This window comes from Fibrobacter succinogenes, from assembly GCF_902779965.1.
GTDB classification, from domain to species: domain Bacteria; phylum Fibrobacterota; class Fibrobacteria; order Fibrobacterales; family Fibrobacteraceae; genus Fibrobacter; species Fibrobacter succinogenes_F.
The window spans coordinates 1-57671 of record NZ_CACZDK010000012.1 but is presented as its reverse complement, the minus strand read 5'-3'; the positions used below and the strand labels follow the sequence as shown (position 1 = coordinate 57671).

Annotated in this window: 41 protein-coding genes (1 of these 41 running past the window's edge); 20 read left to right on the top strand and 21 right to left on the bottom strand. The window is 48.0% G+C overall.

The features are described 5' to 3' along the window. Nucleotides 1-8 carry the 5' end (the start) of a TIGR02147 family protein gene (locus HUF13_RS07745; RefSeq protein ID WP_173474591.1) on the bottom strand. Its footprint begins 838 nt before the window's first position, so the window shows 8 of its 846 coding nt (coding positions 1-8); its start codon is at nucleotides 6-8; its stop codon lies beyond the left edge, outside the window. 165 nt (nucleotides 9-173) lie between these two features. On the opposite strand from HUF13_RS07745, the gene HUF13_RS07740 reads away from it, so the two are divergent. From HUF13_RS07740 to HUF13_RS17290, 3 genes are all read left to right on the top strand, one after another. Further along, nucleotides 174-1823, top strand: coding sequence for a glycosyl hydrolase (locus tag HUF13_RS07740; protein ID WP_304038954.1), 1650 nt, complete (start codon nucleotides 174-176; stop codon nucleotides 1821-1823). Nucleotides 1824-1924: 101 nt separating this feature from the next. Continuing rightward, nucleotides 1925-3310, top strand: coding sequence for a hypothetical protein (locus HUF13_RS07735; RefSeq protein ID WP_173474590.1), 1386 nt, complete (start codon nucleotides 1925-1927; stop codon nucleotides 3308-3310). Between the two features lie 309 nt (nucleotides 3311-3619). Then, a complete protein-coding gene (locus tag HUF13_RS17290; RefSeq protein WP_304038952.1) occupies nucleotides 3620-5359 on the top strand; it encodes a hypothetical protein in 1740 nt (579 codons plus the stop codon). A gap of 70 nt (nucleotides 5360-5429) precedes the next feature. On the opposite strand, the gene HUF13_RS07725 is transcribed toward HUF13_RS17290, so the two are convergent. Both HUF13_RS07725 and HUF13_RS07720 read right to left on the bottom strand, forming a co-directional pair. Continuing rightward, nucleotides 5430-8039: a hypothetical protein gene (locus HUF13_RS07725; RefSeq protein WP_173474589.1), complete on the bottom strand. Its 2610-nt coding sequence runs from the start codon at nucleotides 8037-8039 to the stop codon at nucleotides 5430-5432. Nucleotides 8040-8487: 448 nt separating this feature from the next. Continuing rightward, nucleotides 8488-9441, bottom strand: a complete 954-nt coding sequence (locus HUF13_RS07720; RefSeq protein ID WP_304038950.1) for a metalloregulator ArsR/SmtB family transcription factor — start codon at nucleotides 9439-9441, stop codon at nucleotides 8488-8490. Between the two features lie 62 nt (nucleotides 9442-9503). On the opposite strand from HUF13_RS07720, the gene HUF13_RS07715 reads away from it, so the two are divergent. Both HUF13_RS07715 and HUF13_RS07710 read left to right on the top strand, forming a co-directional pair. Further along, nucleotides 9504-10343: a phosphatase PAP2 family protein gene (locus tag HUF13_RS07715; RefSeq protein ID WP_173474588.1), complete on the top strand. Its 840-nt coding sequence runs from the start codon at nucleotides 9504-9506 to the stop codon at nucleotides 10341-10343. 87 nt (nucleotides 10344-10430) lie between these two features. Beyond that, the gene (locus HUF13_RS07710; RefSeq protein ID WP_173474587.1) at nucleotides 10431-11438 is read left to right on the top strand and encodes an FISUMP domain-containing protein; all 1008 of its coding nucleotides are present in this window, start codon (nucleotides 10431-10433) and stop codon (nucleotides 11436-11438) included. A gap of 13 nt (nucleotides 11439-11451) precedes the next feature. Here HUF13_RS07710 and HUF13_RS07705 read toward each other — a convergent pair whose 3' ends face one another. Next, nucleotides 11452-11694 carry a hypothetical protein gene (locus HUF13_RS07705; protein WP_173388988.1) on the bottom strand — a complete coding sequence of 81 codons (243 nt, stop codon included), beginning with the start codon at nucleotides 11692-11694 and terminating at the stop codon, nucleotides 11452-11454. 106 nt (nucleotides 11695-11800) lie between these two features. Here HUF13_RS07705 and HUF13_RS07700 point away from each other — a divergent pair, with 106 nt between their 5' ends. Further along, nucleotides 11801-13138 carry a tetratricopeptide repeat protein gene (locus HUF13_RS07700; protein WP_304038948.1) on the top strand — a complete coding sequence of 446 codons (1338 nt, stop codon included), beginning with the start codon at nucleotides 11801-11803 and terminating at the stop codon, nucleotides 13136-13138. A 185-nt stretch (nucleotides 13139-13323) separates the two neighbouring features. Here the strand turns inward: HUF13_RS07700 and HUF13_RS07695 are convergent, their stop codons facing one another. Beyond that, entirely contained in the window at nucleotides 13324-14853 is a 1530-nt protein-coding gene (locus tag HUF13_RS07695; RefSeq protein WP_173474585.1) for an FGGY-family carbohydrate kinase, read from the bottom strand. A 137-nt stretch (nucleotides 14854-14990) separates the two neighbouring features. Next, nucleotides 14991-16193, bottom strand: coding sequence for a class I SAM-dependent rRNA methyltransferase (locus tag HUF13_RS07690; protein ID WP_173474584.1), 1203 nt, complete (start codon nucleotides 16191-16193; stop codon nucleotides 14991-14993). A gap of 214 nt (nucleotides 16194-16407) precedes the next feature. Between HUF13_RS07690 and HUF13_RS07685 the strand changes: the two genes are divergently transcribed. Further along, entirely contained in the window at nucleotides 16408-17880 is a 1473-nt protein-coding gene (locus tag HUF13_RS07685; protein ID WP_304038946.1) for a FecR family protein, read from the top strand. Nucleotides 17881-17906: 26 nt separating this feature from the next. Further along, nucleotides 17907-18320, top strand: coding sequence for a VanZ family protein (locus tag HUF13_RS07680; RefSeq protein WP_173474582.1), 414 nt, complete (start codon nucleotides 17907-17909; stop codon nucleotides 18318-18320). A gap of 91 nt (nucleotides 18321-18411) precedes the next feature. Here HUF13_RS07680 and murB read toward each other — a convergent pair whose 3' ends face one another. Then, nucleotides 18412-19347, bottom strand: coding sequence for a UDP-N-acetylmuramate dehydrogenase (murB, locus tag HUF13_RS07675; protein ID WP_173474581.1), 936 nt, complete (start codon nucleotides 19345-19347; stop codon nucleotides 18412-18414). A 27-nt stretch (nucleotides 19348-19374) separates the two neighbouring features. On the opposite strand from murB, the gene HUF13_RS07670 reads away from it, so the two are divergent. Continuing rightward, nucleotides 19375-20526 carry a toprim domain-containing protein gene (locus HUF13_RS07670; RefSeq protein WP_173474580.1) on the top strand — a complete coding sequence of 384 codons (1152 nt, stop codon included), beginning with the start codon at nucleotides 19375-19377 and terminating at the stop codon, nucleotides 20524-20526. A 100-nt stretch (nucleotides 20527-20626) separates the two neighbouring features. Here the strand turns inward: HUF13_RS07670 and HUF13_RS07665 are convergent, their stop codons facing one another. From HUF13_RS07665 to dnaX, 6 genes are all read right to left on the bottom strand, one after another. Then, nucleotides 20627-21796: a GspE/PulE family protein gene (locus HUF13_RS07665; protein ID WP_304038943.1), complete on the bottom strand. Its 1170-nt coding sequence runs from the start codon at nucleotides 21794-21796 to the stop codon at nucleotides 20627-20629. A gap of 347 nt (nucleotides 21797-22143) precedes the next feature. Beyond that, entirely contained in the window at nucleotides 22144-25308 is a 3165-nt protein-coding gene (locus HUF13_RS07660) for an efflux RND transporter permease subunit (RefSeq protein WP_173474578.1), read from the bottom strand. 20 nt (nucleotides 25309-25328) lie between these two features. Further along, nucleotides 25329-26378: an efflux RND transporter periplasmic adaptor subunit gene (locus tag HUF13_RS07655; RefSeq protein WP_173474577.1), complete on the bottom strand. Its 1050-nt coding sequence runs from the start codon at nucleotides 26376-26378 to the stop codon at nucleotides 25329-25331. Nucleotides 26379-26398: 20 nt separating this feature from the next. Beyond that, nucleotides 26399-27814 carry a TolC family protein gene (locus tag HUF13_RS07650; RefSeq protein ID WP_173474576.1) on the bottom strand — a complete coding sequence of 472 codons (1416 nt, stop codon included), beginning with the start codon at nucleotides 27812-27814 and terminating at the stop codon, nucleotides 26399-26401. 144 nt (nucleotides 27815-27958) lie between these two features. After that, on the bottom strand, nucleotides 27959-28267 hold the full coding sequence (locus tag HUF13_RS07645) for a YbaB/EbfC family nucleoid-associated protein (RefSeq protein WP_072827240.1): 309 nt from the start codon (nucleotides 28265-28267) through the stop codon (nucleotides 27959-27961). 280 nt (nucleotides 28268-28547) lie between these two features. Beyond that, a complete protein-coding gene (dnaX, locus tag HUF13_RS07640) occupies nucleotides 28548-30275 on the bottom strand; it encodes a DNA polymerase III subunit gamma/tau (RefSeq protein WP_173474575.1) in 1728 nt (575 codons plus the stop codon). A gap of 446 nt (nucleotides 30276-30721) precedes the next feature. On the opposite strand from dnaX, the gene HUF13_RS07635 reads away from it, so the two are divergent. Further along, a complete protein-coding gene (locus HUF13_RS07635; protein ID WP_173474574.1) occupies nucleotides 30722-31105 on the top strand; it encodes a hypothetical protein in 384 nt (127 codons plus the stop codon). A gap of 185 nt (nucleotides 31106-31290) precedes the next feature. Beyond that, nucleotides 31291-31920, top strand: a complete 630-nt coding sequence (locus HUF13_RS07630) for a hypothetical protein (protein ID WP_173474573.1) — start codon at nucleotides 31291-31293, stop codon at nucleotides 31918-31920. 97 nt (nucleotides 31921-32017) lie between these two features. Here the strand turns inward: HUF13_RS07630 and pheT are convergent, their stop codons facing one another. The 3 genes from pheT to ispD all read right to left on the bottom strand — a co-directional run bounded on the left by pheT (nucleotide 32018) and on the right by ispD (nucleotide 38174). Further along, a complete protein-coding gene (pheT, locus tag HUF13_RS07625; RefSeq protein WP_173474572.1) occupies nucleotides 32018-34453 on the bottom strand; it encodes a phenylalanine--tRNA ligase subunit beta in 2436 nt (811 codons plus the stop codon). Between the two features lie 72 nt (nucleotides 34454-34525). After that, complete coding sequence (locus HUF13_RS07620) at nucleotides 34526-37306, bottom strand: TIGR02171 family protein (RefSeq protein WP_173474571.1); 2781 nt, start codon at nucleotides 37304-37306, stop codon at nucleotides 34526-34528. Nucleotides 37307-37442: 136 nt separating this feature from the next. Then, nucleotides 37443-38174 (bottom strand): 2-C-methyl-D-erythritol 4-phosphate cytidylyltransferase, encoded by a 732-nt coding sequence (ispD, locus tag HUF13_RS07615; protein ID WP_173474570.1) that lies wholly within the window; start codon nucleotides 38172-38174, stop codon nucleotides 37443-37445. A gap of 116 nt (nucleotides 38175-38290) precedes the next feature. On the opposite strand from ispD, the gene HUF13_RS07610 reads away from it, so the two are divergent. Further along, a complete protein-coding gene (locus HUF13_RS07610) occupies nucleotides 38291-38638 on the top strand; it encodes a hypothetical protein (protein ID WP_173474569.1) in 348 nt (115 codons plus the stop codon). Nucleotides 38639-38644: 6 nt separating this feature from the next. On the opposite strand, the gene HUF13_RS07605 is transcribed toward HUF13_RS07610, so the two are convergent. Then, entirely contained in the window at nucleotides 38645-38959 is a 315-nt protein-coding gene (locus tag HUF13_RS07605; RefSeq protein ID WP_173474568.1) for a YbjQ family protein, read from the bottom strand. A gap of 127 nt (nucleotides 38960-39086) precedes the next feature. Beyond that, a complete protein-coding gene (locus HUF13_RS07600) occupies nucleotides 39087-39650 on the bottom strand; it encodes a hypothetical protein (RefSeq protein ID WP_304038941.1) in 564 nt (187 codons plus the stop codon). Between the two features lie 380 nt (nucleotides 39651-40030). Here HUF13_RS07600 and HUF13_RS07595 point away from each other — a divergent pair, with 380 nt between their 5' ends. After that, on the top strand, nucleotides 40031-42454 hold the full coding sequence (locus HUF13_RS07595) for an ATP-dependent helicase (protein ID WP_173474566.1): 2424 nt from the start codon (nucleotides 40031-40033) through the stop codon (nucleotides 42452-42454). Nucleotides 42455-42669: 215 nt separating this feature from the next. Here HUF13_RS07595 and HUF13_RS07590 read toward each other — a convergent pair whose 3' ends face one another. Next, the gene (locus HUF13_RS07590; RefSeq protein WP_173474565.1) at nucleotides 42670-43926 is read right to left on the bottom strand and encodes an RluA family pseudouridine synthase; all 1257 of its coding nucleotides are present in this window, start codon (nucleotides 43924-43926) and stop codon (nucleotides 42670-42672) included. Between the two features lie 54 nt (nucleotides 43927-43980). After that, a complete protein-coding gene (locus HUF13_RS07585; protein ID WP_173474564.1) occupies nucleotides 43981-45693 on the bottom strand; it encodes an NAD(P)/FAD-dependent oxidoreductase in 1713 nt (570 codons plus the stop codon). Between the two features lie 107 nt (nucleotides 45694-45800). Here HUF13_RS07585 and HUF13_RS07580 point away from each other — a divergent pair, with 107 nt between their 5' ends. From HUF13_RS07580 to HUF13_RS07550, 7 genes are all read left to right on the top strand, one after another. Continuing rightward, nucleotides 45801-47285, top strand: coding sequence for a DUF1846 domain-containing protein (locus HUF13_RS07580; protein WP_173474563.1), 1485 nt, complete (start codon nucleotides 45801-45803; stop codon nucleotides 47283-47285). Nucleotides 47286-47606: 321 nt separating this feature from the next. Beyond that, entirely contained in the window at nucleotides 47607-47996 is a 390-nt protein-coding gene (locus HUF13_RS07575) for a YkvA family protein (protein WP_173474562.1), read from the top strand. A 167-nt stretch (nucleotides 47997-48163) separates the two neighbouring features. Beyond that, nucleotides 48164-49588 (top strand): FISUMP domain-containing protein, encoded by a 1425-nt coding sequence (locus HUF13_RS07570; protein ID WP_173474561.1) that lies wholly within the window; start codon nucleotides 48164-48166, stop codon nucleotides 49586-49588. A gap of 241 nt (nucleotides 49589-49829) precedes the next feature. After that, nucleotides 49830-50252, top strand: coding sequence for a T9SS type A sorting domain-containing protein (locus HUF13_RS07565; RefSeq protein WP_173474560.1), 423 nt, complete (start codon nucleotides 49830-49832; stop codon nucleotides 50250-50252). A 9-nt stretch (nucleotides 50253-50261) separates the two neighbouring features. Continuing rightward, nucleotides 50262-53393, top strand: a complete 3132-nt coding sequence (locus HUF13_RS07560) for a hypothetical protein (protein ID WP_173474559.1) — start codon at nucleotides 50262-50264, stop codon at nucleotides 53391-53393. A gap of 56 nt (nucleotides 53394-53449) precedes the next feature. Continuing rightward, nucleotides 53450-55363, top strand: coding sequence for a C1 family peptidase (locus HUF13_RS07555; RefSeq protein ID WP_173474558.1), 1914 nt, complete (start codon nucleotides 53450-53452; stop codon nucleotides 55361-55363). Between the two features lie 297 nt (nucleotides 55364-55660). Continuing rightward, entirely contained in the window at nucleotides 55661-56407 is a 747-nt protein-coding gene (locus tag HUF13_RS07550) for a fibrobacter succinogenes major paralogous domain-containing protein (protein WP_173474557.1), read from the top strand. Between the two features lie 105 nt (nucleotides 56408-56512). Here HUF13_RS07550 and htpG read toward each other — a convergent pair. Further along, a partial coding sequence (gene htpG / locus HUF13_RS07545) for a molecular chaperone HtpG (protein WP_173474556.1) occupies nucleotides 56513-57671 on the bottom strand: 1159 nt, incomplete at its 5' end.

The window sequence follows — 57671 nt, the reverse complement described above, 5'->3', positions numbered from 1 at the left end:
GCAAGCATGGCCAACCTGCTTTAAAAATACATTTTTTTATAAAGAGATATTGTTTTAATGCGTTGTGCGATGATTTTTTTACGGGAGTGTTGACATTTTTGTCCACACTTGATTTTTTTCTTTTGCCTTTGAAACACCCAAAAAGGATATATTCATAAAAAAGAGGAGTTCCTATGAATATAGCGAAGAAAGCTGTTTTTCTCAGTCTTGTGTTAGCCTCGGCAACGTTTGCTACCAAGTACGAAGCCGAATCGGCAACGCTTACTGGTGGCTCTGGAATTGTCAACAGTGCTGGTGTCTCGGGAACGGGCTATGTCGATATGAAAGAGGGTAATATCGCCTTCGAAAACGTCACTGCCGAATCTGCGGGCAAGTACCAGTTGACAATACACTACAAGGCGGGCGAATTCAAGTCGAACTACATCAAGGTTAATGGCTCAACTGCCGCCACGGTCGATTTCAACGCCACTACAGGTTGGGGTGACGTATCGATCGTGGTCACTCTTAAGGCGGGCGCGAACAATATCGCCATCGAAAAATTCTGGGGTTGGATTAGCGTGGATTACATCGATGTTTCGCCTTATCAGTCTGTTGCATTTAATTTGAGCGCCAAGCCAGTCACGCCGAATGCGACAGAAAGTGCCGTCAAGCTTTACAGTTTCCTTGTCGAAAATTTTGGCAAGAAGACCATTAGCGGCATCATGACTGGTGACATGAGCAATTACACGAAGGGAGCCGATTTCAAGACGCATGACGACGTGAAGGATATCTACACGCGCAGTGGCAAGTTCCCGGCGCTTGTGGGCTTGGATTTCTTGTTTGCGACGGGTCCGAAGGCTAGCGAATCCTGGTACACGGAATATACGGAAAAGGGAATTTCTCTGGCGAAGGATTTGTGGAACAAGGGCGGTATTCCAGCGTTCTCTTGGCATTGGAAAGACCCGCTGGATGAAAAGGATGCCTTCTACATTAAGTCGGCGGCAGGTTCCAACGAGTACACCGATTTTGATTTCAAGACGGCGTTCAAGAGTGGAACGACCGAATGGAATACAGAGAGCGCTGCGTACAAAGGAATTATCGCTGACATCGACCATATCGCAGAGTACTTCCTCGAATTGCAGAAAGCGGGTGTTGCGGCTATTTTCCGTCCCCTGCACGAAGCCGGTGGACTCTGGTTCTGGTGGAGTATCAACTCGGGTAAGGAATTTGCGGCGCTTTACCGCTTGGTGTTTGATCGCATGGTCAAGGAAAAGGGTGTCCGGAATCTCATTTGGGTCTATAATCCCGAAAGCAAGGTTGTGAGCGACTGGGATCCGGGCGAGGAATACTACGACGTGATTTCCATCGATATCTATAATAACGACAACGATTATTCCAGCAATTCGGGCGCGTTCGAAAAGTTCAAAACCGCAACGGGTGCCAAGAAAATTATCGCACTTACCGAAAACGGTCCAATCCCTGACGTGAAGAACATGCACGATGATGAAGCTGTGTGGAGTTGGTGGATGCCTTGGTACAGCACTTGGAGTGGCAAGTGGCCGGGTCAAACCGCCAATAGCGTCTGGAAAAGCAACATGGCCGATGCTCGCGTGATTACCATCGAAGACATGCCCGGTTGGGACAAGTACAAACCAAGCGGATCGGAACAAACCACGCGCATGGCTGAAAAACTTCACTTTAGCGAACGCGCGGTTACCACGGGAATCTTCGACATGAAAGGTCAGTACATGGGCCTCTCGGAACAGGGACTCCCGCAGGGTCGCTATATGATCCGTAAAAAAGTGGAAGGGCGTACGATGTTCATGCCGTATAAAAAGAAATAATTGCTTTTAAAAAGCCTTCAAGGAATCGATTGCGTAATGCAAAAAAGATTCCGGAGGCTCTTTTGGGGATATATAGCCATAGAATTGAAATGAGGAGTGTCATGGGAAAAGCTTTCTTTAAAAACGTGGTTGCTTCGACCGCAATTGTAGCCAGCAGTGCGGGCGTTGCTTTCGGTATTACCCCGAATAAGCTTGTTTCGGGTGGCCTGTTAGCGCATACAAGCTCGACGACCACAGATTACCTCACCGACGGTTATTTGACCAACTGGAAAAGTAGCAGTGCTAAAGAAATTGCATTGAATGTGGGCGAGGGGCCTAAAAAGCTTTTGATCAACTGGGAGTCTTTTGGCGATTGCGCCTGGGCGACCAATTTTACGAGCAACTGTTCGCATAGCGGTGTTGCTCTCTCCAATTTTAAAATTCTCACTTCTGCAAATTCCACGGATGGCTCGGATGGTGACTGGACTGAAGTTGCAAACGTCAAGGACAATCCCGTGATGGCTCGCGGTGTAGAAATTGACTTTGAAGGAAAATCTTGGTTCAAGTTTGTAAGCGAAGGCGATGTCGGCAAGATTTTAGAAATCGAAGCGTTCGACATGACGGATGGCGGAACGGATACGTGGTTCTTTATGGGCACGAGTATTAGCCAAATGGGAATCAAGCAACAGGAAACGGATTCGACGACGGCACAACAGATTCACGCTCGATTCCCGGATTACACGCCTGCCATGCTTCGTGGAGGCATCGGTTGCATCAACAGTACCGAAGTGGTTGAGCGCTTGGACGATTACCTGAAATACGCTGGCAATGTGAAATTCTGGGCAATCGAAATGGGAACGAACGATGCCTGGGGCGGTGGCGACTGGAATCTCGATACTTACGTCAAAAACATGCAGACAATTATTGATTCAGCAAAGGCTCACGGAATCACGCCGATCATTGCACGCATTATCGCAACGAATCCTGAAAAGTCGGGATGGCAAATTAACCCGGCGTTCCTTGAGGCTGTAGATAAACTTGTTGAAGATAACAAATTGCCCAAGGGTCCTGATTTTTACGGTTATTTTTTGAAACATCCCGAATTGCTTGGTAGCGACGGTGTCCATCCGAATTCCGAAGGCGGCGGGCAGGCGATGCACCACTTGTGGGCCGAGGCGCTTGCCCCTCTTTACGCGGTTGGTGACACGGCGAAAAAGGATACGCCCGAAGGGAATGAATCGACTCGTGTGGTGCGCCGCAATGTGTCCGCAAAACTTGTACTGCCTATAGTTTATACGCAAAAACGAAATGTTTTCATCGAAAAAATTTCTGGAAAAACGGATATTAGTTTGGTGACTGTCACGGGGCATATTGTTGCTTCGAAACGCAATCTGGATGCTGACGAATCGCGCTCTTCGGTTGTTTTTGAAAATGTCCCCGCCGGTCGATACATTGCTGTGATTCGAAGCGGTTCCGCACGAATCGCAAGGCATGTGCGAGTCTGGTAAGGCTCGGTTTGCCGTTGTCTATAGACAACTCTTTTTTTTAAAAACAATGCCTTCAATGCATAATTGGAGGTATTTTTATATACAGAAACGTGTGTGTGGATGTATATGGGATGTTTGGTTTCTTTTTTAGAAACCGGAGCGCGGGGCGCATTTGCCTTGGCGCTTTTTGCTTTTTTTGCAATGCTGTTAGTGGCTGAGGTTGCAAAAATTCAAGTGTAGTCTATAGACAATCTTTCTTGAATTGTCTATAAGTATTTTGCTGAAATAGAATGTATTTTTGTAAAGAACTTCCTAAAAATGGTGGATAATATGGGTTTGATGTTTGGTTCTCATAAAGGTCTCGCCGCTTCGGCGCTTTGCTTAACGGTGTATGGGGTTGTTGGGGCTAGTGCCGAGCCGCTGGCATTCCCTGAAGCGTTGGGCTTTGGGGCTCAAGTTACAGGTGGTCGTGGTGGTACGGTGTACCATGTGACGAATCTGAATGATGATGGTGTCGGCTCTTTCCGCGATGCGGTAAGCCAAGGGAATCGCATTGTTGTTTTTGACGTAGGCGGCATTATCAATATCAAGACGGCAGTTTCCATCAGAAGTAATATTACGATTGCGGGGCAAACAGCTCCAGGCGAGGGAATCGCTATTCACGGCGGCAAACTCAGTACGGGCAAACAAAGTAATATTATTATCCGCTACTTGCGCATTCGCCCTGGTGAAAAAACGGCTTCTACAAAAGATGACGCCCTGAATCTTTACGACGCAAAAAATGTCATTGTCGATCACTGCTCGGTAGAACTTGCTCCGTGGAACAACTTTGGTGGAAGTTCTGATAATAAAGATTATCGCGTTACCGGCGTGACTGTGCAAAATTCGCTCATCGCAAATCCGATTGGTCAACAGTTTGGCGCGCATATTGAATCCGTAGATGGAACTTGGTCTTGGTATTACAATGCATTCGTGAATACGCACAACAGAAATCCGCTTGATAAAATTAACGATGTTTTTGTGAACAACATCCTTTACAATTTCGAAGCGGGCTACACGACGCACACAAGCACACACTTCAATCATGATATCGTGAATAATTATTTTGTCTATGGTCCGGCGGGTAAAAATGAATGGTTCCAGGTCGATAAGAACCAAAGCATTTACGCAAGCGGAAACATGATTGACAAAAACCGTGATGGAGTGCTCAATGGTGGACCTACGAATGTTTCGTATTATCAAGGGGCGGGCGAAGAGCTTAAGCAACCTTGGAATGATCTTACCAAGAATGGTCCTGTGTTGACTGCTGCAAGTGCGTGGCGCTATGTGACATCGCAAAGCGGCGTGCTCCCGTACGATGATATTGATTCTCTTGTTTGGCATCAAGTTAATACGCTTGGGAAGGCGGGCGCATTAGTGAAAGCCGTGGGTGATATGGGCCTCAAGACGAACGGTGGTTGGGGCGAAGTGATTGCAGGGACTGCTGCAAAGGATTCCGACAAGGATGGCATGCCCGATTATTTCGAAGAAGCTATGGGTTATGACGTAGATGGAGATGATGCAATGACCAAGGAAAGTGATGGTTATGTGCGCATCGAAAAGTACATCAACTGGCTTGGCGCCATGCATATGCAAATTACGGACGATGAATCGTCTCGCGACTTTGATTTGCGTTCGATTACGCGTGGGTTCTTGTCGGTTTCACCGACCTATAGCATTGTGAGTACCGAAAAAGGAAGCGCTAACTTGCTGGCTGACGGCTATACGGTGCGCTTTACGCCCGACAAAAATTTTAAAGGCCTTGCATCGTTCAAGTACACCGTGAAAGGCGACGACAAAACAGAATACACTGGCCGCGTCGAGGTGCTCGTTGAAAAAGGCGAAACCGTGCCAGAAGAAACTCCGTCAGATTCTGGCACGACGCGATTGCTTGTTCCGTATCGTGAACAGATTGCAACCCCCATTGATATCTATCGCGTAGATGGGAAAAAAGTTGGCGGCATGTTCGGTGTTCCTGACGCGACTACGCGTAAATTAAAAAATGGTAAACGCGCAAAAGTTGTGAAATAAAATATTTGGATTGCAAAAAAGAAGCCCCAAAGATTGACTTTGGGGCTTTGCGCTTTTAGAAATTTATCTGTTACTTTACTTGTGCTTTCTTCGTTCTTACGAAGACGAATACGCCAAAGGCTGCCAACAGCACAAATGCAAAGATGCTGACTTTGATGCAGGCGTGGAACGGCTTACTGCGATATTCCATGCGGACTTCAGACTTACCCTTTGGAATTTCAACAGCGCGGAGATCGCCGAATGCCTTATAGACTTTGGCTTCTTTGCCGTTGACTGTTGCTTTCCAGTAGGGGTGGTAGTTGCCTGCGACAACCATAAAGCCTGCGCGGTCGCTTTCGACTTGGAATACCTGCGTGTCCATTTTGGGGCTTGCGATAAGTTTAGCCTTGCCTTGCGCCACTCCGCCTTCGCCCTTGTTTTGCGGTTCTTCGGAGAGGATGACTTTTTCGCGGTATGCAAAGCCGTTTTTCAAAGCATCGATTGCCTTGGAATCTTCCATCGTGGTAGATTCACCGTAGATGTATGCTTCGCCCATGGCGGTTGGAATTGGCATGTAGGTGGTGCCGCGCTGAGTATCGAAGATGATAGCGCCGATGTTCATGAGGTCGAGGAACGGGTGCGGTGCGTTTTGATCGTTGATGTTCAGCAAGTAGTTGGCGTTGCTTTGTCCGCCGCGGAATTCGCGGTAGCTTGCAAGTTCGTTGTCGTGGAAACCATCTGCGTTACGCATGTTGTATTGCGGGAAGATGTTTCCGCTGACGGCCTTATTGCGAGAAAGCGAGAGCACGCGCGGCGTGTTGATGGAGTCCGCCTTGTAAGTAGCCTTGAGTGCTGCGACAACGCCATTTTTTGGCTGTATGTATTCGTTGGCGGCAACGTTTTGGATAAATGCGCCGTTGATGGTCATGAGTTCGATGCCGGCGACGAGGGCGAGGATGCCGACTTTCGCCGGAGTGCTCCCTTTCCATTTGAACACAGCAATGCTTACTCCGATGACGACGAGAATCAAGATGAAACTCGGGATGATTTTAGATGCGGTGGCGTTCATCAAGATTTCGTTAAGCGGCTTGAAATACGGGGCAGTCACTGGGTCGTTCAGGAGCTTTTGTCCGCTCATGAGGAACAGCCCGATAACGGCAAATCCAATAATGACTGCTGCTTGAACGCCTCTCGAAGTTCCCGGGAGCTTCGCTTGGAATGCTTCCACAAAATTCTTGGCGTTGATGGCTTTGCCTTGGTCATCGAGGCTCATCACGCCGAGGCATGCGGCTGCGTAGGCGAGGCAAACGACAAAACCGAACGGGCTGATAAACGTGGTCCAGTTGAAACGTGCAATCACGACGAGCAAAAGTAAAATCACGAACATTGCGGTACCGTGCAAGAGTGCGCGGCGGTTCTTGACGGCGTTTTCGCCTTCGTCGGTAATGGCCTTGAGCACAGGGCCCGCCATCATCACGAGCAAGAGCGGAAGCCAGAACAGTGCCATGCCCGGAGCGCGGAAGTTTTTCACGCCTGGGAGGATGTTGTACCAGAGTTTGAAGAATGGGGAGTGATCGCCCATGCCATAGCTGAGGGCGACAACGGCGCCGAGTCCCCAGAAACTTGCCCAGCGACGCTTGCCCGGGAGGAACAGGCAGAGGAATCCGAGGAATGTCAGGAGTGCGCCCGCGTTGTTGTGGTCGAGCTTGAAGCTGTTGTGACCCCAGTAGAACGGGCTTCCTTGGCTGCCGGATGCGGCAATTTTGCGGTATTCGTCCATGGAAATGTTCACGAAAGAACTGCTTTTGAGGTCGCCACTCTTTTCGTCTTGCTCATAGACATCCACGCCGATAAATCCCGGAATGAGCATCTGGGCCATTTCTTCTTGATGGAACGACCAGCTCACGGCGTGACCGTAATTGGTGTGGTCGCCTTCACCGCGGACAGATTGCGTCGTGGTGTAGAGGTAAGGCGGAACAATTTGGAAGCAACTGATTGCAAGGCCAAAAGCAAGGCCTGCGGCGGCAAGGCCGATGCGCTTACCGCGGGTGGCAAGCGTGTTGCAATGGAATGCGGCTTCGTAAAGCGTGTAAAGCCCGGCACCCCAAAGGAACAAGTACGTGAGCTGCAAATGGCTCCCGAGAATCATCCACGTAACGCTTAATGCAAAGACAATCAGATAGGGAAGGCTTCCATCGCGGACAATCTTGCGTATGGCGAGGAGAGCCAATGGGGCGATGGCGAAAACCATCATCTTGCCATCGTGACCGCCGTAAATGTAAGTGAAATATTCCGGCGAGAAGGCGTAAAGGAATCCGAGAAGCGAACCCCACCATTTGTTACCGGTCAAGTTCCACGCGAGGAGCATTGCGCTCATAAAGGCTACCCAGACGGTCAAGATGAACTTGAATCCGACGGCGCGCGCCGGGTCCATGATGAATTGCGTCCACACGAGCGGGTGGTAGGCGTCGGCAAAGAGTGCATCCATTGTCGGAACACCACCGAGTCGGCTGTCGTCCCATTCCGTGAGAATCACGTTGAAGGTGCGCAAAATGCGGCTGCCGATACCGTTCAGCTGGTCGCTGTTGAGCATGAGTTGACTGGAATCGAGTGCGAAATCGCGGAAAACAATCAGCAAAATCGCAAAGAAAATTGCGGCCATTGTCGCAAAAAAAGCGGGTTTCTTGTTGAGGAAATTCATATAAGGAAATATAAAAATACCGCAGCAGTTGCCCACTACGGTTTGTTGAATTATTTGGCTTTGAACGAATCGTTCTCGAATAGAATTTATTCGAGAGTGTTTTCGTCGGTCTTAGCCGTCTTTACCAAATTGTAGATGCCGAATGCAGAGATAATGCAAACAGCGATGAAGACGGTGTACTTGATAAGCTTTCCCATAAAATTCTCCTTGAGATTTGTTTTAAAAGATATTTGTTTTTTGGTAAAAGGTCAAGAGGTGAATGTAAAATAAGTGGTTGGTGGTTAGTGATTGACGTCTTCGACGTCCGCGGCTGCATTTGGACATAAAAATAAGCAAGCTTATTTTTGCGTCACTCATTTGGCACGCTCTTAGTGGTTAGGATTGTAATAAGAGCGTTCCTTTTACATTCCTGTTTACTGATCACTGTATACTAGCCACTTCCTACTTCCTACTCTTTAGTAATAATCATGCAAATGACGGGGAGCTTTTTGTCGACCTCGTTTTCACTTGGGATGATTTCGCTTTCGAGCACCTTGCAGTTGAGTTCCTTCACAAAGAATTCAAGCTGGCTGCGTTCAAAACCAAGCCAAATGTGGCCGTGCGTCGTGCGGAACGATTCTTCCTTGTGTTGGGCAAGGTCCAAAAGCGCAAGCCTTCCGCCCGGTTTTAAAATGCGGGTCGCTTCCTTGAGGGCGAGTCGCGGGTCGGTCGCGTGGTGCAACACCTGGCTCATCAAGACGAGGTCGGCGTAGTTGTCGGGGAGGCCCGTCTGCGTCATATCCGCGACTTTCGGCGTTACGTTTTCGATGCCCTTTTGCTGCAAAACTTGCTGCAGCCCGCTGATGATTTTCGGATCGTAATCGAGGGCGGTCACGTTTTTGCAACGGCTTGCTAGCATGAGCGAGAGGTCGCCGCCTTCGCCGCATCCAAGGTCCACGGCGTTTTCGAACGGTACCATGAGCTTGCTGAACAGGCTGATTTGCGCCTTGAGGCTACCGCCGGCCTGGTCGAGCTTATGAATTTGACCTTTGGTCTTGTCGGTGCGTTCTTCGAGCGCTTGTGCGGCGCGGCACTTGAGAATATCCTTGTCTTGCAGTTCGTCGTAAGCTTCGCGGATAATTTGCAACAGGCGGCTGCTCATGTAGAGTTCTTCGCTCAAGCGGTAATAGGCCTTGATGCCATCGCGGCGGTCTTTCACGAGCCCGCATTGCGAAAGCTTAGCCAAGTGGCGGCTAGCGTTGCTTTGGTGGATGTCTAGAATATCCTTGATTTCGTTGACCGTAAATTCGGACTGGTCCAGTAAGAGTAAAATTTTGAGGCGCATTTCGTCAGAAATGGCTCCAAAAAGTTCCATGTTCGGGATGATTGGTTCTCGGTTCTGGTTAAAATTCGAATTTATCACGTGGTCCGCCAAAAGCTTTTTTATGTTTGTCTTTGTGAATATAAATTTTTAGATGGACTTTGATGGAAGAAAGACGTTTTAAAAGCTTGTTTCGTGTGTTTTTTGCTGTGCTTTGTGCTCAATCGCTGGCGCTTGCATCGTTGTCTCCAGAAAATGTAAAGCCTGAACACCATTACGATGTCTCTGTGCGGCTCGATGTTCCGCTCTCGCTTGGAATTACGTTGACTTCGGCTCTTGGCGTTTATCGATATTACAGTATGGAGCGCGTATCGGCCGATAATCTAAAACCGAGGTCGGATTTTTTGCCGTGGGATCGCCCGTTCGTGGGGCATTATAGCGGATGGGCGACGACCGTGAGCCATTACACGGGAGCGCTTGCTGTGGCTCCGCTTGCGTTGGCTGGCTATTCTTGGTATAAAGGCGATGCGGATGCGCATGACTTTGGCGCTTTTATGCTTATGTTTGCAGAAGCGTTTGCCTTGGAAAATGCGCTGAATCAAATTTTCCGTTCCATGCAACTTTGGCCGCGTCCATTCATTTATGCAAAACGCGGGGAAGGCGCTAAAAAAGCGGCGTCTGCGCGTGGCGAGGCTTACGGTTCGTTCTATTCGGGGCATGCATCGGCTGCGTTTACGGTCGCTATTTTTACGGGCGATTGGTTTTCTGAAGTTTATCCCAATTCAAAATACAAGCCGCTAGTTTGGGCTTCGTCGTTTGCGCTTGCGAGTGGCGTTGCCGCTTTGCGCGTGGTCGCTGGCAAGCATTATCCTTCGGATGTGCTCGTTGGGGCGCTTATGGGAACCGGAGTGAGCCTTGGAATCCTTAAATTGCATGAAATTTGTAAAAATAAAGTTTCCTTTTGGGTGATTCCGAACAATATTGGCGCTGTTTTTTACTTTTGAAAAATTTTTATCGCTTTTTTTGAAATTGCGTATATATATTCTTCTTTGCTTACTTGGTAAGTTGTTTTTGATTTGTGAGGTTTTTTGATGTTGGATGTGGTGTGGCGTCATTTGTGCGCCGTTGCGATTTTGACCGTGTCTGTGGTCAGCCATAATTACGCAGCAGAATTCAAAGATTATAGAGATGGGCGAGTGTATCGTGTCATTCCGTCCGGGAATTTGAACTGGTTCAAACACAGCCTGAGATATGGTAAAACAGCATTCTTTACAGATGAAAATGGAATCCCGTTTTATCGCGATGACAGCTGGGCGACTTCTTGCCCAGAAGGTTCGCAACTTCCCGACGAAATGGATTGGGAACAATTGATTGAAGATAGCTTCTCTGGCCCAGACAAAGTGCAGAATATGAAAAACTTTGTTGGTAATTCTTCACTGGGCTTTTATAAGTTTGAATTTGACGAAGTCGTGAACGCTAAAAAAGGCTATGCTTACTTTGCCGTGCGCAATCAGGGCAATCGCGCGATGAGGCTTGAAACCAAGCGTGGCGTAGCAAAGATTGTTGATCTTGAAAATTCTGATGCCGTTCAGATACGTTGTGTGTATCCTCGCGATTATCTTTCCGAAATGGGAATCTCAAAAACGGATATGATTTATACGGATAAACGAGATAATAAAAAATACAAAGTCGGTATGCGCGGTGGAAAAATCTGGATGATGAAAAACCTTGCATTTAGCGTGACATCCGAAAAGCAGTGCTACGTAGATGATAAATCGTTTTGCGAAAAGTTCGGGCGCTATTATACCTACGAAGATGCTCTCAAGGCGTGCCCTACGGGCTGGCATTTGCCGGATGATGCCGAATGGCGTGATTTCCAGAAAGACCGCAAAACTCTGGATTGGGACAATTTAGGGCAGGGCGGTTGCCAGGACTGGGATAATTTCTGTGATGGAGCAAATTCTGGACATTACTGGTCGAAAACGTCAGTAAAAGAGAAAACGGCTCGCTCGTGGGAATTCAATCGCGCTGATAAAGATATAGAGCGCACTGATGCCAGTGTTCATAAAGGACTTTATGTCCGCTGCGTTGCTGATTAATTTATTTTAAAAATTACAACTCGTCTTCGCTTTCGGATACGTCTTCGAAGTGGCTCCCGTATTCGTCAAAATTGACTTCTTCGGCGATGTCGTCATTGTCTAGGTCGTTATCGAGGCCGAATCCGAGACGTGCGCAAATGCGATCCAGGAGGATGAGGTCCACATCTTCGGTGTCGCCGCCCTCGCGTTCGTAACTCTCGATGATGAGCTCCTGTTCATCCGGTTTATATTTATCGACAACTTCGGTGATTTTCATTTTTTTTCTCCTTTGCGGATGGCTTAAGCAAAAATATCCGCATTCTCTGCTTGTAATATCGCCTATATAAGTTATATTGTCAATGGGTTTTACTATTTTTTTTACTATGAACAAGAAATTGTCTTTTATTGCGCTTGCATTTTTGTTGGGAATGTCTCAATCTTGGGCTGTTGATCCCCGTATTGAACAGGGTGCCCGTTTTGAGGCTAAGGGCCAGTACGAAAAGGCTCTTGGTGAATATCGCGCCATGTTGGCTGAAAATAAGAAGAATACCGAAGCTTACATGGCTGCTGGCAAGGTCCGTATGAAAATGAAGGACTATAAGGGCGCTGTGGCGAATTTCCGACTGGCTTATGGCTATGACCCCAGCTTGACCGAAGCGTACGAAGGTGCTGCTAAGGCTTACGAAGCTATGGGGCAGCAGGCAAAGGCTGATGCTGAACGCGCAAAGATAAAGGGCGCCAAAACGGCTTCTGCGGCTCCGGCAGCAACGAAGGCAGAAACGGCAAAGGCTGAACCTGCAAAAACTCAGGCAAAGGCCGCTCAACCGGCGCAAACCGCGCAAGCGACTCCAGCTGCAAAAACCGCAGCTCCTGCAAAGACTGAAACTCCGAAGGCTGCGCCAACAGCACAACCTGCTCTTGCTGATAACGAAGATCCGTTTGAAAAGGGCAAAGCTTTGGTGGCCGAAGGCCGCTATGCCGAAGCCGCCCCGCTTTGGAGAGCCGCCCTTGCAAAGAGACCTGGCGATGCCGGTGCGTACTTCTATGCAGGCCTAACTCGTTATGAGATGGGAGAATACGACAAGGCTGAGTTCAATTTGAAGAAGGGACTTCCGTACAAGGAACGCGGTAACGAAGCGAATTATTATTTGGCCAAGATTTATCAAAAGGGCAAAAAAACGGATCTGGAAAAGAAGTCCCTTGCGGCTTACTTGAAAAAGGCTGCTCCGGATGCCAAGTTCCGCAAGGCTGCCGAAGACCGCTTGGCTGAAATCAATGCTGTTGCTAACGCCGCTGCCGAAGAAAAGGCTCTGAAGGAAGCCGAAGCTAAAGCTTTGAAAGAAGCTAAGAAGACCGGGAACGACAAGGCGAGGTCTGCTGAAACCGCTGTAAGCTCCCAGAAGGAAGATGTCTCTCCGACTGCAACAAATTCTATTGCTAATGCCAACGCTTTGTATGCAGATGGCTACAACGAAGCCGCTCTTCAGATGTACAAGGCTTTGCTCGAAAATGAAATCACGCCGGATGAACGCTATTTTGCAATGCTCCAGATGGGCAATATTTACCGCGAAATGCGTGACTTCCACAGCGCTGTAACGCGTTATCGTGATGTTGTTCGTGAATTCCCGGATTCCGATTGGGCAACCGAAGCCGAACGCGCTCTAGAAGATGCTGTATGGCTCGAAAAGCATGCCAGCGAACTTCCGAGAAATAAACGTTAATTTAGTTGCTAGAACTTAGATGGCGGATCAGGTCCGCCATGACACGTTTTCGTCATTGCCTCTACGGGGCAATCTAGTCATTCCGGGCTTGACCCGGAATCCATGATTTCTTGTCTTTATGGATCCACTCCGCTTTGCTCCGAGGATGACTCTGCCCACTGCCAACTGCCTACTGCCAACTAATTTCAGCCAACGAGCTTCCTGTCGCTCTTGACTTTGTCTAGGAATTTTTTGTAGAGCTTGTTGTAAATCTCGTGATTTTCGGGGTCGGGCGTGTACGTGTTCGTGATTTCGATGTAGTTGTGAATGTCTTCGAACTTCATTTGTCCAAGCCCGATTGCAGCAACAGCTGCGGCGCCAAGTGCACCCACGTATTGCGGATGCTTGACCGTTTCGATTGTATGCCCTGTAATATCTGCGAGAATCTGGTTTACGATGTTGATTCTTGCAAGCCCGCCTGCAAAGCGGATTGTGTCTGAAACCTTGCACTTCCTGGCCTGGCATTCGAGCAACCAGCGGAAGTGGAAACAAATGCCTTCGATGACAGCACGGAGCAAATCGCCGCGCGAAGTTTCTAAATCAATGCCCGAAAGCGAACTGCGGATTTTTCCATCTTCAAATGGAGTTTTGCATCCGTTCATGAATGGTGTGAACAAAAGACCTCGTGCACCTGGTTTTGCCTTTGAAACAAGTGAAGCGCATTCTTCGAAACTGTATTCGGAATTGTCCAGTTTGCCTATAAGTTCACGAGCCCAGGCAAAGCATTTACCTGCGGTTTCGAGTTCGCCGTACAAGTACTTTTGTGCGGGATTCGGGCCTTTGACGGCTATCATCATGATGTCGGCGAACTGGATGATATGATCGACAACAGTACAAACGGAACCGGACGTGCCGCAGTAAATGGCGGTTTGGTTGCTATGCGTGTTTCCGCAACCAATGGCCACCATGGCGACATCTCCGCCGCCAGCGATGACGGGGGTTCCTTGTTTCAGGCCCATTTCTTCGGCTGCGGTTTCTGTGATTCGCCCGACAATATCAGTGCTTTGCACGATCTCTGGCAAATGCTGTTCGTTGATGCCGTAAGCTTGAACCATGGTGTGGCTCCAGCCGGAATGCCCTTTGCGGCAATCGTTGAGTGCCGAGCAGAATGCGGAGTCTTCGGTGCGCACAAAGCGGCCTGTCGTTTTGAACAGCAAGTAATCGCCGACATCGAGGAACTTGTCCACTTTCGCAAAAAGTTCGGGCTCGTTATTTTGGACCCATTTGTATTTCCAAACAGGGCTGTAGGCTCCGACTGGGACCATGCTTGTGTGGTGCATCGCCTTTAATAGCTTCCAAATGTTTAACCCGTGGATTTTTAACCCGTGATGGAAATAGTCCTTCAATTCTTTGTCGGCGCGTCGGTCGAGAAACGTCATAGGCGGGCGCACTGTGTTGCCCATTTTATCGACTAGGACGGTCCCGTTCATTTGCGAACAAAAACTGATACCTTTGATTTGGTCACTTGAAATGCTGTAATTCTTGAGAAGTTCTTTTGTGCTACGGCAGATGGAATCCCACCATTGTTCGGTGCTCTGTTCTACGCCTTTACCGCCCAGCGTTGTTGTGCTGTGCGTTGTAGTAACGGTCGCGCCCACGAATTCGATTGTATCGCTAATTTTTGTGAGTGCTGCTTTTATAAAGGAATTTCCAATATCGTATGTTACCAGGTACATTTCCAAACCCACTAAAAACAGTCCAACTTCCTTCAATAAAACTATAAAAAAATACAGGCGATGTCACCTGTATATAGTTTTTATGTAAGATTTTTTAAATATTTATTTTTAAGGGTACTGACTTCTGTCTAGATGTTTTAGACGACCTGAACGAGTAATCCCTTGAGGTATTGCCCTTCGGGGAAGGCGGTGTTCACGGGGTGGTCGGCGGGCTGTCCAAAACGCTCGATAATCTGCACTCGGCGGTGGGCGTCAGCGGCTGCATCTGCGATGATTTTCTGGAAAAGATCCATTTCCATGAGCCCGGAGCAGCTGAATGTAGCGAGCATTCCGCCTTCGGCGAGGAGCTTCATGGCAAGCAGGTTGATGTCCTTGTAACCGCGGGCGCCTTTCTGCAAATTGTCCTTGCTTTCGACGAACTTTGGCGGGTCGAGCACGATAAAGTCAAATGTTTCAGCCTTGTCACGGCACTTGCGCAAGTACTGGAAAACATCAGCTTCTACATGTGTTGCGTGTGCTGTGCTTAATTTGTTCCTCATGATGCCTTCTTTGGCGAGCTTGAGCGCATCCTTGGAAACATCGACTTGATAAACCTTTTCGCAGCCGCCACGGAGTGCGTAGAGCCCGAATCCGCCGGTGTAGCAGAAACAGTTGAGCACTTTTTTGCCTGCAGTGAGCTCGCCGACGCGGCGTCTTGCATCGCGCTGGTCGAGGTAGTAGCCCGTCTTGTGGCCATTCTTCACGTCGATGGGGAACAGAATGCCGTTTTCGTTGATGATGACCGGTTCATCAGGAACTTCGCCAAATACGACGCCTGTACGGAGGGGAAGCCCTTCTTTTTTGCGGACTTCGGAATCACAGCGTTCGTAAATGCCGCGGCATTCCGTCTTTTCGGCCAGCAGTTCGTAAATGGTTTTACGGTTGACTTCGGCACCGGCCGCGAGAATTTCGACAGAGTAAATATCGGCGTATTTGTCGATAATGCAACCCGGAATGCCGTCGTTTTCGGCGTTCACGAGGCGGAATGCGCTTTCCTTGTCATGGATGTCGAATCCACGGCTCTTGCGGGAGGTAATTGCGCGGTCGAGAATATCGCTAAAGAATTCTCTATCGATTTTTGTATTCTTGCCTTCGTTTCCGAATGTCCAGAAACGGCCCCGGATCTGGGATTTTGGGGAATACGCTGCAAGGCCAAGAAAATCGCTCTTGTAGCTGTAAACTTCAACAACGTCACCGAGCTCTGGGTCTCCGACAACTTCGTCGATGGCACCACTAAAAATCCAAGGATGGTAGCGGAGGGCCGATTTATCGCGCCCGGCTTTTAAAATAATCGCTTTCATGGTTGAAAATTTAGAAATTATTATATATTTCTTTTTGTCACGTGTTTTTGTTTTTCTTAAATCGTGTGATGGTGGACAATTTCCTGTTTTTAATCGAGGGGGTGATGTGGTTTTAAATTTCTTTTTTGAAATTTTTATTACTAGATTAAAAAACATGGTAGTCATTTTTCAGACCAAATTTTTTCGAGTGGGAGCTTGGGGAACAGCGCTTGTTTTGTCGGGTACATTGTGTGCTTGTGATGGCGAAAAGAAAAATGCAAATAAGGTTTTGTCCAATAAGCATGTTTTTAACGCTTCGGTTCGCGAAATAATGGGCGATGCCAAGATTATCATTGATGGCGATGCTTATTCTTTAGATGTTGGACAGAATGTCTTTGAAAAAACGCAACTGGAGGCTGGAGTTGCCTCGTCGGTCGTACTTTCTGTGGCCGATGGTTCTGCTTTAAAGGTCGATGGAAAATCGGTAATCCAGTTTGACGCGACGATAGAATCCTTGAAACGAACGATGTCGGTGGCGCTCCGTCAAGGGCGGCTGATGTTTGATGTGCAAAAGCAAGCGATTAAGGATGAATTTGAAATCAGTACTGAAAACGTTGTGTCCGTGGTTCGCAGTGCGGTGGGTTTTGTTGAAAATATCGATGGCTTAGAAGTTTCTTCGCTTAAGGAAGGATCGGTTGTTGCTGTAAAATCAGATTTAGAACAGTCTATTAAGAACGGGCAGACTTTGATTGCAAATGTGAATGGCATTAAAATTCTTCCGCTTGCAAGTTCGGGAACGCTGTTTTTGGCGCGAGCCATTGATTCTGTGGCAACGGAGGCTGCGTCTGAGCTTGGGGTGCATGCTTCAAAGCTGAATCTTGATAAGATTGCGGCGATGTTGGTGGCTTTTGATGATGCTTATAAAAAGAAAGCCGATAGCTTAATAAAGAAAACACAGGTATCGTTTAAGCCGAAAATTTTGAACGAATACATCGGAAAGCCAAGTGTTACATTGGAAGCGCTATTTGTGCCGGGCAGCATTGTTTCGGTGCAAGGTTTTGTAGATACGATTCCAGAAAGCGGGATTTACAAGCGGACTTTTGAATGGGCTGATTCTACGGCGTTTGGACCGAAGCGTTTTGTCGTCAATTGTAGCAATGGCGAGGTAGAATATATTTGCCATACGTGGATTACGAATTTTGTTTCGGCGAAAATGGCTGAGGTCTTGACAAAGGCGGATGAACGTAAGACTCACGTTGTAAAGGATACTGTCCAACAACCCAAAAATCTCAAACCTACGGTTGTAATTGAAGGCTCGGGTCGTGAGCGCATTCACGTGTTGCCCGAAGAGCGCGATATCCCGGCGACGCTGCGTTTTAGCGTGGCTGGCTTGATGGGTGCTGATTTAAAGCAAATTAAGAAGATTGTGGTTAAGCGTAAAGGTGCTATTATTAAAACGTTTAGTGGCGATGAATTGACAACAAATTCTTTTAAACTTCCGCTCCGGTTGAAGCAGAATAGAATTGCGCATATCGAAATTTGGGTGTATTTTGTGAATGGCAAACGCATCAAGGGCCGAAAAGTTTATGAGACTTACTGCTATTTTGAAAATTACGAAGGTGGTAAAAAGAGTAATCGAATTAACGATATGACGGCGGAAGAAGAGTATAAAAACGTCGTGTCCAAGCACCTGCTCAAGAACGAATAGCTTTTTAAAAAGCTAAATTTGGGCGCATGTTTGAATCGTTATTTGACAAGTATCCGTTTTTCAGAAAAGTACCGGCCATCCTTTGCATGGCGATTATATTCAAGCTTTCGTCGATGACTTCTGCGGAGCTGGAAGATTTCCCGCATGTGTGGGATAAGCTTGCGCATACTTGCGAATACGCCACATTGGCGGGTTGCTTTTGCATGTGGTGGGCTCGCGGTCAGTGGTCTATAAAGCCGTGGCTCAAGGTTGTAATAGTGATGCTCTTGGCACTTGCGTATGGTTGCACGGACGAATACCACCAGTTGTTTGTGGAAGGCCGTAGCTGCGATGCGATGGACTTGATTGCGGATTCTCTTGGTGGATTTATCGGCGGCTCAGTTTACGTGCTTGTCGTAAAGATTTTGAACAAGTTTGACCCACTTCCCTCTGCTAGTTAAATATTTGTGGGGAATAAATCCCCGATAGTACCATTAGCGGTATGAAAAAGAGTTTCCTGTAATATTTTGGCTTTCTTTGGGGCAACTATCTTTAAAATTCTCCGAGCAGAATAATTTCGCGTTTTAATTGAATGTTGAATTTTTCGGCGACGACTTTTTGAACGTGTTCGCTAAGCGCTTTGATATCTGCAGCTGTGGCGCCACCGGCATTTACGATAAAGTTTGCATGGACTTGGCTGACTTCGGCTCCTCCAATGCGGAAACCTTTTAGTCCGGCTTGTTCTATGTAGTAACCTGGTGCGATTTGCGTGGGTGTGGCTGCAGCGCCTGCGTCGAGGCGCTTGAATGTACTGCCGGCGTTCGGCATGGAGAGCGGCTGCGAATTGCGACGCTTTGTCATGCATTCTTGCATTTCGGCTTCAAGGTCTTTTGCTGTTTTGCCGAACTCTTGGGCGGGCGTGAGTTGGAATGTGGCGGCGAGAATGGTTTCGGCGCTTTCTGCTGAAGCTGCGGAAGTCGCTAGCTCTTGGAAAACGCTGTGGCGGTAACCGAACGCGCATTCTTGTGCGGCGCGCTTGTGCAAGTTGCCGTCGGCATCAATCGTTTCGACTTCTATGCAAGTTTGCGAAACATCTTGACCGTAAGCGCCTGCGTTCATGTAAATGGCGCCTCCGAGACTTCCTGGAATGCCTGCCAGTTTGTGAATTCCGGCAAGGCCTTCGTTAATCGAATAGCGGGCGAGGCGAGCGAGCGGGGTGGCGCCTTTGGCGCGAATTTTTCCGTTGCCAATGTTCGTAATTTCCGAGAAAAATTTACCGAGCTGGATGATAACGCCGTTGAATCCGCGGTCAGACACGAGCAAATTGGAGCCTTTCCCAAGAATGAAGTTTGGAAGAGAATGTTCTTTTGCAAACTGAATGGCTTCTTTTATATCATCAACAGATTCTGCTTTAACAAAATATTTTGCGGGACCGCCTACTTTAAAGGATGTGCGCTCGCTCATCGGTACATTTTCGAGAATAATCATGACGAAAATATATATATTCTTTGTGCAATGACAGAAGAGGAACTCAAACAATTTAAGGCTGCACTCTCGATTACGAAGGTCGCTGTGGACTTAGGCATACCTGTGGTGCGTAATCGTTGCCGTTGCTTTTTCCCAACGCGCCATTCTCATGGCGATAGAACGCCTTCGGTTTCTTTTTCTGAAGAACGTGGAACATTCCGTTGCTGGGTTTGTGACGATGTTCGCGGTGATGTGATTTCGCTTGTTCAGATTGTCAAGAATTGTTCCTTTTTAGAGGCTTTGAACTGGCTCAAGGAAACGTATGGATTTTTGGTGTCGGGTGCAAAATTGCCGATGCAAAATCATGCGGCACCGAATATTTCGCCTGCAGTTGCTCCGGCGCAGGTTCATACGACAGCGCAAAATGCCACGCTTGTGGCGAAAATGGCGGTGCGCGAAGCAGCTCTGGAATATCATTCACCTGAGCCAGCCAAAGAGATTGTGAGTGAAGATGAACGCAAGAAAATCATCCTTTCGTTCTTGAAAATGTTGAGTCCTATCGATAGGACTCCAGCTGCGGCATACTTGGCTCGCCGCCGCATATACAAGCCGATTTGGGATAAGATGCTTTTGCGCACGATTACGGATTATGGTGCGATTAGCGATAAGCTCAAAGAAACCTACGATTTGGAAGTCCTCAAGTATGTAGGGCTTTTCAATGAAAATGGAAATTTGAGGTATTACAAACATCCGCTGTTTTTCCCTTACCTCGATGCAAAACGCCGTTCGTTTTATTTTCAGGCGCGAGCTATTAATAGCTCCGTTGTTCCCAAGGAATTGAATTTGCGCGGGACTGTTCCGTATCCGTACAATGTTTCTGTTCTTGATCAAAAACCGGGCTGGGTTTATTTGTGCGAGGGCGTTATTGATACGCTTACGTTTTTAGGACAAAATATTGCTGCTATTGGCATTCCCGGTGTTCGCTCGTTCAAGACCGAATGGCTCCCGCTTTTCAAAAATAAAAATGTTATGCTTTGTTTGGACAAAGATGAAGCGGGCCGCAGTGGTACAGAATACTTGCAATCTGTTTTTGAACAAGCTGGTATTCGTACGATTGTACTTGGCGAAGGTCTTGAAAACCTTAATTTTTCCATGAAAGAAGGCGACGATATTAATTCGTGGTTCGGCGGGAAGAAGTGAACTTGGGTTAGTAGGAAGTGGTTAGTGGTTGGTGGTTAGGAATCGTCATCCTCGAAGCGAAGCTGAGGGGATCCAGTGAAGAATCCTTCAGCTTTGCTTACTATCTCCCCATGACTCTATCTATTTCTTCTTGATGGGTGATGCCGGTTTCTACGAGTCTTTGTGCATTTTCTTGCATGGTGCCGTCGGCGTAGGTGCCGCTTGGTAACAGCAATTCGCAGACGATGGTTCTGCCTTTATCAATTTTCCGCACGAGGCGCTGAGCGAAAACGCCGAGCAAGGTTTCGTTTAAAATACTTTGAGAAATGCCGAGATCAATTAAGCGTGGTGCTGCGCCTTTGGCGCTGTTCGTGTGCAGGGTGCTTAAAACCAAATGCCCTGTTTGTGCGGCTCGAATTGCAATTTGTGCAGTTTCTGCATCACGTATTTCGCCAACGAAAATCACGTCGGGATCCTGGCGTAAAATAGAACGCAATGCAACGGCGAATGTGAAACCGCATTTTTCATTTACGGGAACTTGATTGGCGCCGCGAAGCTCGTATTCAACAGGGTCTTCGATTGTTGTGACGTTGATTTTCCGCTGGATGATTTCGCGGAGGCCTGCGTAAAGAGTTGTAGTTTTGCCGCTGCCTGTAGGGCCAGTGACCAAGAATAATCCTTGCGGAGCGTTGAAAATGCGTCGGAGGGCTTGTAACGTCTTTTCGCTAAAGTCTAGATTGTCGAGCGTTTGTGCAGAATCGTTTGCGGGGAGCAATCGCAAAACACATTTTTCGCCGTTGTTTACGGGAATGGTACTTAAGCGCACGTTCACTTTTTCGCGAAAATCTTCAAATGCAAAACTCCCGTCGTGCGGCAATCGGCGCTCCGTGATATCGACATTTGCCATGACTTTCAAGCGAATCAAAACGGGTTCGGCTAGCCATTGCGGAAACGAACGGTATTCCGTTAAAAGTCCGTCAATGCGGAACCGCACTCGGAGCGAGTCGGCCGTCGGTTCAAGGTGAATATCGGTTGCTTTTTTCTGGAGCGCCTTGACGATAAGGCTATTGACGAAATTCACAATGGGCTCTGATTCCCAAGACGTGTTGCGCGATGCGTCCAACTGCTTGATATGCTTGAGCAAATCTTCATCGTCAATGTTTTCGGCATTGCTGTGCATAAGCCGGATTTCCGCAGGGGAGTGCTCTTCGGGGATGACGCACTTTTGTGTTGCAAATCGAATTTTTTCCAGCAAAAGTTCGTCACTTGCGTTCGAAACTGCAACTTTCATAGGTGCTGCGCATGTTTCGGCGCATTCTCTATTGCAATCCCAGTCTATGATTGCAATTCCGTTTCTCTGGCACCATTTTTTAGACAAGTTTATTTGATTCATCCCCGTAAAATACAAAGAAAAAATCTCAAAAATCTATTTTCTGAAAATTTTGCAACCTATGGTTTGCAAAGTGCCGTAAAGTCATCCTGACACCGAAGGGGGAAGGATCCAGTAATTTCTTGTTGTGAAAAATCAAAGCTTAACTGGATCCTTCACGTCGCCCTTACGGGCTTTGTTCAGGATGACACTGCACAAAAAAAGTCCCCCGGGTGGGGGACTTTGCGGAGTTGTCTAATGAAATTTAATTATGCCTTGCTGAACTTTGCCTTGACTTTGCTGGCGCCTTTCTTTGCCTTGCTAAAGAGGGCGTTCGGGAGCCAGAAGAATGTCGGCACAAGGAACATGGTAAGCACTGCGGACACAATCAAACCACCCACAGAGGCGATACCCATCGGCTGCGTCATGGCGGCCACGTTACCACCGAGAGCAAATGCCAGCGGAAGCTGTGCAATCACGGATGCAAGCGTTGCAAGCATGATCGGCTGGAACTTGGACTTTGCTGCGGTCAACACTGCCGAACGGCGGCCCATGCTTCCACTACGCAACAGACGGTTTGCTTCGTCGAGCAAAAGAATAGCGTTGTTCACCACCACACCAATCAACATCACGATAGCCATGAGGGCAATCATGGAGAGTGCCTTGCCGGTAAAGATAAGGGCGAGGAGCACGCCAATAGCGCCCATCGGGATGGTTGTCATGATAATGAACGGCTGGGCAAAGCTTTCGAGGAGAGCTATCAGCAAGATATAGGTGAGGAGAATTGCCATCACGATTGCCGTCATGAATTCCTTCTGCATGTCGTTCTGCATGTCGGCGTTACCACCGAAGCTGAACGTGATGCCTTCCGGGAGTTCGTCCTTCATGCTTGCAGTAAGTTCGCCAAGCTTGCCCATGATTTCACCGGTCGTGTGGCCCGGGAGCAAGTTCATCGAAACGTCAACACGTCTCATCTTGCGCTTACGGTCAATACGCGTCGGACCTGCACCATCTTCGATGTGGAAGAGCTCACTTGCACTTACGTAGCCCTTTGGCGTCTTGACAGGCAAGTCTTCGATGTCGGCATGGCTCTGTCTATCCTTTTCCATCAAGCGCACATAAACGTCGTATTCTTCACCGTCTTCGGTATATTGTCCTGCTTCGAAACCGTTCACTGCGATGTAGTTGTAGTTTGCGACGGTTTCTAGCGTTACACCGTAGTCGGCAAGTGCTGCACGATTCGGAACCAAGCGGATTTCCGGCTTACCGGCTTCGTAACTTGTCTTGATATCCACGATACCGTCAATCTTTTCCTTGACGCGGTCAAGGACGATTTGAGAAGCCTTAATCACGGAGTCTGCATGGAGACCGCTCACTTCGAGCACCACGTCACCGGCGGAGTTGTTCTGCATTTCAGAGGCGGAGGTGGATTTCACGGAAATGTAGGCATCAGGAATATTGGCGAGGTACGGGCGGATGGAATCGACGATTTCGTCGGTGCTGCGATGTCTGCCCTTCCAGTCCTTCATTTTCTTCTTTTCCCAGTCCTTCAAGAGCCTTACACGCATGGTAGCCTGGTTTACGGTCGTAAAGCCGTTGGAACCACCCACGTTCATGCTGTAGTGAACAATTTCAGGAATATCCTTGACGCGGGATTCGATAATGCGTGCGACACTGTCGGTCGTTTCGATATTCGTACCTACGGGCATTTCGAGCTTGATGCTCATCATGCCTTGGTCTTGTCTCGGGGTAAGTTCAACGGTCAAGTTGTTCTTGGCGAGGTTTGCGACGAGCATGAGAGTAAGGACTAGTGCTACAACTTGGAAAATCACGCCCGGAACAGAAAGGCAGAATCCAAGCATCTTCAAATAGACAAAACGGAAACCGTTCAAAATTTTCGGGAAAATACCAAGAGCGGATTCGATAATGCCTGGCTTTTCTTCGATGATGTTTCCGTTTTCGTCTTTCTTTTTACCCTTGAACAAGTAGGCAGCCATAAGCGGTGTAAGCGTAAATGTCACGAGGAGCGACACGAACGTTGCAAACACCATGGTCATACCGAATGTTCTAAAGAAGATACCTACGATGGACTTCATGAATGCGATAGGCACGAACACGCAGACGTTGGTGAGTGTTGATGCCATGATGGCAATCATGATTTCGGAGGTGCCCTTATAGGCGGCTTCCTTCGGGTCAAGGCCTTGGTTCAACTTGCTGTTGATGTTTTCAAGCACGACGATGGAGTTCGTCACCAACAGCCCCACGGAACTCGAAAGAGCCATGAGGGACATCATGTTGATGCCAAAGCCTGCGAAGTACATGAGCGTGAAAGCGCCAATCACAGAAATCGGCATCGTGAGGGCTGCGATAATCATCGTGGAGAACTTGCCGAGGAACAAGAGCAAGAGGGCGGCGGTAAGCACGATGGCGATAATGATGTTTTGAATAACGTTATCGATGGATTCGTTCACAGCTTCGGACTTGTCGTAAATGAGCGTGAGCTTGAAGCCTTCCGGGAGAGTCTTGTTGACTTCTTCCAAACGCTTGAGCACGCCTCTGGAAACTTCCACGACGTTTGCGTCGGAACGCTTCTTGATATCCAGTGCGACAGAGTTGATGCCGTTAAAGCGGGAAGTCGATGTAATTGTTTCGATGGTATCTTTCACGACGGCAATTTCAGAGAGCTTGACCACTCCCTTTTCCGTCGGAATTTCCATATTGCGCATTTCATCGAGGTTCTTGAACTTACCTGCGGTACGCACAGACGTGTTCTTGTGCTTGCCGATAACTTCACCAATCGGGAGGTTAACGTTGGACATGCCGTAAAGGCCCATCATGGTGCCGATATCGACACCGCGGTCCATCATTTTTTCCTTGTCGACTTCGATGGCAATCTGGCGGGTTGTACCACCGAAGATATCGACGCTTGCGACACCGGAAACAGAGGTGAAGAGCGGTTCAATTTCGTCTTCGACTTTCTGGCGGAGTTCCGTAGAGTTCAGAGGGCCGGTAAACGAAATTGCCATGATGGCGGCACCGTTAATATCGACCTTTGAAATAATCGGAGCCTGCACGGCATCCGGGAAGTCCGCAGAGGCGAGGTCCACCTTGGAACGCACGTCATTTGCGGCAACGTCCACGTTCACGCCCATGTTGAACATGGCGACGATAATGCCGTAGTTTTCCAAGCAGATGGACTGCACGTAGTCGATACCGTCCACGAGTTCCACCTGTTCTTCAATCGGCTTGATAATTGTGGTTTCGATTTCTTCAGGGTTTGCACCCTTGTAAATGATGGTGGCCGTAACCACGGGGACTTCGAATTTCGGCATCAAGTCCACCACCATCATAGAATAAGTATAAAGACCGAACACCACCACGGTCAAGATGACCATGAGCATGGTGATTGGTTTGTAGATACTGGCTTTTATCATTGACTATACTCCAGTGTCGATTATTCGACGATCAGCACCTTGTCGCCATCGTTCATGCGGTTTTGGCCTTCGACCATCACGACATCGCCTTCGCTAAGGCCATCCTTGATTTGAATGTCGGTCTTGGTTTGCACACCGAGTTGCACAATCTTGCGCTTGGCCTTGCCTTCGTTATCGACAATCCAGACCGAGTTCACGCCGTTGCTATAGACAATGGCTTCGACAGGGACTGTAACGCCTGTAACTTCACGGGCGTCAATCTTTGTGGTGAGGTACATGCCCGGGAGGAGTTTACGATTTTTGTTTTTGAAGGTGACTTCGACCGGGAAGAAACGCGTAATCGGGTTTGCGGCGAGCGGGATGAGGCTCACTTCGCCTTGGAGCTTTTCGCCGTTCAGTTCGATTGTTGCCTTGGCGCCCTTCTTGAAGAATCCGATTTCGGAACTTGTGACGTTGAGCTTGAGGATTACTTTGTCGAGGTTTGCGATGGTGAACATGGCACCACCGACACCCGGAACTTCGCCGACCTTGTGCTTGACTTCGGTAATGGTACCGGAAGACGGAGCGAGCACGAGCGTTGCACGGCGGGCTGCTTCCAATTGCATCTTGGCAACACTGATCTGGGTTTCGAGCTGGTCCACTGTGCTTTGGGAAACGCCACCCTTGGCCTGCACTTCCTTGGTGCGGGCGAGGGTCTTTTCGTTCAGTTCCATGGCGGCTTTTGCTTGCTGGTAACCGGTGTTGTCGCCCGTGAATACGAATTCAGCGAGAACCTGGTCTTTCTTGACCTTGGAACCAACGTGCACTTTGATTTTGGCAATCGGATCGCCGAGTTTTGCTACTGCAGACGTCTGCTGGCTACCTTCGATAGTACCGCTGAAGGCACGGACGTCGGTAAGCTTGACTGTGGTTGCTTTCACGACGCGGGCGGGCTTGCCTTTAACCTTCTGGATTTCTTCGATGGTCGAAACTTTTTTCTCGGACTTGGCGTCTTTCTTGGCGTCGCCACATCCGGCAAGGAGGAGCGACAGGGCAGAAATAGTAATGATTGATTTTGTAATAGTCTTCATAATTGTCTTCCTCTTAAATCTTAGTATTCTCCGGTGACCGTGAGCATTGCGTTATAGGCGTTGTTCCAGTTTTGTACACCTTTGATGTATTCCAGTTTGGCTTGATGAAGCGATAATCCTGCCGCAATCAGGTTCAACTGAGTTTCACTTCCGTTTTTGTAGGCTGCTTCCGTCATATCGTAAATACGTGCAGCCAAATCGATGTTGTTCTTTAGAATGACAAGTTGTTCTTCTGCTGTAGCAAGAGCTATCGCGTCAGTTTCAATTTCTAAGCGGATTGCTTTTTCGAGCGTTTCCTTTTGAATTTGTGTGCTGCGGAGATTTGATTTTGCTTGGACTACAGCTTCCTTGGTTTGCATACCATTGAACAAGTTCATGGAAACGTTCAAGGCCACATACTTGTTGAGCTTGTCCCACTTAGGAGCGTCCCATTCGGTAATCTTGTTTTGGTTATTGGCGTATTTAATACCGCCCACCAAAGCGATTGTTGGTTTGTATCCGCCTTTTTCGATATCGATATTCTTTTCGAGAATGGTCTCGGCGGCATTGAGCATGGCAATTTCTTTGCGGCGTTGCAGAACATTTGCCATTACAGTGTCAGGATAGGGAAGGTTCGAATCCGGGGTGCGGAGTTCGCCTTGCAATTGAATGTCTGGATCCCATTCAAGCCCCATGGCGATGAGGAGTGCGTTCTTGGCAACGAGATAATTGTTCTTGGTTGTTTGTAAGTTTGATTTGTAGGTGTCAAGAGACAGCTGGAGACGGAGTAAATCCAGTTCTGAGGCAAGGCCGCTTTCGTAACTTTGCTTGAGAAATTCAAGATTCTGTTCGGTCAGCTTGATGGTTGCTTCTAGAATAGCAATAGAAGAATCAATGATGATGCAGTTGTCAAAAGATTTTTCAATGTTGAAACGAACCGAGGTCTTAACATTTTCGAGAGCTATTTCTTGTTTTAGCTTGTAGGCCTTCGCGATATCGATTGCTGTACCGACCTTGCCTGCTGCATAAAGCACCTGGGTCACGGTAAGGCCTACGCTAGATTGCCAGCGGTAACCTTGAGCACTTGCCATGCCTATCATTTTGTCGATTGCTGGGGCCAGAACACTTTTGTCAAAAAGGTTTGCTTTGGGGTTTCCATCGTCATCTTTAGCGCCATACATGTCTGACGCTGTGTTTGTTATTGGCGTACCACCCTTGACATCGTCAAGTCCGAAAATGCGAGTCACGGTTGCATTGAAGTCAATAGAGGGGTAAGCATTGCCGTAGCCAGCTTCTACTTGGGAAGATGCTCTAATGAGATCTTCTTCGGCCGATTTAACATCAGGCGAGTTTTCAATAGCGATTTGAACCGCCTCATCTCTGGTGTAGGTTTTTGCCGAGGCTGGTACCATCAGCCCTAAAGCGAGGGCAGAAAGGACTAAAAATTTCCTTGACATTCGTTCTCCTAATATATTAAGCTAGCCAAATGTAAAAAAAAAGCACCCTTTTCATAAGGGTGCTTTTTTCTGTTTTTGATGAAGCGCAAATATCGGGGATGAAGTGCACCCGAATTTGCGAATTTTTGCAAAATTTGACGAAAATTACATCAAACCGGGAATTTTCATGCCGCCAGTGATGTCGGAAATGCTAGACTGGGTGGCGTCATCTTTCTTTTTGACTGCGGAATTGACTGCTGCCATGATGAGGTCTTCGAGTGCTTCGACATCGTCTTTGTCGACTGCATCGGGGTTGATTTTAACCATCGTGAGCACGCCCTTTCCGTTCATGGCAACCTTCACCATTCCGCCACCGGCTTCAGCGTCAAAGCTCTGTGCCTTGAGATCGTTTTGAGCTTTCAGCATCTTGCTTTGCATTTTCTGAAGGTCTTTAAGCATTTTGCTCATGTCCATGAATGTATCCTCGCTTTTTGAGTGTATTAAAAGTTGTTTTTATGCTTTATTGCTTTACCGCTGTTGTCATGCCCGCCTACGAGCGGGCATCTCCTTCTAGTGAAGTCTCGGGAGATTCCCGAACAAGTCGGGAATGACATTAAAGTGGGGGGCATTAAAGTCATTTTCCATTCGTAATTATAGAATTTTTATTTTTATGGATCCTATCACCACACTACGTTTCGTTCCAGGATGACGTTTTAATTGTCACCCAGGAGCTTCACGATAGGGTCCATGAAATTTACGCATCGCAGTCTTCGTCGTCTGTTTGCGCGACCATGGTAGCGCGTTTCAGTTTTTTGGAGAACACAAGTTCTGCGGCAAACATCTGCTTGAGCCTTGCAAGTCCCGGTTCCTTTTCTAGGTCGAGTTCGTAAGGGCTCATCTTGGCGGCGCGTTGTTCGGCCAGTTCGCTTTCGGTGAAGGCGCGGGTTCGGATGGAAAGTGCAATTTTTGTTTGCAGGCGGTCTTCCAAAATGCGTGTGACGCGTTCGACATAGTCCTCGTGTTCCATCATCTGGCGGTAGCCCCAGTTGTCCGAATTTTCGGTGGTGCCTGCGTAAGTCAGCGCAATTGGGAACGGGGTCATTTCGGGGTCGCCCGTTTCGAGAGTCGTGTTTGCTATAGCCGCAGAGAAAACGTAGTCTCCGTCGTTTGCAATTCCCGAAAGGATGGATGGCCAAGCGGCTGAAATCTCGTAGCGCGAGAACGCTTGCACGCTGCTCTGTTCGTAGCCTGCAAACGGATCGTCGTAAGACGCCTGGACTTCTTCCTGGGCGTCTATCATGGCGCTGACTTCAGTTACTTTTTTTTTTACCGCGTCGTTTTCGGCGCTTTTAGGATCGTTAATCGCTGCAAGAGCTTTTCGCAAATCGACTAGTCGGTCGAGCCAAGCCATTCGGGCGAACGTCGTCTCGACGAGGAGGCGCGGGTTCGTGCTGTAGCGGAGCGTGCCCTGCAAGTCGATGAGCATCTTGCTTATGCGGAGAATGTCGCCGTTCGTAAGGCCTTGGGCGCAACTCTTGTACTTGGTGTAAAGTTCTTCGGTGATGTTGAGAGCGTCCGGAGTGAATGCATCGAGGCGGGCGTAGAGCAAGTTGCGGAGGAACTTGCCAAAGCCGTCGAGCAGCGGGATGAACTCGATACCGATTTTCACGGCGTCATCCACCATGCGGAAGCAACCCTTGATGTCGTGGTTCTCGATGGACTGGATGAGCGAGAAGAAAAGTTCAACAGGCGGAATGCCGAGGACGGAGCGGACGGACTCCGCGGTCATCTCGTTTCCGGTAAAGGCGTAGGCCTGGTCAAAGTAGGTGAGGCCGTCACGCATGGAACCGTCGGCCTTTTCGGCAAAGATGTCGAGAGCTTCGTCGGTAGCCTTGATGCCTTCCTGTTCGCAAATATAGCGGAGGCGGCTGCGGATTTGGTCAACGGTCAGGCGCTTGAAGTCAAAGCGCTGGACACGGCTCAAAATCGTCTGCGGAACCTTGTTGACTTCGGTCGTTGCAAAAATGAAAATCACGTGGGCGGGCGGTTCTTCGAGCGTCTTGAGGAGAGCGTTGAAGGCGCCTGTCGAGAGCATGTGGACTTCGTCGATGATGAAAATCTTGTACTTGCCGATGACGGGCGGGTACTGCACGCGGTCAATCACATCGCGGATGTTATCGACGCTGGTGTTGGAGGCCGCATCTATTTCATAGACGTCCATCGGGTTTCCGCCGGCGATATCCTTGCAGCTGTCGCACTCGCCACACGGGTGTAGCGGGTCTGAGCCCTTGCAGTTGAGCGTGCGGGCGAGGATGCGGGCGCTAGTCGTCTTGCCCACACCACGGGTGCCGGTAAAAAGGAATGCATGATGGAGACGACCGCCCTGAATGGCGTTCTCGAGAGTCTTTGCGATATGTTCCTGACCGACCATATCGCTGAATGATTGCGGGCGCCACTTACGCGCCATTGCGATGTATGCCATGACTAAAGTATAGTAAAGTGGTTAGTGGTTGGTGGTTGGTGGTTAGGTTTTTTGGGGTGCAAGTGGGCGGTAGACAGTAGGATGTTAGAAGTAGGATGTGGTTGCTTTTTTGTCATCTTGGGATCGTCGTCCTGGAGCAGTCATGCTCGACCTTGTCATCCTCGAAGCGGAGCGAAGGGGATCCATACAATTCTGATTACGCTTGTATATTCTTTAAACCGAGCCTAAGAGGTTGGGGCTTGCCCTATCCATAATTTCTCGTATCTGCATTTGGGAGGGAATCCAGTGAGGGAATTGTGGTTGAATGGCAATAAGAACGTTCTCTTTTACAATTCCTGTTTACTAACCACTGTTTACTAATCACTTTTTTCGTATTTTTAAAACGTAAATATTTAAAATTTGTCATATCGCTTTTTAAGCGGATGACTATGCAAACAGAGGTTCTTATGAATTTTGATATGGCGCTTTTGATTTTGTGCTGGCAGACGGCCTGCCTTTCGCATAACCACGAGAATGAACAGCTTTTGCCGGGGGCTACTTCGGCAACGGAAGCGGAAAGTGCTGAACTTGACAAAATTCATGACGAAGTGACTCCGAACGCCAGTTGGGACGAATTCAACAACCTTTATGCAGGTTACAAGTCGGCAAGTGACCGCACTAAGGCTTGCGTCAAAGCGCTCCGGTCGGCTTCAAACGATTTTAAAATCCAGGTGACGAACTGCATGGTCCGTATTGCGAACGCATCTCGCGAAGACGACAACAAGAGCAATATGTCGCCCGAAGAATATGAATTTATCAAGAATCTACGTGAGCAGCTTGGACTGAATTAAGCCTAGGCTTGGGGGCATGTGTAATGGATTCAATTCCAGCAGGTTCCATAATCCATCGATTTTGATGGGCTCAGAAGACTGAATGAATGTCTTAAAATATTTTGCATCATTTAATTGATGAACAACCTTAATACAAGGTTGTTTTACTATACTTATATTCCAAATATTATAAAAAAGGAGTTCGAATGAAAAAATTAAAGTTTATTTTGACTATGGCGTTTGCAAGTGTATTCCTGGTGGGGTGTGCTGCAAAGCGTGCTGTGATTGATGATTCTTGGACTAAAAAACCGTCTAAGGTGAAAGTTGTGTTCACAGAACCGCTTGTCGCAAATTTGGATGATTTACAGGACGATTTGCCGGATTATGTTAACAATTTCTCGGATTGGTACAGGGCTCAATTGGAATATAACTTGCTTTCTCAGTCGAGTGGTATTCGCTACGCTGTACAAAAAATCTCCAGGGATTATGTTAAGATTGAACCAGCACCTGTGAATGAAGAGAATATTAAAGTTCCGAGAGTAACGGAGATGGACCCGTCTGCGGACGTCTATCTTGTTTTGGATGATATTTGGATTGGCAGAACGACAAAAATGGGGACTTGCTCTAATGGAATGACTACTTATTCTTGTCCGCAAAATTACTTTACAGCAAAGGGTATTTACGCCTTTTATGATGTAAGTAGCGGCCGTAGAGTTGGCTATGGTGATTACGAATCGAACTCGGGATATACGTTTGTTGTCTCCTTGAGCGACTGGGAAAGTATCATTGAAAAAACGGTTGATACGATTTTGGACAATACACCGATTACCCAGTAATTGACGAAAACATTTGCAAAAAAAAAGACCTGCGCTAGAAACGCAGGTCTTTTTTGTAATGGTCTAGATCCCCGCCATTTGCGGGGATGATATATGGCTAGCGGAGCACGATGTCGCCGTTCGCGACGAGCTTGTCGCGAAGTTTGTTGTGAGCCTTGTTGACTTCGTCGTCCGTGAGCGTGCGGTCCATAGCCTGGTAGGTGAGGCTGTAAACCATGTTCTTCTTGCCGGCTTCAATCTTTTCGCCTTCGTAGATGCTCTTGAGAGTAATCTTCGCGAGGTTCTTCGGGTTGAGAGCCTTGATGCGGGCGAGCACGTCTTCGTGAGTCATCGACTTGGCAACTTCGATAGAGATGTCGCGGGTCGAAGGCACCTGGCGGCTGAACGGCTGGAACACGATCTTCTTGTGGCTTTCATGTTCCATCTTGTCCATGTCGGCTTCCATCACGTAAGTCTCGTAGCTGATTTCGTTAGCTTTGAGGCAGTTCGGGTGGAGTTCGCCCATCGTGCCAAGCACTGTGCCGTTGCAGACAATTTCGGCCTGCTTGCCCGGGTGGAGGAAGAGTTCCGGCTTAGCGGCGGCGCGGAATTCCACGACGAGACCGAGGCGCTTGAAGAAGCTCTGGACAAAGCCCTTGAAGGCGGCAAAGTCAATCTGCTTCGGCTTGTCGTTCAGCGGATCGGTGTCAAAGTTACCGGCGATGGTGAGGGCGACGAGGTTCGATTCGTCAAAGCCCGGATCGCGTTCGTCCTTGCGGGCGCGCTTGAACTGACCCTTCGCTACTTCGAACAGACGAACAGAACCCGGACGGTTCTTCTCGTTTTCGGCAACAGCCTTGAGCAAGTTCGGGAGGAGCGATGTTGGAACAGCGCCGAGTTCTTCGCTGAGCGGGTTCAAAAGGAGTGCCGGCTTGCTGCGACGGTCGTCACTTTCTGGGCCAAAGAGGGCTTCGGTGCGGGCCTTGCTCGTAAAGCGGAGGCTCAAGCATTCATGGAGGCCCATGGCAGAAAGCGTCTTGCGGATCTTGCGGTTCAAAACTTCGATAGCCGGGAGTTCGTTCGGCTGCATCGTGAACTTCGGCAAGCTGTACGGAATGTTGTCAAAGCCGATGAGGCGTGCAATTTCTTCGATGAGGTCCACTTCGCGTTCTAGGTCCGGGCGGAAGCTCGGAATCTTGAAGGTGATGGATTCTGCGTCCTTCTTCACGACTTCGAGCGCGATGCCCGTGAGGTACTTTTCGACCTGGGCTGCTTCGAGCTTCATGCCGATGACCTTTTCGGCGCGGGCAATGCGGAGTGTGACTACGTTGTTTTCTTTCTTGTGGTCTTCGCCGGTGTATTCGACGGAACCCTTGAGGATGCGGCCACCGGCGACTTCCTGAATCATGGCGCAAGCGTACTTGCTGTATTCGTCCTGCGTAGCAAAGTCGATTTCGCGCTCGAAGCGGTAGCTGGAGTCTGTAGAAATGCAGAGGCGCTTGGCCTGCTTGCGGATAACGGTCGGGTTGAACCAGGCGCTTTCAAGGAACACGTTCTTGGTGGCATCGACGATTTCGGATTCGACACCGCCCATCACGCCAGCGACGCAAGCGGGACGGTCACCGTCGCAAATCACGAGGTCGTTTTCGACGAGTTCATGTTCGGTGTGGTCAATCGTTTCGATCTTTTCGCCCTTCACGGCGCGGCGTACCTTGATTTTGCTGCCGTGGAGCTGGTCCATGTCAAAGCTGTGGAGCGGCTGACCCACGTCCATCAAAATGAAGTTCGTGATATCGACCACGTTGTTGATGCTGTTCATGCCAACGGCGTGGAGCAACTTGGCGAGCCATGCCGGGGACTTTTCGACCTTCACGTCCTTGATGACGCGGCCCACATAGCGGGAGCAACCGCAGCCCGGAACGACTTCGAGGCTAATAGCAGAGCTGGCTGCTTCGGAATCTTCGTTGAGGGTGTAGGCGAGGGGCTTCAGCGGGCGGTTGAACTTGGCGGCAAGTTCGCGTGCGACACCGCGATGGCTAAGAGCATCCGGGCGGTTCGGAGTGACGTTCAATTCGTAGCAAACTTCATACATGCCGAGGCTTACGAACGGGGTGCCTGCCGGGATGGAATCGTCCAAAACCATGATGCCCGCGTGGTCGTCAGAAAGTCCGATTTCGTCTTCGGCGCAAATCATGCCGAAGCTTTCGACACCGCGAATCTTGGATTTCTTCATCTTGAGCTTGGTGCCATCGGGGAGTGGGAGTTCTGCGCCAATCGGGGCGAGTACAACCGTCTGGCCTGCAGCGACGTTCGGGGCTCCGCAAACAACCTGGATGGTGTTTGTGCCGTCGTTCACGGTAGTGATGTGCAAGTGATCGCTATCCGGGTGCGGATCGCAAGTGAGAACCTTTGCAACGAGCAACTTGTCATAGACCTTGCCCGGTTCTTCCATGCCTTCAACTTCGAGACCGATGGAGGTGAGCGCCTTTGCGACATCTTCCGCAGATTCCGGAAGGTCAACGTGACGTCTAAGCCAATTCAAAGAAACTTTCATCTTATTACCCTTTAAATTTTTTCGGCGTAAATGTAGAAAAAAGATATGCGATGAATCAATTTTGCAACTCGATTAATGGGATAAATCAATATCAAGGCTTCTAATGAGAGAATCGATTCGTTTTGTTAGTTGTTGAGCGCCTTTCTCTGCTAAATGGTCTCTGTCCATGGCCATTTCATCTGTGTAATCGTGATTTCCCATTTTATTTTCGTCCATCAGGATGAAGTTGGGGTATTTTTTTTGTAAATCGGCTATTTTCTGGATTAGGATTGGGGCTTCACTTCTGCGAATGCCGAATTTTCCGAAAGAACCGGTTTCTTTGTAGCTTGGGTTTTGTGGTGTGATGACTCCAATGAATGTGATATTATGCATTTGACATTCTTCAATCATTTGGATAAGGTGATTGAAGTTGTGCATGAAACGGTCGCTGAAAATATCAAACCAGGTTGAGTCTTTTTCTGTAGCTGGTTTTCCCCATCTACTTCCACTTTTTGCACTAAAACCACGTGTTGGACGTAATATGTTTTGCGTACGGAAAATGCCCGGGGAATTGTATGTCGCCTTGGCAAGCCCGCGGGGAGCGCCTTCTTTCCAGTAGTTATGGTTTTTGTCGTAAACATATCCAGCATAGAACTTGTATGCATATTCGAATATGCCTGATGAGACGGTGAACCAACGGTCAATATCCAGATCCTTGATGACAATTTTCAATTTTTTCATATGTGGAAGGATATAATTTGACAAGAAATGATAGGCTGCCTTATGTTCCATTGCCTCGACAGATAGGTTGACTGCGTAATAGGGCTTGTTGAATAGTAATGGGTTTAAGCCGAAAAAGACTCGGGATGAACCTAAAATAACAACGTTTGCCGTGTCTTTATATTGCCATAGAAATTCCATTTTGTAGCGATATTCGTCATCTGCGTACCAATTGGATCCCGATGGATTGTAATACATTCCTGCGCTATCTGGATCTAGTTTGAAGCTTGTTTCAAGAGTGCCTATGGGTTCTGGATTTTTTTTCTTTATCCACATATTGGGATGCCATAGTTCTTCTCCTTCGGCAAGTTCAGTGATGCTACTGTCAACTGGATTGATTAAAACTATTTTTGTGTGAGCTCCATTTATGTTGGCTAGAGTGGCAACAATGCTTGATTGGATATTGTCTGTAGTCCATTCCGTGTGGTCGAATGTATAGCCTTCGGGCGCCTTGATAGATTGTATTAATTTACCTGTGCTGTCTGCAATAAAAATTTGTTCATGCGTAGCATATTTTTTCCCAACGAAGTCCTTACCTGTCTTTCCACCAAAATCAAGGAATAAGGTGCGCTTTGTTCGGTCTTGAGCAAGAGAAACGTTGCAAGCCTGATCTTCATTGTACCAAGTTGTGTCCAGAGCATTTTGCGAAAGGTTAGAATTAGTTTTTGCAATACGTGCGCGAAGGACTCGTGAGCCTGTAACTGTCAGTGTATTGTCCTCAGAAATCCCTCCGTGGTATGCTCCATCGAATAACTTTTGCGGAGTTCCAAATTTTCCGTTGGCGAACGATACTTGCCAAGTGGAGGCTGACTTGAACGTTGCTTCATTTTTGTTATTGCCGGCATCGGTCACAAAGATGATGACGGTATCGCCAGTTTCAAGAACTCTCCAGCGGGGAATGGCAGCCTTTTCGACATCAAGTTTTATGGGGCTACTTTCTTCTTCTAAACTTTGTATGTAAATCGTTGATTTTCTTGATACGCCCTCGATGCCTGTACAGTAGGCAATCCATTTCCCATCGGGAGATATTTCGGGATGATAAGCATCGATGTCCTTTGTGATTTCTTTAACGGAAAGAGTTCCGTTCATATAGTCGATGTAGGCTATATTTCCGGAAACATCGTTGCGGAAGGCTAGTTTTACGTTGTACGCGCCGGTGAGCGCCTTGACTGTTTCGCTTCCTGCAAGCGGTGTAACAACGCTTGTTTGAGAAGATCCTTCTTTTCCCATCCAAAGCGCATTCGGTATATTTCCGAATGCGAGCCTGAAACCTATGTACTCAGCTTTTGTCGAAGAAGTGACCGTATATACATCTCCACGGCTATAGGGATTGATCTCTTTATCCGAAGACGAGTAACAGCCGCCCTTGACGACTCGTTCGCCCAATTCTCCGCCATCGGGGGCACCGACATAGTTGATGATTGTTGTATCGCGGAAAACTCCCATCCAGTCATTTACCCATTCCATGACATTACCAGCCATGTCACAGAATCCCGTAGAATCTGAACCTGCACTGCAAACTTTATGCAGATTGTATTTGGAGTTGCTGCTGTTCCAGCTTTTCTTGACATCCCAGGTGCGGGTTGCCGCATAAACCCATTCTGCTTCAGTCGGAAGCCTGAATGCTTTTGCGTCGGCATGAAATGCGAATCCTTCCAGGTTCGTACAATGTCCATCGTTGTCAAAGGTTGGTTTACTGTACGTGTATGCGGTGTCGTGTCCGTTCAACTTGCTCTTGGCGTTTGCAAATAAGACTGCATCATAGTACGTAACATCAGTAATTGGTAAACTGTCGTTGTCGCATTTTGCGAACGTTTTGAAACCCGCATCCTTGGCGACTTCGGCATATTCACCGCAGGTTACTTCGTGAACGTTCAAATAGAAATCATAATCTAGTAGGACGCTCATGGCGGGGCGTTCATTGGCTCTGAAACTTTTGTCGTTACTTCCGATTGTGGCGGATCCGCTTTTGAGCAGGAGCATTCCTTCTATTTCTTCATCAGAAGATTGCTCGTGTGAATGACTTGAACCGCTATTGCTGCAGGCTACAAAAGTGACAAGAAATAATAAAAGTGGAATAGTACGAAATATCATATTTTTCCCCCTCGTTTGTATTTTTAAAATAATAAAAAAGTAAGTTGTTGTGTATAATAAATGGGAAAATACAATATTTTTTTTGAATAGAGATCAGTTTAAATAGAGATATTTGAACTCGATTCCTCGTAAAAAATTAAATGTGTTTTGCCCGGCTTGCAAACACTTCAAAGTCTTCGGGTGTAGTGAGCTTGTCGTTTGCGGATTCGCCCTTGACAATATAGACGGGCTCGCCAAAGAATTCGAGGATGCTTGCTTCGTCGGTCGGCGTAAAGTTCAGCGGTTCTTTTGCAATGCGCGTATAGAGCTGCTTGAGCAAGTTGATGCGCGCTGCTTGCGGTGTCTGCGCAAGCCAAACCTTACTGCGGTCAATCGTATTTTCGACGCGTCCATCACTTGCAACCTTGATGGTATCGATGGCGGGTTTTGCAACGAGGCAACTGCCTTTGTTGACGAGTGTATCAAATACATCGCGGATGATTTTTTCGCTTATAAACGGGCGTGCGACATCGTGCACTAGAACGTATTCGGCGTTACTCGTGAGTGCATTCACGCCGTTTTCTACGGACTGCCAACGTTCTTTTCCGCCTAAAACGATTTTTAACTTTGTTCTAAACTTTTCGACATTCTCGCTTGCAGAAATCCAAGCTTCAATTTCTTTTTCGAAATAATCTTTCCAGTCTGCAGGAACCGCCATGACGACTTCTGCAATTTCGTCCATCTTGAGGAATGTTTCAAGAGAATACTGGTAAACGGGTTTGCCGCCCAATTGCATCAACTGCTTGGGGATGTTGCCGCCCATGCGCTTGCCAAGCCCGCCTGCGGGGAGGACTGCTGCGAATTTTTCAAAAAATAATGAATTTGCCATATAATAAAAATAGAAAGATTCGTGATTGTAGTCACGTGATTTAAAAGTAAGAACTAAAAAGTTTTTTGGATGATATGAATGTTTTTAATTTTGGCGCGGTGTATAGGGATAACTAAATGGAATTCGAAGAATTAAAACCGAGAAACCGAACGAAAATGGCAGTGGCCGCCTGCTTAGGTGGTTTTGTCGGAGCCCATAATTTTATGCTTGCGAACAGTGTTTCGGGTAGCATAAAAATTTATTTGACGTTAGTGGCTCTTATTGCTCCGCACCATGTTGGCCTTTGTATGGCGCTGGTCAATTTTGCTTGGGTGTTGTTTGATCTCTGGCAGATTTGTTTTGTGAAAACGCTGCCAGAAATCCGTTTTGAAGGTAGCCGAAAAAAAGCCGCGCTAGTGGTGTTTGTGTACTTGTCTATTGCGGCTGTTCTTGCGTTTTTCTTTATTCGAAATTACGGCGCGTAGCTGGGATTATTTCTTGTAGCGGACTGCGGTTCCGTAAGCGATGATTTCTGCGGCACTAGCCATCAGGCTGCTTGTGGAATAGCGCACGTTTACAATGGCGTCTGCGCCAATGGATTTAGCTTCTTGAATCATGCGTTCTGTTGCTTTTTGGCGCGCTTCGTTCATCATTTCGGAGTAGCCTGCAATTTCGCCACCGATAATTGTTTTGAGGCCTGCGAAAATGTCTCGAACGACATTCTTCGAAAAAACAATGCTCCCTTTGACGAGCTGGACTGTTTCGATTTCTTTGCCACTGATATAGTCTGTATTGACAATAAGCATTTGAACCTCCTGAATTTGGATGTGAATAATATACTCATTTGTATGGCGAAAAAATTTTGTATTGCATAAAAACCCTGCACATTTTCGTGCAGGGTTGGGGTTATTGAGGAGGAATATGAATAAGATCTTAGAAGACGAAGAACAATCCAATGTGGGGTGTGATATTTACGCCTGTGAATAGGTATGAAAGCTTATTTGTTTTTGACGGCTGGTCAGGATCGTTGTAATAGGTTCCTATTCCGTAAGCGTTTGTCGTGATATCGATTCCGCCAATGACGCCAATGGTGTCGAAAACATGGTAACCGACAACAACGTCACCACCGATGACTGCATCGACGTATATGGCTCCAGTGGTATATTTATGAGTCTCTGTTTTGATTTCTCCTTCGATGATTTTCAAATCAAGCCCGCAAAGAAAGTGTACGGAGACTATTAGTTTGTCGGACATTGGGGCCATGCCTATGCCTAGCTTGACGTTGAAATCGAGTCCTTTTAAATCGTTTTTTTTGTGGTATATTTCATCTTTGAGAGAACCATTCAAAAAGCCGATGCCTAAACCGAAAACAGATGAATAACCATTTGCTTCTGTTTTATAGCGAGTCCAACCGAATTGGTAGCTGATAGAACTCCATTCATTGTTGATGGCTTTTATCTTCCATGTTTCTGATTCGATGGGCAGATAAAAATTCATGCTCTGTAGGCTTTTCGTTGTCCTGTTAAGTTTTTCTTTGTTGTCCTGGGATGTGCTTTGTGCAAACAGCATTGTATTACACACAATAATTACGATAGCCACAGTTCTGGAGAACATTTTTAGCATATATACTCCTTGGCCGATAACGTGTTTTATCATTGCTCCGTCTGTAAATATAGCCAAATGTTCTAGAAATACTTAGAAAAATCTTACAAAAACGTTCCAATTTAGAATGGTATCGTACGAAATGGCGTTTTTTTGAAAAAAAAGGCTATTCGGTTGTCGTTGTGCTTCGGTGTCTATATGATTTAACTTGACGGAATAATTTTAAAAGACTACTTTTTGTGCAGTAAAACAAATGTTCACCATGCGAGGCGCAGATGGTTCTTTCCCCAGAAATGAAGGCTCAGGTTATGGACTCCCTTGAGGGAGAGCGCTCTCGTTTGGACAAGGAACAGCTGGAAGCTGTCGAAACGACCGAAGGTTATGTGCGCGTTGTGGCGGGCGCTGGATCGGGCAAGACGAAAACGCTCACGCATCGCTATTTGTATCTCGTGAAGGAAATGGGCATTTCGCCTGCGAACATTCTTTGCGTGACGTTCACGAACAAGGCCGCGAACGAAATGAAGAAACGTATTCGTTTGATTTTGGGCGGCGATGACAGCGGCTACATTTCCACATTCCACGGATTCTGTGTGCGTTTTTTGCGCGAAGAAATCCATGTGCTGAATTACCCGAAAGAGTTCATGATCCTGGACGAAGATGACCAAAAATCGCTTTTGCGCAAGGCGTATGCGGATTTAGGGTATTCACTCAAGGATTTGAAAATCAGCAGTGTCCTCGATTTTATCGGGGGGCGCAAGGCTAATGAATTGGATTACGTTTCGCTTTTTGCGGAATTGCCTTCGGAGAGTGTGGATGATCGCGGAGACGATGACCGCAGCGAGGAAAGTCGCGATGTGGATGATCGCGAAATGCCCAAAGATCATTTGCTGGAATTGTCTGATGATGCTGACGACAAGTGGATGAAGGTTTATTACCGCTATCTTTACGAGCAAAAGAAAAATTATGCGCTTGATTTTGATGACTTGATTCTGGTGACGCTGTACATTCTGCAAAGTTTCCCGGAACAGCTCGACAAGTGGCGCAAGCGCATGATGTATGTGATGGTCGATGAATATCAGGACATTGACGGTCAGCAATTCATGCTTGCGGATTTGCTTTCGAGCTATCACAAGAATTTATTTGTCGTGGGGGACCCGGACCAGACGATTTACGGCTGGCGCGGCGCGGATGTCAATCGCATTCTTGAATTTGACAAGACGCATCAAGGGACGAAGACGATTTTGTTGCAGAACAATTATCGTTCAACGCCGAGCATTTTGAAAGTGCCGGATGCGGTTATCAAGAACAACAAGTTTAGAATCGAAAAGGTCTTGAGGCCGGTTCGCGTTGGTGGAAAAACGCCTGTCTTTTACCATGCAAAGAACACTCGCGAAGAAGCGAAATGGATCGTGGAACGCATCCAGAATGCGGTGCAGAGTGCGGGCGGTATGCGTTACAAAGATATTGCGGTACTGTATAGAATGCATTCGCAGTCGCGTTCTGTCGAAGAAGCCTTGATGGCAGAAAATATTCCGTATAAGGTTTATAGCGGTGTCGGGTTTTACCAGCGCAAAGAAATCAAGGACGTGATTTGCTATTTGCGCATGCTCGTGTACGCCGATGATTTGTCGTTCTTGCGGACGGTGAACACGCCCAAGCGCCAGTTTGGGCCGCGCAAGGTTTCGATATTGCAGGCCTTTGCCGATGCGCGAGGCGTTGGGCTTTACGAAGCGCTTTTGGAAATTGTGTCGGAAGCCGGGATGTTGAATGATGTGGCTTGCGATATTTCATCGCAGGCAGAAATGTCGTCGGTGGGCAATGAACGCAATAAGATTGATTTTGATTGCAAGGGATTTTTGGCGCGGAGCAATGTCGTTGAGTATGTGAAGCTGATAGAAAAGTATCGTTCGTGCTACAGGGACATGAGTGTTTCTGAAATTTTGGCGAAAATTCTGCGTGAGACAAAGTACGAAGAAATGTTGCGCTTGGATGGCGACGAAGACCGCTTGGACAATCTCGCGGAACTGAAACAGGGAATTCTGGAGTTTGAAAATTATTACGAGGAAGATGCTTCGCTGGATGAGTATTTGCAAAATATTGTGTTATTCACGAATGTCGATGAAGATGCCGAAGAAAAAGATCGCGTGCAACTCATGACGATTCACAATGCGAAGGGGCTGGAGTTCCCGTACGTTTTTGTGTGCGGTTTGAATGAGGGCTTTTTCCCGGTAAAGCGTGTGCAGAATAAGGTTCAGCTAGAAGAAGAGCGCAGGCTTGCGTATGTGGCATTTACGCGTGCCGAAAATGTTTTATGCTTGAGTGATGCCGAAGATGGTGTGGCGGGGGAGAGCGGAACGCGTTATCCGTCGCGTTTTTTGCTTGAAATGGATATGGGCGGGCTAGATGTGGCTCGCGGATTATCGGAAGATTTGCTCGAAGCGGCGAAAGCGCATATTGCAAATGTCGATCAGGAACGGGATTTCTTGAGTGACGAAAGCTTGGGGCTAGTCAAGAAAGCGCCTTCGGCAACGTTTGAAGTTGGCGACCGCGTGATGCACAAGATTTTTGGCGTGGGTACAATCCGCGTTGTGGACGAAAAGAACTTCTGTTACGAGATTGCGTTTGACAAGTTTGCAACCCCGCGCTCAATTCAGTTCGATTTTCCACTTCGTGGCTTGACTGCTGCACCTCGGTCATGACAGAACATAAATGTTCTGTCGCGACACTCGGTTTGCGTGTCATTCCGTTAGTACGCGCCTAACGTTGCTGTTGCCTTCCCGGCCGGAGCCTGCCCGGACTCGTCGTCCTCGGAGCAACGCGGAGGGAATCCATTATTTCTTGAACTTGCGTTTGTTCCAGGGTGACAGGCTTTGCCTGCTTATGTCATGCCGCACCCTGTTGCGGCATCGCCATTTTATCGTCTACGGCTCTTTTGAAAGTTGTTTTCAGGGCGCTCGTAGCGAATCGGTTTTAACTGCTTGATGACGTTTCGAAGTTCTTTGGGGAGCGGACAGTCATAGACTTTGTGTTCACCGTTCCAGTCGAATTCTAGACGGCAACTATGCAAGAATAAACGGTTCAGACCGAATTGTTTTTTGACTTCGCGGTTGAGCGCAAAATCGCCGTAGCGCGTGTCGCCCAAAAGCGGATGCCCAATGCTTGCGAAGTGTGCACGAATTTGGTGCATGCGGCCCGTTTCGAGCTTGATTTTCACGAGGTCGTAGCCTTCGTAATGCTGCTTGACGCGGTAATGCGTGATGGCTTTTTGTGCGTTTTCGTCATCTTGGCCGACGAGCATCTTGCTGCCCTTGGCGCTATCGGTGCGCAAAAGCGATTCGTTGATGGTACCGCGGTCTTTTTTGAGGTTGCCTTTGACGAGCGCAAAGTAGAATTTGTCTACAACATGTTCGCGAATCATGCGCGTGAAGTCGCGGAGCGTGTCGCCGTGAAGCGCCGCAATAATCATGCCGGATGTTTCTTGGTCGAGGCGGTGTGCGATGGTCGGCTTAAAGTCTAGACCTTCGTTACGTCCCCATTCCCAAAGGTATTCCACGAGGCTTTCGCCGGGGCGCGTGCCGCTTCCAGGCTGGCTTGCGAGTCCCGAGGGCTTGTTTACGATGACGTAATCTTCGGTTTGCACGATAAGGTCGAGTTCGTGTGCGCCCCAATGCGCCTGCTTTTCGGCACCTGTTAGCGCCTTGCCCCAGGTCGATTTGTTTTTGGCAAAACCTGTTGCGCTTTTTGCGTCGGGGCGTTGCGGCCTTTGACCACTTAGTGCTTCAGCACTTATGTGGGCATGGCCACCTTTAGGTGGTGTGGCCCCGCTCGAAGGGGTTGCGGGAGCCGCTTCGGCGGCGGAAGCGAGGGGATGGCTTTCCCCTTCTATACTCCTCTCGTCTCTCGTCTTTGAATTGTCGCTTTGAGTCTCTCTTTCGTCTTTCGTCTTTCGTCTTTCGTCTATTTCACTAACGCTCTTAAAATTTTCGTAAATGTTCACGACGTCGCCTTCGACGAGCATTTGGTTTGCCTTGCCGACAACGCCGTTTACACGGACTTTCTTTTTGCGGATGACTGCGAAGAACACTGAGAGTGATTCTTCGGGGAATGCCTTGCGGAGGAATCGGTCAAGGCGCATGTTAGCAAAATTGCGATCGATAGTACGTGTGATCATAAACGGCCGGAAGTTGGAAGTAGACAGTAGGAAGTTGAACGTGAAAAATAAAAATCAATCTGTGCGGAGTTTCGTTGAAACAATCTTCTCAATTTTCGCGTAGTGTGCAAGGCGTACGCCGTCCGCGGCACTGGTGACGATTCCGCCGGCGTAGCCGGCGCCTTCTCCGAGGACAAAGAGTCCTTGGGTGTTCACGCTTTCGAGCGTTTCATTGTTGCGCGGGATGCGGAGTGGCGAGCTGGTGCGCGTTTCTGGGGCGACGATTAAACCTTGTTCGATGAAGCCCGGGATTTTGCGGTCGAAGTTTTGGAATCCTTCGGCAAGGCTGTTGCAAATGGTCTTGTCCATCCAATCCCACAAATTGCTGGGAGCGAGTCCGCAAGGGTAGGTGGATTTCGGAAGGTTTTTGTCTTCGCGGTGGGCGAGGAAGTTCTTGATGGTTTGCGCGGGAGCGGCGTAATTTTTCCCGCCAACGTTGTAGGCATCGGTTTCGATTTTTCGTTGCAAGTCGAGACCGCCAAAAAGCGAACCACTTGAGGGAATGTCGAATCCTTCGGCGCCTGCGGTAATCGGGACGGCGATGGCTCCGTTGGCAAATGCTCCGTTGCGGCGGCTGTAGCTCATGCCGTTTGTCGCGAGCGTTCCCGGTTCGGATGCACATGGCACAAGGACTCCGCCGGGGCACATGCAAAAACTGTAAGCGCTCGAAGTTTTGCTGAGCGTTGGCGTGGCGAGGAAATATTCGGCGGCGCCGGTGATTCTTGTATCGACGTTGCCGAGCTGGCGCCTGTTGATGAGCATTTGCGGGTGCTCAACGCGAACGCCCATGGCAAAGGCCTTGCTTTCGAGCTGGACTCCGCGTGCGTGGAGCAGTTCATAGATGCTGCGTGCAGAATGCCCAACGGCGAGAACAAGCGCTTCGCAAGGTTGCCAATGCGATTCCGCGATTTCCGTGTTCGCGCTTGCATTGGATTGCTTCGCGGAGTTTATCCCGGACATTGTTCCGGGGCTCGCAATGACGTTTTTCAGCTTGATCGCGCAAATTCGTCCGTGCTTAATTTCAATATCTTCAAGGCATGTGTTAAAATGGATGTGCCCGCCAAGGCGAACGATCTCCGCACGGATTTTACGTAACATCAAAACAAGTTTGTCCGTACCGATGTGCGGCTTTGCGAATGTCACGACGCTTTCGTCAACGCCGAACTCTACCATGTCCTTGAGGACTGTTTCGCTGAACAAGTTTCTGCTGCGTGTGTTGAGCTTGCCGTCACTGAATGCGCCTGCACCGCCTTCGCCAAATAGCACATTGCTGTAGGCGTTGAATTTACGATCTACAAAGAATCGACGGATGTCGCGGAATCGTTCTTCGACTTGCTTACCTTGTTCGTAAACGTCGACGAAAAAGCCTTTGCGTAATAGATGCAATGCCGCCCACAAGCCGCTTGGCCCTGCACCGATGATATCAACGTGGCTTGCCATGGGAACCGTACTTTTGCCCGGTTCTGCATCAAGACTGCGAATTTCACGTTTCGACTCGATGAGCCCGCGTGCGTTATTCCCCGTGGCGCGAACTTTCCGCTTCAAGTCAAAAACCACGTTGTATGACCAACGTAAGTCCCCTTTGCGCCTGGAATCTAGCGAAAAACGTTCCACTTCGAGGTTGAAGATTTCTTCGGGATTCACGCGGAGCGTTTTGGCGAGCGCAGAACGGACTTCACCCTTTTTTTCAAGGGCTACGGCAAGTTCTCTGTAGCGGTAAGTAAACATGTTCGTCGCTAAATTTAGAAATATGGCAAAAAAATATTTTTTTGGACTTGAGATGGTGGTTTACATTTTTTTATAATTGTGAAAACTCTCAAAATGGTATTTGTTATATGTTTAAAGTTGGTTTTGATAACGATGCTTATCTAAAAACTCAATCTGAAAAAATTCAAGAACGTATCTCTAAATTTGGTGGAAAACTCTATCTTGAATTTGGTGGAAAATTATTCGATGATCATCACGCAAGCCGCGTTTTGCCTGGCTTTGCTCCTGATTCCAAGATCCGCATGCTCGAAAAGCTCAAGGATAAGGCCGAAGTCATCATCGCCATCAATGCTGGCGACATCGAAAAGAACAAGGTTCGTGGCGACCTCGGGATTACTTACGATCAGGACGTTCTTCGCCTGATTGACGCCTTCCGTGGTTATGGCCTTTACGTGAGTAGCGTGGTGCTGACCCGCTGGCAAGAACAGCCGAGCGCCGTTGCTTATCAGAAAAAGCTTGAAACGCTTGGCCTCAAGGTCTATCGCCATTATCCGATTGCCGGCTATCCGAGCAACATTCCGCTCGTGGTGAGCGATGATGGTTATGGCAAAAATGAATTTGTTGAAACTTCCCGCGAACTCGTGGTGGTGACTGCACCGGGTCCGGGAAGTGGAAAGATGGCTGTTTGCCTTTCCCAAATTTATCACGAAAATAAGCGCGGTGTCAAGGCCGGTTATGCCAAGTTCGAAACGTTCCCGATTTGGAACATTCCGCTCAAACATCCGGTGAACCTCGCTTATGAAGCCGCTACTGCCGACTTGAATGACGTGAACATGATTGACCCGTTCCACTTGGAAGCATACGGTCAGACGACGATTAACTACAATCGCGACGTCGAAATTTTCCCGGTGCTGAATGCTCTCTTTACGCGCATTCTCGGTGAATCTCCGTACAAGAGCCCGACGGACATGGGCGTGAACATGGCTGGCAACTGCATCGTTGATGACGCTGCTGTGTGCGAAGCCGCCAACGCCGAAATTGTTCGCCGCTATTACAATACTTTGTGCCAAGTCCGCAAGGGCAATGCCGAAAAGGATCAAGTCTACAAGCTTGAACTTGTGATGGAACAGGCTCACATCAGTGCGAAGGACCGCAAGGTTGCTGTCGCTGCTGTGGCGAAGGCTGAAGAAACGAATGGTCCGGCAGTTGCTATCGAATTGAACGATGGAACGATTATTACGGGCAAGACCTCTTCGTTGTTGGGCGCCTCTTCTGCAGCGTTGCTCGATGCATTGAAGCACCTCGCGAAGATTCCTGACGAAGTCCGCTTGCTCTCTCCGATGGTGATTGAACCGATTCAGAACCTCAAGACCAAACAGCTCGGTCACAAGAACCCGCGCCTCCACATGGACGAAGTTCTCGTGGCACTCTCCGTTTGCGCCTTGACCGATTACAACGCCAAGATTGCTCTCGAAAAGCTTCCGGAACTCCGCCATTGCGAAGTCCACTCCAGCGTAATCCTCTCGCAGGTTGACGTTGGCGTGTTCCGCCGTTTGGGCGTGAACCTCACATCGGAACCGAATTACCAGACGAGCAAACTCTACCACGGGTAACAAAATCGTCTAAGCTTCGCATAGCTGCGTTCTCGACCCTCTCGTCGTACTATTGTACGCCTTCGGGGTCTGCGGCTACTGAAACTCCGTACTTTAGTACGGGAAATGGGCTTTGCCCATTGTTCGTTGAAGGATGTCGCAATCCAATCTTGTCGAAAATTTATTTTCGTTTCAAGATTGTGATTGTGACCTTGCTCTGCTCGCTTATCCGATTTTTTAGAAAAGGCTAATCGGCGCAATTATTTTTAAGACTATCGAAAATTCGGTAGTCTTTTTTGTATATATTAAAATTGTAATTGGTTTATATAGAGGACTGCTTGGATGCCGCAAGAGAAAGTTTATGATGATGTCGAAGTTCACAACGTGAACGATTTGCATCAAACGAAAAGGGATGTTAAGGTGGAAGGACAGGGCGAATCTCCGGTTATTTGGAAGGCGCTTTCTGTTGTAATTGCGATGGCCGCTGTCATTTACGACTTGTCGCCCATTGATGTGGTTCCTGATGCGATTCCCATTTTTGGTTGGCTTGATGATGTCGGCTTTACTTTGATGGCTGCACTCAACGCTTACCAGCATTTTTCAAAAGATCAATCTGCTTTGCATGTTCGTTTGGCGAAATACGTCAAGTGGATGATGGTCGCGTTGATTATTCTTGCTGGTGTCGCTGTCGGCGGTCTTTTAACGGCAATAATTGCGCTTGTAACGCGATAAACTTTTACGCTTCAAAGCTATGTTACGCTATCCCCCGTGCTATGTCCGGGGGCTTTTTTTATAAAATAAGCTTAATTATCAAAAGTTGATGGTGAACTTTTTGACATTTGCGTTTTCTTTTCTTACATTAAACCAAATGCTTTAATTTGTTCCTTGGAGAGGATTTGATGAAAAAGATTAGTGTTATGAAAAGGTCCCTGAGTGGGACACTGAGCCTGCCGAAGTGCCTGTCGAAGGGCCTTGCAATTTTATCCTGTGTTTTTCTTCTCGCTGCTTGCGGTGACGATAGCGGCAGCAGAGCCGATTCTGACGAACCGGTGTCCAGCAGCAGTAAAAAGGACAGCTCGAAATCTAGCAGTATCACGGCGAAGTCCTCTTCAAGTGCAAAGTCCTCGTCTGCGGACGATTGGGATGATGACGAAGAAATGTGCTTGCCACCAACGATATTTGGCTTGGCGGGTGAAGAGGGGTGTTCCGATCCGAGTATTTTGAGTTCCGTAAAGCCCGCTAAGCAGTGCAAAACGGAAAAGGATGATAAGTGCGAATACGGCACGATGACCGACCCTCGTGATGGCAAAAAGTACAAGACGGTTGTCATTGGTGAACAGACTTGGATGGTGGATGACCTGAATTACGAAATGGAAGGTTACAAAAAGGGCCGTTATAAGCAAACCGCTGCGATGCATGCTTGCCCTTACGGTTGGCATTTGCCGAGTGAATGCGAATACATGATTTTGATGGAGGCCATTGGAGGGTCTGACGTGGCGAGTAAAATGCTAAAGTCTACGACCGGCTGGAAAGAAGGCCATAATGGTGTTGATGCTTTCGGTTTTTCGGCTCAGCAACTTTCTGATTTGGATGACACTTATTTCTGGACGAGCAATTTTTATACCGACCTAGCTATAACCATGTGGGTTAGGGGTGATGAAGATGCTCATACGACTTGGTGGATTCGCCCTACATGTGAAAAATATCCGGTTCGTTGCGTTAAGGGGTATGGCCCTTCGGATGTGGGTGTCGAACGTAGCTCCTTCAAGGATTCTCGTGATGGTCAAACGTACAAGACGGTAAAAATCAATGAGCAGTGGTGGATGGCCGAGAATTTGAATTACGAGTCGGAAAATAGTTTTTGCTTCTATGATAACCCAAGCAAATGCGAAGAGTATGGTCGTCATTACACATGGGCGGCGGCGAAGACTGCATGCCCTTCTGGCTGGCACTTGCCGGATACGACGGAATGGAATACGTTGATAAACCTTATGGGCGGTAAAGATGAAGCTGGCAAAATCCTCAAATCCACAAGTGGTTGGGAGCCTTGTAAACGATATCGAACTGCAAGAAAGGGTGATGAAATTGTTAGGGTTGATACTATTCCAGTTGTGAACTTGGATAAATACGGATTTACGGTTCTTCCTGCGGGTAATGCCCATACAGTCTTCGGTCTGGAGGGCATTTTGGCGGAGTTTTGGACTTCCGTAGAACAGGGCGATTCTTTAGCAATCGACATGATAACCGCATATACGGATGATTCATTTGTGCCGGCTAAATCAGAAAAAAATTGGAAACTCTCGGTCCGGTGTATCAAGGACTAGTATAGACGAAAATCGCAAAAATTCAAAAAGACCACGATTGGATCGTGGTCTTTTTCTATGCTTAATCATTTCATGGATGCGAAAATTTGATGAGTTTGTTTTAATCAAGTAAAAATATTTTTACATAAAATAATGAGTAAAAAGGCTCGAACTGTCTATTAACGAGTGAAATGGCCTAATAAGTCATGAAAACACAATAATCAAAAAAAACTAGGAGTGACCCCTTCATAAAGGAGAAAATATGAAAAAATTCGTGTTTCTCATGCTCGTTTTAACAACCTTCGCTTTGGCTGCAAAAACGCACATTATCAAAATCACCAAGGCGGACGGCACCACCGAGCGTTTTTGGGTAGAAACTCTGTCGAAAATAACATTTGTAGCCGATAAAAACGATTCCTCCAAAATAGTGTCGATTCCTGTGCCGATGAAAAAGCTAGGTGCGTCGGCAACTTGGAATCGTCAGACCTCAAGTTTGTCTGTGTTCGTTCCTGAAGGTCGTTCGGCTGTCCGTATTTTTGATGCCTTGGGTAACTGCGTTTACCGTAACGCAACTCTCGTGAAGGGCATGAATGTGGTTCAGCCAGGTCTTCATTCTGGATTCTACGTGGTGCAGGTCCGAACAGGCGCCCACCTTACAACTCTTAACATCAACGTGAAGCAGTAAGGGGAAAGGATGAAGACGATTCAAAAAATTTCTGCCCTTCTTATGGCTTTGGCTCCGTTCAGCATGGCGGGCGTTATCAATGTATATAAAGATGGCGAGAAAAATGCCACGGTAAGCCTGAATTTGACGACTATTGACAGCCTGACTTTTTCCGGAAAAGCAGAAAAGAAAGAGATGAACATTTCGGGAAAGGCCAAACAGGCTATTAAACTTTCGGATATGGACCGCATGGCGTTCACGCTCAAGGACAAGAGCAAAGAAACGATGACCGTGACGGTAGGCGAAGGCGTCTTGGCTGGGAACCATACATTCAAGCTTTCAGAAATCAAGAACATTGAGATTGTCGAGATGGATGCTGAAGAGGACATGGATGGCGACGGCCTTACAGACCTTGAGGAAATCTACAAATACGATACGAACCCGAAAGCCGCCGATACGGATGGCGATGGCTGGAGCGATGGTGAGGAACTTGCCGATGGAATGTATTCGCCCACAAACCCGACCAAGTTCAACCCGCGTATTGCCGATGTGCCGGGGCTTAGGGTGACCTTGAAAAAAACACCTGGCATATGGCTCAATGTAACGACTTCAGAAGGGAAAAACGAGAGCGAAACTGTCTCTGAGGGCATGGAAGTTTCCAAGACGAATTCTACGAGTTATGAACAAACACGCAGTGCAGACATTATGCATGCTCAATCAGCTTCGACGACTCTAGGTACTGAACTTGGCATAGATGGGGATGGTGTGGTCGCTAAATTTGTTGGGAATGTTACTGTTGGTTACAACGGCAGCTATACCAGTTCTACAGGCATGACCTGGGGCTCCTCCGAAGAAAAGAGCGTTGCAGAAAAATTCGAAAAGGCCATTGCCAAGGAAAAGTCCGAAGGTAGCGAAGTGAGTGGAGCTACCCTCTGCATGCAGGTGGAACTCAAGAATACCTCGGACATTGCATTTACCATAGAGGCTTTAAAACTGTCTGCTTCTACCTATGACATTAAAGATACTAGTACATTGACAATCCTTGCCGACTTGAGCCGCGACGGCAGTTTAATTTGGAGTAACATCACGCTCAAGCCGGGTGAATCGACCGACGCAAATTTCTGCAATAGCGAAGTGCCGGTTGAACTAATTAAGAACCTAATCTACAATACAAGTTCTATCGTGCTCGGTTCTTCGACGCAAAAAATAACCATTGATGGAGGCAAAGACGATTTCACTGTAGCTTACACAAAGGTGGCAGCCAAGACCGCTGACTTCACTATTGATTATGGTCCCGGATCTAGCGGCAACCCGTCTGTACGATATCTAGTTGCAACGAATTACCGTTATAATCCCGACCACAAGGGGACTGATGACATGTATGCACAGACTTCCCTTGCGGAACTGTTGCGCAATGCCCACGTAAATTTCAAGCAAGATTCAGTTGAAGGCCCTTCAAAGAAAAAACTTTATGGACTAGCCTCTATTGATGAATACAAATTCAACCTAGCCGATAGTGCCATGTGGTTTGTTACGGTTCAACGTGCTGCGGACATCAAAAAAGGACTCAACACCATGGCTTTATACTCAATCGCCTATGCCTCCTACGATTTGGAAAAGATTTTCGTAGGTGCAGGTGATGCCGTACATATTTTCTACAGCAAAGACCAGGACCACGACGGGGTTCCCCTCCCGACAGAGTACTTGTTCGGAACGGATGATAAGAAGGCGGATTCTGATGGTGACGGCTTGTCGGACTACGATGAAATCATCGGCTGGACCAAAGGTGAATCTACAGTCAAGATTTATACAAATCCGGCAAACGATGACACAGATGGCGATGGATTGAACGACAAGGAAGATCCGGAACCGACCAAGCGTGCGATGTTTGAGGACGCCTCTCTCTCCATACTCAAGGTGCTTGCTTCGGATCCGTCGGAGGCCGGGGCATCTGCTTTGCTGAGCAAGGATTCTATAGCACTTGCTAAAGCGAACAATTTCGACGTCTTTGTCCAAGCTCCGTCCGCCTTTATCAAAGTCACGCCTAATGCGAAAAAGGTTGCGTGGCTAAAGTTTACAACGGATAAAACAATGCAGTATGTTCAACCGACTGTAGAAAGCGGCAAGAACGTTTACACCTTCCGGACTCCGGAACAACTTTCAATATTGGATACCACGAGAGTTAAAATTGAAGTAAAATCTGAAGATGAGGCTACTGTCAAAACCTACACGTTGTCGATTACTTCGGCGCTGATGCCTCCGACGAACTTGACGCTTGGAAAAAATGTAGGCCGTTCACAAATTATCGTGAACTTCGACCGTTCAAAAGATAGCCGCGTGAAAGGGTATGTCATTTTGCGTGGCGACAGTGCTGCTACTTTGCCGGATAGAATTGAAAACAAGGTTAAAATGGCAGACAGCGTTGCTTACAACGGTTTTGTGCCCACAATGAGAAATGCCGATGAAAACAGCTATCCCGATAAGGTTGGTGAAGGTTCTCCTTATTATGCCTATCGCGTATATGCCTATGGAAAGGAAGGCGATGACATGGTGTTCTCTACGGGTACGGACCAGCATGTGCGTAGTGTAGGCCGATTGAAGGTGGACATTACATTTACTGATGTTGGTTCTGAGTACTGGTACTATGAGAGGGGTAGCGATAAATGTCGAACAGACTTGACTACGACTGTTACTCTCCTTACTGGAAAGCGCGCACTAGTTTCTTGGTATGTTTTTGATTACGATGCAGGATATAATAGTTTCAAGGAAACGGTGATATGGTATTCTCAAGCATTAGCAGATGGAAAAACGAACGGAGAAGATCAAATTCCAAAAGGAGGTCCATACACCTTTAATATTGGCAGTGAAGGGCTGTATTTGGACATCAACTCTTTCATGTATTGCAGTCAAATGCCAGAACGTGATTTCGCTCAACAAGGAATCAGTTGGCCGTATGCACAAATGGCAGATGACCTGAATGGAGATGGTGTGAGCGGCAACGCTCCAAAACAGGGCGAGAATAGGTTCCTTATTGGTCAGGGGGGAATCAAATACAACGACACTGACGGTATTTGCGATGAATCCTCCTGCGGCCCCGAACCCCATTCGGGTTACAAGTTTAATATTCACTACGATTTTGTAGATGATGACGATCTCTATTAATCAGTTCTAGCAAATTCACGAAGCCCCCTCTACGCAGGGGGCTTTTTGAGGTTATAATGAATTATGGATATATTCTAGGATTGTCTTTGGGGCTGCTTTGCTGTTCCGCCTTTGCATCGAATTTGCCTTCGGCGGTAGACAATTCCGCAACGCCGTATTTTTTCAGGGGTTACGATCAAGGGGAATCAGGCGCATGCGCATCAATTTCCCGCATCACGATGTCGCTCGGTTACGAACGCAACGCCTATTACAGGGTTCCTGCGGACTCCTCGAATCTTTTGCCCGCGTATTTCACGTGGCAGGTTGTAGCATCCGGACATGCGTCCGAAGCTCTGCTTGCACAAAAGGTGGGTATTCCCGATGCCGCTACTTATGGCGGAATCCTTTATTCTAATACCTACGGAAAATCTTCAAGCAATGTGCCCGAAGACTACGGCTGGATGCAGGGCTATTCGCGTTGGCATGATGCCATGCACAATAGAATCGACAGCGTAACCTTTATTTCGCTTGCTACAAGCGAAGGTCGTGATTCGCTCAAGGGCTGGCTTTACAACCACTGGGGCGATACGACTTTTGCCGCAGGTGGCGTTGCTGCTGCAAGTTTCGATATTGATTCCTGGACGTTGGATACCGTCAAGATCAAGGATGAACCTTGGATTGTCGCGACATCGCTCCCGGGGGCAACAAACCATTCGGTGACAATCGCGGGATACAACGACAGCATTTGCATCGGTGAAAATTGCGGCGTATGGATTGTGCAGAACAGTTGGGGACTTTCCTTCGGGAATGAAGGGCGGTTCCTCGTTCCGTACAGCGTCTATGCGGAAAGCCGCTCCCCAGTCGTTGAAATTTTCCATTTGCGCAAGGACTACGTCCCGAAACGCACCGTGAAAATCCGCATGTCATACGGGAACCGCTCAAAGATACGGCTTTCTATAGGCATTTCGCGGGATACTTCTGCAAAATCTCCCTCGAAAACGGAATACCTGTACCATTTCCGAAATGACGGTTTCAAGGGCCCGATGCTCGGCACATGGAGAGATGGCGTGCATACGGAGGAAATGGAATTCGGTTACGACCTTACGGACATTTCGTCGGGATATGATTTGAGAAAGCCGTTGAAGTATTTCTTTACCATTCAGAGGGAAGATTACGAAGACGAGGGTACGCTTTCTTTCCTGAGCGTCAAGGATTACGCCATCGACAGCGTGGTGCAAGAACTTGTCGTTGTCGAAGACACCGTGAAACTTTCGGAGCAGGGGCGTTATGAATGGGCGTTTGTCATGCCGGGGAATCCGATTGTTGCTGTGGATCACGTTTTGAACGGTGACTACACTTTTGAAAAACTTCCTGCTACTGATTCCAAGAGTTCTGTGCCAAATCTCCGAGACTGGAACCCTTCAACGGTTTGGATTTCTACAAATGTAAATACATTCCCGGCTGAATTTTTAATATCGACCGAAAAGGAAACTTTGGGGCTTATGTATCAAGGCGATGAAACAACGGATGGTTTCTTGCGCAATTTCACTGTTTCGGGAACTACCGACGGCGAAGAATTCCAGAAACTTGCCTCTGGAACTTTCAAGGAAAATGAATCGCCGCAGTATGTGTTCTGGAAGCAGGGGAGATATACCCAACTCAAAATAGAGGTCGATGACTTGTGGTCGTCATCGGACAATTCAATGCATATTGCAGAGCTGATGTTGATCGTTCCGCCGGATTCAGCATCATTTGAGGCCGTTGCAATAGATGGGCTTGTTGCAGGCGGCATCCTGGACGCGGATTATCCGCTCTTGCCCCTTGAACGCGACAGCGCTGATTCGACAGGTGTGGGAATCGGCTTCACGAATTTTGTGGATAAACGCCGAAGTCTCGATGCAGGGCAAGCTCCCGCGAAAATATTTATCCGGAATCATGAGGTTCTAATCCTTAGGGATGGTGAAATGTTCCGCGTAAACGGAGTTCGGTAAAAGTGTTACTGGATCCTTCGCGACCTGAGTTTGTCATCAACTATTCATCGGTTCCCGAAAAACAGATGAAAAAGGCTATTTCGCTGCTTGAAAAAATTATGGATTAGGATTTGTTCTCTAAATCTGAGTTATTCACGTTGTCACCCCGGATTTGTACAAGTACAAAGCCCTTCGGCTCAGCTATGAAAATGCAAGCATTTTCGCAGCGTTCGCCTTGGTTGCTTTTATTCCGGGATCGCCTTTTTCAATCCCCAAATTACTTATATTTACTTAAATATGTATGAGGAGGAGATATTTATGAAAAAGTTCTTGTTTATTGCGGCATTGTCTATTTTTACCGCCTGCGGTGGTGACGATTCTTTGTCGGCAAGTGTGCACGACACCATGGCTATATACGACGAAAAAAACAACACCGTGACGGACCCTCGCGACAACAAAACCTACAAGACCGTGAAAATCGGAGATCAGGTCTGGATGGCGGAAAATTTGAATTATGCCTATTTGCAACCTACTGAAAAGCGGGATTCCAGCAGTTTATGCGTCGATGATTTGTTGAAGAATTGCGAAAAATATGGACGCCTTTACTTGTGGAGTGCGGCCATGGACAGTGCGGGCGTATGGAGTGTGAACGGCAAGGGATGCGGCAATGGAAAGAAATGCTCGCCGACCTACCCGGTGCGTGGAGTTTGCCCCAAAGGCTGGCATCTGCCGACACTAGGGGAGTGGAGCTCTTTGTTCAGCGCTGTTGGTGGAAAATCAACTGCTGGAATAAAACTCAAGTCCTCGTCCGAGTGGGATAATGATGCCAACGGCACGGATGATTTCTCGTTTTCGGCGTTGCCAGCTGGCTATGGGGACTTTTATGGGATTGGCCACTGTGAGGGCGAGGACGCGTACTTTTGGAGTTCTACGGATAACTACGAAGGCGTTCAGCGCATGCACTTGAGCGACGGCAGTGGGTACTACAACGCCGATGGTGGGTATTTGGACCACGGCAAAAAGGACGACTGGCTTTCAGTTCGTTGCGTAAAAGACGACGAATAAAGTGAGCATTACGAAATTGAAAAAAGGCCGCGATTGAATCGCGGTCTTTTTGTATGAAAAGTGTTACTGGATCCTTCGCCTTCGCTCAGGATGACGCCAAAGGCGTCACTTCACGCTAGCAGTCAGCAACTTGGTGATTGCAGCGACGTATTCAGCCGGGTTCGGGAGCGGAGAACCTTCAGCAAGCAAAGCCTGACCGTAGAGGGCCTTCGGCCAATCGCCAAGATCTTCCTTGGCTTCGGCTTTCTTCTTGAGCATTTCGCAAATCGGGTGCGTCGGGTTGATTTCCAGAATGCGCTTGCTCTTCGGCAAGTTCTTCTGGCCCATGGCCTTCATCATGCGTTCCATCTGGGCGCTCATCGCATCTTCGCTGGTCACCAAGCAGCAGGGGCTATCCTTCAGGCGGCTAGACACGCGGACTTCCTTGATGTCTTCGTCCAAGACCTTCTGCAGGTTTTCGCAGAGACCCTTGAAAATGCCCTTGTTTTCTTCTTCGGCCTTCTTTTCTTCTTCGGTCTTTTCGAAGTCCACATCGCCACGGGAAATGTCGTGGAACTTCTTGTCGCCGAATTCCGTGAGGCTAGACATCATGAATTCATCAATGCCATCGCTCATGAGCAACACTTCGTAGCCCTTGGCCTTGAATGCTTCGAGCATCGGATTCGACTTGATGGCGTTCTTGTCGCCCACGAGGTAGTAGATTTCCTTCTGGCCTTCCGGCATGCGCTTTACGTATTCGTCGAGGCCTACGAGAGCATCGCCTTCGGTCTTGGTGCTTTCGAAGCGGAGCAACTTCTTGAGTTCGTCAAGATGTTCCCAGTTCATGTAGAAGCCTTCCTTCAACACCATGCCAAGTTCGCGCCACCAAGCGTTGTACTTCGCGGCATCCTTGTCGGCCATGTTCTGCAAGGCGTCAAGCACCTTCTTGATCACGTGCTTACGGATGTTCGTGATGATCTTGTTGTTCTGCAAGATTTCACGGGACACGTTCAGCGGCAAGTCTTCGGAATCGACCACACCGCGCACGAAGCGGAGCCAAGGCGGCAGCAAGTCCTTGCAGTCATCCATGATAAAGACTTTCTTCACATAAAGCTTCAGGCCATGCAAAGCGTCGTTGTGCCAAATGTTGAACGGAGCCTTGGACGGAATGTAGACCAAGCTCCAAAATTCCTGGGAACCTTCGGCGTGGCTGTGGCTCCAGGCGGCCGGTTCGTCGGCTTCGTGGCTGATGACGTTGTAGAAATCCTTGTACTGTTCTTCGGTG

Excerpts from the sequence above, each read along its gene's own strand:
- HUF13_RS07740 (WP_304038954.1), top strand. The coding sequence starts at position 174 with ATGAATATAGCGAAGAAAGCTGTTTTTCTCAGTCTTGTGTTAGCCTCG.
- HUF13_RS07735 (WP_173474590.1), top strand. The coding sequence starts at position 1,925 with ATGGGAAAAGCTTTCTTTAAAAACGTGGTTGCTTCGACCGCAATTGTA.
- HUF13_RS17290 (WP_304038952.1), top strand. The coding sequence starts at position 3,620 with ATGGGTTTGATGTTTGGTTCTCATAAAGGTCTCGCCGCTTCGGCGCTT.
- HUF13_RS07725 (WP_173474589.1), bottom strand. The coding sequence starts at position 8,039 with ATGAATTTCCTCAACAAGAAACCCGCTTTTTTTGCGACAATGGCCGCA.
- HUF13_RS07715 (WP_173474588.1), top strand. The coding sequence starts at position 9,504 with ATGGAAGAAAGACGTTTTAAAAGCTTGTTTCGTGTGTTTTTTGCTGTG.
- HUF13_RS07710 (WP_173474587.1), top strand. The coding sequence starts at position 10,431 with ATGTTGGATGTGGTGTGGCGTCATTTGTGCGCCGTTGCGATTTTGACC.
- HUF13_RS07705 (WP_173388988.1), bottom strand. The coding sequence starts at position 11,694 with ATGAAAATCACCGAAGTTGTCGATAAATATAAACCGGATGAACAGGAG.
- HUF13_RS07700 (WP_304038948.1), top strand. The coding sequence starts at position 11,801 with ATGAACAAGAAATTGTCTTTTATTGCGCTTGCATTTTTGTTGGGAATG.
- HUF13_RS07695 (WP_173474585.1), bottom strand. The coding sequence starts at position 14,853 with ATGTACCTGGTAACATACGATATTGGAAATTCCTTTATAAAAGCAGCA.
- HUF13_RS07690 (WP_173474584.1), bottom strand. The coding sequence starts at position 16,193 with ATGAAAGCGATTATTTTAAAAGCCGGGCGCGATAAATCGGCCCTCCGC.
- HUF13_RS07680 (WP_173474582.1), top strand. The coding sequence starts at position 17,907 with ATGTTTGAATCGTTATTTGACAAGTATCCGTTTTTCAGAAAAGTACCG.
- murB (WP_173474581.1), bottom strand. The coding sequence starts at position 19,347 with ATGATTATTCTCGAAAATGTACCGATGAGCGAGCGCACATCCTTTAAA.
- HUF13_RS07670 (WP_173474580.1), top strand. The coding sequence starts at position 19,375 with ATGACAGAAGAGGAACTCAAACAATTTAAGGCTGCACTCTCGATTACG.
- HUF13_RS07665 (WP_304038943.1), bottom strand. The coding sequence starts at position 21,796 with ATGAAAGTTGCAGTTTCGAACGCAAGTGACGAACTTTTGCTGGAAAAA.
- HUF13_RS07660 (WP_173474578.1), bottom strand. The coding sequence starts at position 25,308 with ATGATAAAAGCCAGTATCTACAAACCAATCACCATGCTCATGGTCATC.
- HUF13_RS07655 (WP_173474577.1), bottom strand. The coding sequence starts at position 26,378 with ATGAAGACTATTACAAAATCAATCATTACTATTTCTGCCCTGTCGCTC.
- HUF13_RS07650 (WP_173474576.1), bottom strand. The coding sequence starts at position 27,814 with ATGTCAAGGAAATTTTTAGTCCTTTCTGCCCTCGCTTTAGGGCTGATG.
- HUF13_RS07645 (WP_072827240.1), bottom strand. The coding sequence starts at position 28,267 with ATGGACATGAGCAAAATGCTTAAAGACCTTCAGAAAATGCAAAGCAAG.
- dnaX (WP_173474575.1), bottom strand. The coding sequence starts at position 30,275 with ATGGCATACATCGCAATGGCGCGTAAGTGGCGCCCGCAATCATTCAGC.
- HUF13_RS07635 (WP_173474574.1), top strand. The coding sequence starts at position 30,722 with ATGAATTTTGATATGGCGCTTTTGATTTTGTGCTGGCAGACGGCCTGC.
- HUF13_RS07630 (WP_173474573.1), top strand. The coding sequence starts at position 31,291 with ATGAAAAAATTAAAGTTTATTTTGACTATGGCGTTTGCAAGTGTATTC.
- pheT (WP_173474572.1), bottom strand. The coding sequence starts at position 34,453 with ATGAAAGTTTCTTTGAATTGGCTTAGACGTCACGTTGACCTTCCGGAA.
- HUF13_RS07620 (WP_173474571.1), bottom strand. The coding sequence starts at position 37,306 with ATGATATTTCGTACTATTCCACTTTTATTATTTCTTGTCACTTTTGTA.
- ispD (WP_173474570.1), bottom strand. The coding sequence starts at position 38,174 with ATGGCAAATTCATTATTTTTTGAAAAATTCGCAGCAGTCCTCCCCGCA.
- HUF13_RS07610 (WP_173474569.1), top strand. The coding sequence starts at position 38,291 with ATGGAATTCGAAGAATTAAAACCGAGAAACCGAACGAAAATGGCAGTG.
- HUF13_RS07605 (WP_173474568.1), bottom strand. The coding sequence starts at position 38,959 with ATGCTTATTGTCAATACAGACTATATCAGTGGCAAAGAAATCGAAACA.
- HUF13_RS07600 (WP_304038941.1), bottom strand. The coding sequence starts at position 39,650 with ATGAATTTTTATCTGCCCATCGAATCAGAAACATGGAAGATAAAAGCC.
- HUF13_RS07595 (WP_173474566.1), top strand. The coding sequence starts at position 40,031 with ATGGTTCTTTCCCCAGAAATGAAGGCTCAGGTTATGGACTCCCTTGAG.
- HUF13_RS07590 (WP_173474565.1), bottom strand. The coding sequence starts at position 43,926 with ATGATCACACGTACTATCGATCGCAATTTTGCTAACATGCGCCTTGAC.
- HUF13_RS07585 (WP_173474564.1), bottom strand. The coding sequence starts at position 45,693 with ATGTTTACTTACCGCTACAGAGAACTTGCCGTAGCCCTTGAAAAAAAG.
- HUF13_RS07580 (WP_173474563.1), top strand. The coding sequence starts at position 45,801 with ATGTTTAAAGTTGGTTTTGATAACGATGCTTATCTAAAAACTCAATCT.
- HUF13_RS07575 (WP_173474562.1), top strand. The coding sequence starts at position 47,607 with ATGCCGCAAGAGAAAGTTTATGATGATGTCGAAGTTCACAACGTGAAC.
- HUF13_RS07570 (WP_173474561.1), top strand. The coding sequence starts at position 48,164 with ATGAAAAAGATTAGTGTTATGAAAAGGTCCCTGAGTGGGACACTGAGC.
- HUF13_RS07565 (WP_173474560.1), top strand. The coding sequence starts at position 49,830 with ATGAAAAAATTCGTGTTTCTCATGCTCGTTTTAACAACCTTCGCTTTG.
- HUF13_RS07560 (WP_173474559.1), top strand. The coding sequence starts at position 50,262 with ATGAAGACGATTCAAAAAATTTCTGCCCTTCTTATGGCTTTGGCTCCG.
- HUF13_RS07555 (WP_173474558.1), top strand. The coding sequence starts at position 53,450 with ATGAATTATGGATATATTCTAGGATTGTCTTTGGGGCTGCTTTGCTGT.
- HUF13_RS07550 (WP_173474557.1), top strand. The coding sequence starts at position 55,661 with ATGAAAAAGTTCTTGTTTATTGCGGCATTGTCTATTTTTACCGCCTGC.